Source organism: Pseudomonadota bacterium (assembly GCA_039815145.1).
In the GTDB taxonomy this organism is placed as follows: Bacteria; Pseudomonadota; Gammaproteobacteria; order Steroidobacterales; family JBCBZW01; genus JBCBZW01.
Genome location: JBCBZW010000023.1, coordinates 1 through 57671 on the forward strand (window position 1 = coordinate 1; position 57671 = coordinate 57671).

A 57671-nucleotide genomic window follows, 5' to 3' on the forward strand; every position below is an offset into this window, starting at 1 on the left:
AAGCTGTGCGCGAGAATGCCCGCATGGATTTCATGGGCATTACGGATTTTCCGATGGGCGATACGGCTTGGGTTCACACGCATGGCATAGATATTGTCGATGGGACTCGAACCCACGACGACCGGACTCACAATCCGGGGCTCTACCAACTGAGCTACGCCCACCATTGACCTTCTTACCTCGGACTCCCCCAAGAATCCGTCCGCGCCGGATCAACTCGTCGCGGAAGTTGCGCGTTTGGCGCGCCCGGCAGGACTCGAACCTGCGACCACCGGCTTAGAAGGCCGATGCTCTATCCAGCTGAGCTACGGGCGCTTGTTCGCTGGTGTCCGTCCGTGTTGCCGCCCCGCCGCTGGCTTGCCGTCGTCGTGGTCGGGGCAGAGGGATTCGAACCCCCGACCCTCTGCTCCCAAAGCAGATGCGCTACCAGACTGCGCCATGCCCCGCCGTGTTTCGAGCCGCGGCCCGAGCCAAACGGCCACGGGACTCGCAATGATAGGGCGAGGGACCTGGACCGTCAATCGCTCGCAACGGCGTCCTTGGCGAGGGTCACCGTCCGCGTGAGCAGCTCGCGGCCGCCCGCCTTGCCATGGCTGGGCACGACGATCGTGGCGGCGGGAAAGCGCTCGGCGGCGGCCGCCACGGAGGCGCCCCAGGCCTCGACGTTGCCGTCCGCGGTGTTGCCGAGGTTGATCGCGTTACCGGGTCGCACGAGGCAGCCGCCGAAGAGCACCTCCCCTGCCGGCACGTAGGCGACGAGGTTGGCCACGGTGTGGCCAGGCCCAGGGAATAGCACCTCGAGCGGGGCCAGGCGCGGCTCGGCCGTCACACCATCCTGATCGAACGCCAGATCGAACTCCGCGCGGGTCAGGCCGCGCTTTGGGGCGAACGTGTTGGCGACCGGGTGGGCGAAAGTGGCGATGCCCGCGGCGCGCAGGGTGGCGACGCCGCCCATCTTGTCGTTGTGGGCGTGGGTGCTGACGGCGGCCACCACCTCGCGCCCGAGTTCCTCGCGGACGAGATCCAACAGAACGCGGGTCTGCTCGTCGTTCCAGGCGGTGTCGACAAGCACCGCTTCGCCGTCCCCGCGCGCCACCACGAGGCCGTTCGAGCGGATCTGGCCCCAGCGCTTTGTCTGCTGGTAGCTCACGTGCATCCACACGCCCTCGGCGAGGGGCTCGGAGAGGTGCACGTCCGGTTCGGACTGTGCCGCGGCGACGCCTGCCACGAGCAGGGCCAGCGCGGCAGCGAGCAACCCCCTCACCCGCGCCGCCAGGTGGTGGCGCCGGCGCCGTCCTCCAGCACGATCCCTTGGGCGGCGAGCTCGTCGCGGATCTCGTCGGACCGAGCAAAGTTCTTCGCCTTGCGGGCCTCCGTGCGCTCCACCACCAGGGCGTCGATCTGCGCGTCGCTCAAGGCGCTCGCGGCCGCCTCCGCAGGCACGGGCTGGGCCGGGCGCTTGAGCCACTCGTCCGCCGACTCGCGCAGCAGGCCAAGCACACCGGCCAGGCGCTTCATCAGCGCACCGTGCGCCAGCGCGGACGCGCCGTCGCCGGCATCCTTGAGGCGGTTGATCTCGCGCGCCAGGTCGAACAGCACGGACACGGCGCCGGCCGTGTTGAAGTCGTCCTGAATAGCCGCGTGGAAGCGCTCGCTGTAGGGCTCATCACCGAGGCTCGCGATCAACGATTCCGCGCCCGCCTCGTCCGCCGGGAGCGCGAGGCCGCGCAGCGCCGTGTACAGGCGCGTAAGGCACGCGCGCGCGCCGGCGAGTTCCTGGTCCGAGTAGTTGATGGGACTGCGGTAGTGGCTCGCCACCATCAGCCAGTGCACCTCGTCGGGCCAGTAGACCTCGGTCACCTCGCGTACGGTGAAGAAGTTGCCGAGGCTCTTGGACATCTTCTCGGCGTTCACCTCCACGAAACCGTTGTGCATCCACATCTGCACGAAGCGCTCACCGTGAGCGCCGCAGCTCTGGGCGATCTCGTTCTCGTGGTGGGGGAACTTCAGGTCCATACCGCCGCCATGGATGTCGAAGGTGCGCCCGAGCAGGCGCGTCGACATCACCGAGCACTCGATGTGCCAGCCGGGGCGACCGGCGCCCCAGGGCGAGTCCCACGAGGGCTCGCCGGGCTTGGCGGCCTTCCAGAGGACGAAGTCGAGGGGGTCGTCCTTGGCCTCGTCCACCTCGATGCGCGCACCGGCACGCATGTCCTCGAGCTTGCGGCCGGAGAGGCAGCCGTAGTCGGCGAAGCCGCTCACACGGTAGTAGACGTCGCCGTTTGGGGCGGCGTAGGCAAGGTCCTTGGCCTCGAGCTGCTGGATCATCTCGATCATGCCGTCGATGTGATCCGTGGCCCTAGGCTCGTGCACGGGGCGGTCGAGCCCGAGGGCCTCGCAGTCCTCGTGCATGGCCTTGATCATGCGCGCGGCGAGGTCCGTGAAGGCCTCCCCGTTCTCGTTGGCACGCTTGATGATCTTGTCATCGATATCCGTGATGTTGCGCACGTAGGTCACCTCGTAGCCGAGGTGGCGCAGGTAGCGGTACACCATGTCGAAGGCGGCGAGCATGCGCGCATGGCCGATGTGCAGGTAGTCGTACACGGTGATGCCGCACACGTACATGCCCACCTTGCCGGGGGTCATGGGCTCGAAGGGCTCGAGCTTGCGCGTGAGGCTGTTGTGGATCTTCAACATGTCCATTCCGGTTGTTCTTCTCGAATCGTCCTGTGGCCCGTCGTGGGTGCGGGCTTCGGTACGGGTGGACCCGGGCCGCCCGCCTCCGCCGCTCGAGGCTAGGCATCGGCCGCACACCACCACGGTGATATCCGGGTATTGTCGCGCACCTGCACGGGAAAGGCCTCCCCTCGTCCTCTGAGCGCTCCACGCCGGCCGGCACAGCCGAGCAAGGCCTGCCCGGACCACCCCCGAGCCGGCCGAGCGACGAGACGGTCACACGCCTCGCGAGCCACCGCCAGGCCGGTGAACCGCCGAGCGCAAGGGCCGCGATCACCGCCTTACATGCGCAACAACCGCCCCCGGCCCTGGCGTCCATCGGTCACGCGGCAGGACTCCCCTGTCCTGTCATTGCCGACATGAGTGTCACCGCTGAGGGATATGTGGGGGCGCTGAGGGCTCGATGGTAGGGGCGCGATGCGGTCGGGCCCGAGCGTCAGAGAAGTGCCTCGAGCGACAAATCCGCGGGATTCGCCGCGAATACCGAACAAGGGCGAGGCAGATCACCCATTCGGGTGATAGCGCGGTCGACACCCGATGGCTCATGCTTAGCGAAGTCGTTGAAGATACAACTAGCGAGCCGACTCACAAATGTCCGGACAACTCTTCTAGTGTGATTACCTGAGGGTTTTTCGCACTCGGAATAGTCGTTTTGGCTCGCGCAAATCGGACGGTATGATCCGGCGCTACCACGTGTCCGAGACGCAAGAATAAAGGAGCCAGCATGCCCGGCCTGCGCACGATCCTCTCCGCCCTCGCCGCCACCCTCGTCCTGGGCCTGAGCGCCACCACAGCGTTCGGCCAGGTCGCGATTCCGCGCGTGAAAGTGGAGACCACCCACGGCGATTTCGTGCTCCAGCTCGACGGCCGACGCGCGCCCCTCACGGTGGCGAACTTCATGAAGTACGTGGAGGACGGCTTCTACGAGGGCACGGTCTTCCACCGCGTCATCCCCGGCTTCATGGCCCAGGGCGGCGGCTTCGACACGGAGCTGAAACAGAAGGAGACGCGCGACCCCGTACCTAACGAGTCCGGTAACGGCCTCAGCAACGTCCGCGCCACCATCGCCATGGCTCGCACCAACGATCCGCACTCGGGCACGGCACAGTTCTACATCAACCTCGTCGACAACCCCGCCCTCAATCCCAACGCCCGGCGCTGGGGTTACACCGTCTTCGGTCAGGTCATCGAAGGCATGGAGACGCTGGACATCATCGCCGAGGTGCCGACCGGCCCCCGCGGCCCGATGCCCCGTGACGTTCCCCAGAGCAACATCATCATCGAGAAGATGACGGTGGTGCCCTAGCGCGCCCACGCGGCCCTCGCTCGACGCACAGTCCCCTATGCCCGGCACCACCCTGTTCATCAGTGATCTGCACCTCGAGCCTGGCCAGGCCGAGGTGAGCGGGCAGTTCCTGGCCTTCATGGCCGAAGAGGCGCGCGACGCCGACGCCCTGTACATCCTGGGGGATCTGTTCGAGATGTGGATCGGCGACGACGACCCCACGCCCTTCTACGCGGAGATCAAGTCCGCCATCCGCGGCTTGGTCGACTCAGGCGTACCCGTCTACCTGATGCACGGCAACCGTGACTTCCTCCTGGGCGAACAGTTCTGTCAGGACACGGGCGCCACCCTGCTCGAAGAGCCTACGGTCATCGACCTCTACGGCTACCGCATCCTGCTGATGCACGGCGACCTGCTGTGCTCCGATGACGTGGACTACCAGAAATTCCGCGTCATGGTGCGCAACCCGGCCTGGCAACGAATGATGCGTATGATGCCCTTCAAATTCCGCGAGGTCGCGGCGAAGAAGCTCCGCCAGCAAACCCGTGCGGCCACGGCGCGCAAACCCTCGGAGATCATGGATGTAAACCATCAGACGGTACTCACCACGATGCGCGAGTACGATGTCGATCTCCTCCTGCACGGCCACACCCACCGGCCCGCGATCCATGAGTTCCCCCTGGAGGATGGCGTGATCGGCACCCGGGTGGTACTGGGCGACTGGTTCGATCAGGGCAGCGTGGTGCGCTGGGATCCGGAGGGCTTGGCGCTGGTGGAGATGCGCCGCTAGGAGGCCACGACCGCCGCGCCCGCCGGCGCACCGGAGTGGAAGGCGAAGCCCGCATCAGGGCTGAGCACGAGCTCTCGCTCCGCCTGCACCAACACCGCGATCCGCTCGCACAAGGCCGACTCGGGCATGGCACAGCCCTGCGCCTCCTCGCGCGCCAGTCGCAGGTATCTCTGGAAGTGGCGACGCTCCGCCGCACACAGCCCTGTGTAGAAGGCCTGAAGCTCATTGTCCAGGTGCGGGGCCAGGGCCTGGAAACGCTCACAGCTGCGCGCCTCGATCAGCGCCCCCACGATCAGGATGTCCACCAGACGCTGCGGGTCTTGACGCTGCACGCACGCGCGCAGGCCCTCGGCGTAGCGAGACGCGGGCACGGATTGCCACGGGATGTTTCGAGTCCCCAGCAGCTTCGCCACCTGCTCGTAGTGCCTGAGCTCCTCACGGGCGAGGCGCGACATCCAGTGACAGAGCTGCGACTTCTCGGGATAGCGAAAGAGCAGCGCCATCGCCGTGGAGGCCGCCTTCTTCTCGCAGTTGGCGTGATCGATGAGCAGCACGGGCAGATTGCCCGCGGCCGCCTCCAGCCAGCTGGCCGGGGTGGCGCAGGCGAGGAGATCGGTGACGTCGGCGTCGTCCGCCAGCAGGGCACTGAGGTTTGGTGCGTTCACGGCGCGGATTCTAGCCCGCGGCGCGGCGGCGTAGCACCTCGAACATGAGGGCCAGCAGGTCCTCGGGGGGAATCGGCTTCACCAGGAACTCATCGCAGCCCGCTGCCAGCGCGTCCTCACGGACCGACACGTCGGTGGCGCTCATCGCGACGATCGCCCCGGTGTAGCCGTCCTCGCGCACGCGGCGCGCCGCAGCGAGGCCATCGTCGCCGCTCTCGAGGTTCAGATCGACCAGCACCAGCTGGGGCGGCTGCTTGCCGACTGCCTTGACCAGCGCATCGGCGCGACTCACGAAGGTCGGTCGGAAACCGGCGCGGCTCAGGAAGATCTTGAACAGGGCGGCGAGATCGGGGTCGTCCTCGCCCACGAGCACGTCGCCAGGTTGCAGGTCGATGTCGGCATCCAGCGCCTCGGCCTGCGCGCCCATGGCGATGGGGTCGGCCACGATACGGATGACGAAGCGGCTGCCCTCGCCCGGCGCGGTGTCGTCCAGGCTGATGCCGCCGCCCATGCGCTGGGCGATGAGCCGGGAGATGTGCAGGCCGAGGCCCGTGCCGTCCTGTCCCTCGCGACCGGCGCGATCGAAGGGCTCGAACACCCGCTCGCGCAACTCCGCCGGGATGCCCGGGCCCGTGTCGGCCACGGCGAGCTCGAGCTGATGTCCCTCGTCTTCCCAGTGCACGTCGAGGCGCACGCCGCCCTCCTCCGTGTACTTGATCGCGTTACCCAATAGGTTCAGTAGCATCTGGCGCAGACGCATGCCGTCGAGGTGTAGTCGCTCGGGCAGTTCCGGGCTGACGAAGGCGGCGAAGCCCAAGGCCTTGTCGGCGGCCAGGGGCGCGAGCAAGGCGGTGAGGTGACTCACCAGGGCGCGCACGTCGGTGGGCTGGGGGTGGACGGACACCTCGGCGCTGTCGCGACGGTACTGCTCCAGCGTAGCTTCGATAAGGCCCGCGATGTGCGTGGCGCTGCGCGAGATGACGCGAGCGTGGTCGCGCTGTTCGGGCACGCTTTCGAGCGCTTGCTCCAGCAGGCGTGCGTAGCCGGCGATCGCGCTCAGGGGCGTGCGCAGCTCGTGCGAGAGCATCCCGGCGAGGCGCCAGGTGGCGGCGCGAGCCTGTTCGGCCTGGTCGCGCCAGAGTTGGCCCTGGGCCGTGGCCTCGACCAACCGCCCCTGCAAGCGCTGGCTGCGGGCACGCGCTTCGTTTTCGCGCTGCTGCACATCCCGCTCGCGCACGAGTTCGCCGTCCGCGTCTGCGAACAGCACGTGCCAACCGCTGCCGGCCGCTTGGCTCTCGGTACCGTCGGGCAGCACGTGCAGGTGCACGGCGCGGTGCTCACCGATGTTCACGAACGGCAGGGTCAAGCGCCCCGCGTCTTCGAAATGATCGAGGTAGGGGGCGCCGGCGCGCACGTCCATACCTCGCACGAGATCGCCAAGGCCGAAGCGCGACGGCTCGCCGAGCCACCCGCGCACAGCGTAGCGGCCGTCGAGGGAAAGGCAGAGCACGCCCTGCTCGCCACACTGGGTCAGCAGCTGGGTGTGCAGCAACTGCGCCGCCGGCGGCAGGGCGCTCGCGTCGAGGCGGCTCATGACAGGGCGATCTGCATGGCGAGCTGGGCGAACGCGAACTCCACGTTCTCGCCCGTGCGCGCGCTGGTGGTGACGGCACCGAAGCCAGCGTCGCGCCAGCGCTGCATGGACTGCTCGGCGAGCTCCGTCGCGAGATCGCGCTTGTTGATGATCGGCACGAAGGGGAGCCCCTTCAGCTGATCGTCCAACTGCTCGTGCAGGCCCGCCGCCACGTCCAGGGAAGCAGGGCGTGTACCGTCGGCCACCAGGAAGAAGCCCGAGGCACCGCGCGTGTAGGTGCGGTCGATGCTGGAGAGCGCCTCCGTGCCGGCAATGTCCCAGATCACGAACTTGACGGCGCCGCCGCGCGGGGGCTCCACGGTCTTGGTGTCGATCTTCACGCCCACGGTGGTCAGGTAGTCCGCTGAATAACCGCCATGGACAAAGCGGGCGACGAGGCTCGTCTTGCCAACGCCCACATCGCCCAGCAAACAGATCTTATGCTTGGTGACCGCGTTCATGGGGTCGAGGTCACTTGGTAGGGGCTGAGGTCCATCTCCACCCGAATCTCCGCCTTACGTAGTTGTTCGTCTTCGCTGGCCGCATCGCCCGCAGGGCGCGCCGACACCGCTGCGGCGGGTACGCCGGCCGCAATTAGATCTGTGCGCACCTTCTCGGCCCGCGCTTCGCGCAACGCCCGGTTCTCATCGCTACTGCCGAGGCCGTCCGTGCGGCCGATGCTGACGATGGCCACGGAACGCTCCAGCTCCTCGCCCAGGCGCAGCAGGCGACGCAAGTCTTGGGCAGCGGTTGCCACCGCACCCGCGCCGCCCTCGCGATAGTCGGCGCTGCCGCGCGCGAAGTAGATCTCTGCCTCGCTCACGCGATCGACGAGGCTGCGCGCTTCGATCACCTCCGCCACCTCGACGGCGCTGAAGTCGATCCCGCGAACGCCCGCGATCTGCGGACCGCGCGCGGCGGCATCGCGCACCCACGCGAGCGGCGCCACGCCGCGAACCTCCAGCACCGCCTCCTTCACCCCGAGGATGACCTGGCCCGGCGGCGACAGCAGGCGGCGCACCGTTTCCAGCAGGGTCTCGTCCGACACGCGCAGCAAGGTCGTGTCCACATCCGCAATCGCTGGGGACACCAGCACCAGCTGGTTCATCATCTCCACCCACTCGCTGTCGGCAACGCCGGCCACGCGCAGGATGGAATCGTCCAAGCTCAACTCCACGGAGCTAGGCTGATCCAGGGCGCGACTGAGTCTTTGCAGCACGAGTTCCGGCTCGAGGGATTGGTAGGGCTCGGTCTCATCGATCACCTCCAGGGGGCCCACCTGCGCTGTGGCGGCAAGCTCGACCACCGTGGGCGCCAGAGGATCGCGCAGTCCGTGCACGCTGAGCACTGCACCGTCGCGTGCCACATCCGTGGCGACCACGCCCGGCGTTTCGGCCAATACTTCCGTCAGGCGCCCTTCGGCCATGCGATAAGTGACCTCGCTCACCAACCAGCGCGCGGTAAGCGCGACCAACACGATCAGTGCCACCCACACAGGCCACCCGATGCGACGCTTGCCTTCGCCCGAGTCCTCGTCGGCGCGACGCAGGTAAAGGCACGCATCCAACTCCTCCTCGACGGCGGGCGGCGCCGCCTCGCTGCCGTCAAAGCTCTCCAACGCTCTCGCGAAACGCAGGTGGATGGAGTCGAGGGACGACGCCAGGCGCTCGCGCAGATCGTCGCCGGGCATACCGCGAATGGCGCAGGCGAGCATCGCGTGGGGGCCGTGGATGGCCCACAGGGTAAAGTCGCCGAGCTGCGCCGTCTCCAGCCGCCGATCATCGCCGAGCTCGAAGGAGTCGAGCACGAAGCTCTGCAGGGCCGCGAGCATGCCCGAGATGGCATCGCCATCCATCGCGGGCGAGTCGTCGTGGTGCGCCTCGCCGATCAGCAAGCCGCTGCCGGCCTGAATGAGGTAGACGTGCTCGACGCGGTAGACGAAGGTTCGCTGCAGCACGTAGTCGCCGAAGCTCACCCCCGAACGCCACGCCTTCAGGCGCCAGGCCAGCTGGCGCCGCGGCGAGAGCCCGCGCTCGATCGTGCGACTCAAGGACTCCGCCAGAGAGCGCACGCTCGCCGTGATGTAGCGACGGATGGCGGGGCCGATGATGGGGAAGATCGCATCAGCGATCGGCCGCGGGTCGTTGCGCACGGCCTCGCGCAAGGTGTGCTCGATGGGCTTTCGAACCGCTTCCGTGAGCCGCGCGGGGGAGCGGTCGAACTCGCGGATGAAGGCCTCGGGGAGCACGTCGGCGACGTCGTCCGCGCGAAGCTGTCGCTCCTGGATGCGTCGCGCCAGCTCGTCCAGGCGGCGCTGATCCGCGCCGGAGAGGATCTCCCGTAGCGCCTCGAGGTGCCGCTCCGCTTCGTCTTCCTGCGAGGCCGACGAGATCTCCGGCGGCGGCGAGCGCGTCACCACAGGCTTAGGCCGAGTCGTTCTCTCGCCGCAGGCGGCGGGCCACATCGCTCAGCAGGCCGGCCAGATCGTCGCGGGACACCTTCACGTCCTCCAGCGTATCCGCCGTCTGCGCCAAGGCCTTGTCCAGGCGTTCGCTGAGGTTCATCAGGGCATCGTGGAAATCGGCGCTGTTGCGCTGGATGACTTCGCGCACTTCACCGATCTCCTCGTTGCCGCTCTTGGCGACGGATTCGAGGCGCGCCTTGATGGCAGCGTCGGCATCGCGCAGGGCAGCGGCTGCCACGTCGCGCTCCTCGCCGCGCTGGCGGGCCTCGCTCGCCAGCTGATCGCCGAGGCGCCCCACATCCGCCCGCATCTGCTGCTCGAGGGATTCGAGCCGTTGTGCAAGCTGCTTACCTAATTGTTCCGTACGGTCCGTAAGCTGGCGCTCGAGCAGCTTGAAGCGCTCCTCGTAGTCGCGCATCTGGACGCCGAAGATGATCTCGCGGATCTTATCGATCTGCTGACCGGCCTCGGGACCGTCCTTCTCCGCCTGCTCTTCGACCTGTTGTTCCTGCGATGCCACGGCGCTACTCCCTGGGGGCAACACGAGCGATGAATGAAAGTACCGCGATCACGCGGTGGTCGGCGCGTCGTCCGTTGGTTCGTCAGCGGAGGACAGGCGCTCTAGGCGATACCCATGCTGATAGATGGCGGTGAGCTTCCAGCCGTTGTCCTCGCCGATGGAAAGCTTCCGGCGCAGGCGGCTCATGTGCGTGTCCACCGTACGCGTGTTGAGGTCGGCGTTGGGCATGCCCCAGATCGACTCCAGGATGTGCCCGCGCGAGAGCGCGCGCCCAGCGTTGGTGAACAAGAAGACGGCGAGATCGAACTCGCGATGGGTGAGTGTGACCGCCTCGCCGTTGAGGCTGATGCTCTTGCCCTTCTGATCGATCTGGTAGGGAGCGGTGTCCGGCAGCTCCTGGCTGGTGCGGCCGCCGCGCGCCAAACGCACGAGCGCGCCGACGCGGGCGAGCAGCTCGGAGCGGCGCAGCGGCTTGACCATGTAGTCGTCGGCACCGGCGCTCAGAGCGGCCACGATGTCCGATTCTTCATCGCGTGCGGTGGTCATGAGCACGGGCGTATAGTCCCGGCCGCTCTCGCGCACTCGTTGCATGATCTCCAATCCGCTCGCCTCGCCGGGCAGCATCCAGTCCATCAGCAGGAGATCGAAGCTCTCGTGCAGCACCATGCGCAGGAATGTCTCGCCCCTGTCCCGCACACTACAGGAGTGCCCCGCGCCCTCCAGCCAATGCTGGACGATGGCGGACTGATCCTGGTCATCCTCAAGTACGGCGATCCGCATCGCGCCTCCCCTTGCGCTACGTGCTATCCGTGACCGCGTAACGGCCAGCCGTCACCCAATTGGTATGTTTGGGGCTCGATAGTGAGGAAGTGTATACCAGGATGCGGCGGGAATAGCGACGCGGCGACCTGCCCGCGGGCGCCTTCAGGGGGTCTGGGCTTGCAGGCTGTCCAGCAGCGCGAGCAGCTCAGTGAGGGCCTGGCGGGCAGCATCGTGCTGCTCGCGAGCCGCGGCCTGCTCCAGGCGCTCGGCGATGTCGCTGAGGACATCGAAGCCGTAAGCCCCGCCGGAGCCGCGCAGACGATGAGCGGCGTTGGCGAGCCCCTCGAGATCCAGGCGAGGCCCGCGACTGAGGGGCACGAACTCCTCTTGCTTGCGGCGAAGAAAGCCGCGCGTCAGCTCGGCCAGGTCCTGATCGGCGCCGCTCGATTGGCCGTCCTGGCCGCCCGCATCGCTCATCCGTTACCTACTCCTCTCAAGGCCGGTGCGTCGCCGGCCTGAGCGCCGGCGCCGTCGCTGCTGGGGGCGGCGGCACTCGGCCTCGGCGGTGCCGGCCCGGCCTCACGACGGGTCTTGGCATCGTCGCTGCGCGATTCGTGCAGCCAGTGCAGATACTCCTCCGTGATGTCCCCCGTGACGTACTCGCCGGAGAAACAGGAGGTATCGAACTTCTGCACGGGCGAAGTCTTCCACTTCACCGCGTCCACCAGATCCTCCAGTTCCTGGTAGATCAACCAGTCGGCGCCGAGCGCCTTGCAGATCTCCTCACTGCTGCGGCCGTGGGCAATGAGCTCGTGAGGCGTCGGCATGTCGATGCCGTAGACGTTCGGATGGCGCACGGGAGGCGCGGCGGAAGCGAAGTAGACGCGCTTGGCCCCTGCCTCGCGCACCATTTCGATGATCTGCCGGGAGGTGGTGCCGCGGACGATCGAATCGTCCACCAGCAGCACCGTCTTGTCGCGGAACTGCAGGCCGATGGTGTTCAGCTTCTGCCTAACGGACTTCTTGCGGATCTCCTGCCCAGGCATGATGAAGGTGCGCCCGACGTAGCGGTTCTTGACCAAGCCCTCGCGGTATTTGACGCCGAGGGTCTGGGCCACCTCGAGGGCAGCCGTGCGACTCGTGTCCGGCACGGGAATCACGCAGTCGATGTCGTGATCCGGGCGCTCGCGGGCGATCTTCTCGGCCAGCTTCTCGCCCATCCGCATGCGCGCACGGTAGACGGAGATGCCATCGATGATCGAATCCGGCCGCGCGAAGTAGACATACTCGAAGATGCACGGCGTGTGCTCGACCACGTGCTCGGTGCACACCTCGCAGTGCAATCGTCCGGCCATGTCGATGAACACCGCCTCGCCCGGTCGCACGTCGCGCTCGAATTCGAAGCCGCAGATATCGAGGGCCACGCTCTCGGACGCCATCATGTACTCGGAGCCTTCGCTCGTCTTGCGACTGCCGAGTACCAGCGGGCGCAGCCCATGGGGATCGCGGAAGCCAAGCACCCCGTGGCCCGTGATCAGGGCGATGGCGGCGTAGCTGCCTCGGCAGCGCTTGTGCACGGAGCGCACGGCGGCGAAGGCGTCCTCGGGATCGATCGTGGGTCGCGCGCGGGTTACCAGTTCTTGCGCCAACACGTTCAGCAGTGCTTCGGAGTCTGAGCCCGTGCGCAGGTGGCGCAGTTCCTGGCGCATCAGGGCCTGGCTGAGTTCGGCAAGGTTGGTGAGGTTGCCGTTGTGCGCGAGGCAGATGCCGTAGGGACTGTTGACGTAGAAGGGCTGGGCCTCATCGGCGCTGGAACCGCCCGCCGTGGGGTAGCGGATGTGGCCGATGCCGACCTGGCCGGCGAGATCGACCATTTGTCGATGCCGGAAGACGTCTTTCACCAAGCCGTTGCCCCGGTGGGCGCGCAGGTAGCCATCGTCGTCGATGGTGCAGATGCCCGCGGCGTCCTGACCTCGGTGCTGGAGCACGGTCAGCGCGTCGTAAATGATCTGGTTAACCGGCCTGCGGCCCACGATCCCTACTACACCGCACATAACGCCCTTCCTGCCGTCAAGTTCGCCAATTGTACGCCCGCCGGCGCTAGTTGGTCGCGTCCTCGATCGCCTCGAGGCGCTCCCGCGCCGCCTCCTCGAGCGCCTCGGCCGCCTCCGTGGCGTTGCCGAGCACATCCGCGGCCTGCTCCATCTGCTGCATGGCATCGGGCAGCTTGGCGCTGACGTCCTCCGGCAGCACCGTGAGCAACACGCCCGCCACGCGTTCGCCATAAGGGATCAGCACCGAGTCGTCCCACCAGCTCTCCTGCGGCAGCTCCAGCGCGTTGGCGAAGATCACCAGCACGCCCACCACCAGCACACCGCGGGCGAACCCGAAGGCCATCCCGAGCATGCGATCGGTGCCGGAGAGGCCCGTCTTCTCCACCAGCAGCGACACCAGGGATGTGGTCACCCCTCCTGTGATCAGCACGCCGGCAAAGGTGATGGCCCGCGACAGCCACGTCAGCAGGACGGGCGAATCCACGTGGGGCTCCAGGCGCACAGCGACCAGATCGGCGTACTGCCAGGAGAGGAACACGGCGGCGACCCACACCACGATGGACATCACCTCGGGCACGAAGCCACGAAAGAGACCAATGAGCACGGAGATCGCGATCACGGCAATGATGATGTTATCCACGAAGATCATCGAAGCTCTCCTCGCCTGACGGCGGCTGAGATGTGGCCGAATGCGCCTGTTACAAGAGGCGCGATCGCGCGACGGCAAGGTCCATTCTGATCGACCGCTGCTGAACACGACTTGAACAAAGGTGACCGCCTCATGGGTGACGCACTACCGTGGCGACCAGCTGCCCATCGCGGCGCAAGCGCGCGGCGACGCCGTCAGCGCCCGCGCGGGTCTGCTCCGTGCCGACGCGCACCCGGTACCACACCTCGTTTGCGCGCGTGTGGCGCGACAGGAACGCACGATACCCCTTGCGAGAGAGCGTATCGACCAACCCCTGGGCATTTCCCTTGTCGCGGAAGCTCCCCACCTGCACCGCCCAGCCAGTGTCGACGCCGGCTGGGGCCGGCGCCTCGGGCTCGGGCGCGACGGGCGGTGGCGTAATCGGTTCAGGCGGCGGCGAGGCCTCGGTGGTCGCTTCGGGACGACGCTCGGGCGCGGCGACGGCGACCTGAGGCTCGCGCTCGTCGCGGCCCGACGAGGAGCCCTCCTGCGATTCAGTTTGCCCGCCAGGCGAGTCGGTCACCGCGGCGCTAGGTTCCTCCACCACGGGTTCGGGAGCCTCGGGTTCGCCATCGCCGAGCGGCATAGGTTGCGCTACCGCGGGCGCGGTGGAGGGCTCGTCCAAATGGATCTTACGCCGCGGCAGGCGCTGTGGCTCCAACGGCGGCTCGCGCCCCTCGGCGGCCCAGCGCTCCGGAGAGCCGTCGAGCAACCACGGCACGACGACGGCGGCGGCCACCACCACCACTACGGCCCCTACCAGGCGTTCCTGCTGTCGGCGTTCCATCGCATGCCTCAGCGCTCTGCCAGCGCCGCGTAAGCCGCCAGCCCAGGGCCGACGGTCAAGAAGGAGCCGAACACCACCACGCGATCCCCCGGCTGTGCGCTCGCGTGGGCGTCGGCGCAGGCCGCGTCCACCGAGGCGCTCACATGGGTCTTGCTCTGCGCTCCCAGCGCCAGCGCGGCCTCGGCCACGGCGCTCTCCAGCGCCTGTGCTTGCACGCCTCGCGGGGGCGGCAGGCTGGCCATCCACCACTCGTCCACGAGGGGCGTGAGCACGCGCGCCACGCCGTCGATGTCCTTGTCGCGCATCATACCGAAGACGGCGAGGGTCCGGCCGGGGCCGGCGCTCTCCTCCTCCTGCAGCGCCTTCGCCAGTGCCTGGGCCGCTTGAACGTTGTGCGCTACATCGAACAACCAGGTGACGGGGCCGCCCCGTCGCTGCAGACGCCCGCTGACCTCCACCTGGGTCAGACCGTTGGCGATCGCCTCCCGAGACACGACGAGGCGGCCCTGCAAGGACTGCACAAGGCTCAGCGCTACGGATGCGTTGTGCAGCTGGAAGGCGCCGCTCGCGGCCGGCAGAGGCAACGCCTCGAGCGTGCCAGCGGCGCCGTGAAAATCCCAAGTCTCACCCTCGAGCGTCCAGCGGTAGTCGCGGGTCGCCACCTGCAGCGGCGCCCCGATCTGCGCGGCGTGTGCCAACAGGCGCTGGGGCGGATCCGGGTCACCGCACACGGCGGGCGCGCCAGGCCGGTAGACGTGCGCCTTCTCCCAGCCGATGTCCTCACGGGTGTCACCCAGCCATTCGGTGTGATCGAGGGCGACGGTGACCACCGCAGCGGCCGCGGCATCGACAGCGTTGACCGCATCGAGACGCCCCCCGAGGCCCACCTCGAGCACGATCACATCGACCTCGGCGCGGGCGAAGACAAGGAGGGCCGCCGCCGTAGCAAATTCGAAGTAGGTGAGTTCGTTGGCGCCGCGCGCCGCCTCTACCGCGGCGAAGGCCTCGCACAGGGCCTCATCATCGACCTCTTGGCCCTGCACACGTACTCGCTCGTTGAAACGCTGCAGGTGGGGCGAGGTGTAGGCACCGGTGCGGTAGCCGGCCTGGCGATAGATGCTCTCGAGGAAGGCGACTGTCGATCCCTTGCCATTGGTGCCGGCGACGGTGATGACCGTGGCCCGAGGTTGCCTCAGGTCGAGACGATCGAGCACCCGACCGATGCGGTCTAAGCCGAGCTGAATCGCCGTGGGGTGACGTTGTTCAATGGCCGCTAGCCATTGCGCCAACGGCGTCGAGCTGCTCACCACGTGCCTGCGCCCAGACCGGTCGCTCGTTGTCGACAACAACCGCTAGCCGTCAACGCGACCCTCGGCGCCACCATCGCGTGGCTCGGCGCCCGCCTCCGCGTTCGACCCCTCGCCCTCATCGCCCGCGGCGGGGGGCGGCTCGGGCACAGCGGCCGCAGCCGCAGCCGCTTCCTCCGCATCCACGATGGCCGGACGCGCCGGCGCCCCGGTGAGCTTGGAGAGCAGCGAGGCCAATTCCGCGCGCATGTGGCGGCGATCGACGATCATGTCGATGGCGCCGTGCTCCAGGAGGAACTCGCTGCGCTGGAAGCCCTCGGGCAAGGTTTCGCGCACCGTTTGCTGAATGACGCGAGGGCCGGCAAAGCCGATCAGGGCCTTCGGCTCGGCGACGTTCACGTCCCCCAGCATCGCGAGGCTCGCGGAGACGCCGCCGGTCGTGGGGTCGGTCAGCACCGAGATGTAGGGCACCCCGTTCTCCGCCAGGCGGGCGAGGACGGCACTGGTCTTAGCCATCTGCATCAGGGACAGGAGCGCCTCCTGCATGCGCGCGCCACCGCTGGCGCTGAAGCAGATCAGCGGCGCACGGTGCTCGAGTGCCACCTCGGCGGCGCGGAAGAAGCGCTCACCCACCACCGAGCCCATGGAGCCCGCCATGAAGGCGAACTCGAAGGCGCACGCCACCACGGGAATGCCGTCGAGGCTGCCCCGCATACAGATCAGCGCGTCCTTCTCGTCGGTCGCGCGCTGGGCAGCGGTGATCCGATCCTTGTAGCGCTTGCTGTCACGGAACTTCAGAGGATCGCTAGGTTCGAGCTCCGCACCGATCTCCTCGTGACCCTCAGGATCGAGGAACTGCATCAGGCGTGCCCTTGCCCCCACCCGCATGTGGTGGGCGCACTTCGGACACACGTGGGAATTGCGCTCCACCTCAGCGCGATACAGGGCTGCGCCGCAGCTGGGACACTTGGTCCACAGGCCCTCGGGAACGGAGCGGGTGCGGCCGCGCGTCTTGATACGGGAGGGCATGAGCCGCTCGATCCAACTCATTCTTGGGTCTTCCTCACTGGTGCCACAGTGGCGTTCGCTACGCTGGCGAACCGACTACCGCGAACGCAGAACGCCCGCGAAAACAAAGCGTCCGATCATACAAGCTTTGGGTGCGGGCCGACAGAATCCGCACTCGCCCACGGGCCCAGCCGGACAGGAACGCCGGGCGGCAATTGGTGGGGAGGCGGGTAGTGGATATCGACCAGGTAGAGCCCGGCCGCCGGCGCCGTCATGCCGCCGCGGGTGCGGTCCCGGGTGGCCAGGACCTCGGCGGGCCAGTCGAGCTCCGCCTCGCCGGCGCCGACCGCCATCAACACACCCGCGAGATTGCGCACCATGTGCTGGAGGAAGGCGTTGGCCCGCACGTCGATCCGCAGCCAAGGCCCCTGCTGATGGACCCGTAGCGAATGCAGGGTGCGAACGGGCGATTTGGCCTGGCAGCCCGCGGCGCGAAACGCACTGAAGTCGTGGGTACCCACCAGGGCTTGGGCGGCCTGATCCATGCGCTCCCCGTCCAGGGCGCCCGGTCGCCAGCACACGCGTTCGCGGTAGAGGGACGTGCGCGCTCGGCCGCAGAGAACGAAGTAGCTGTAGGCGCGCTCGACCGCGCTGAAGCGAGCGTGGAAGTCATCGCTCACCTCGCGCGCCCAGGTGACCGCCACGTCGCGGGGCAGCGCACTGTTGATGCCGAGGATCCAGTTGTGTTCCGGGCGGCTGGCCTGGGTGTCGAAGTGCGCCACCTGGGCGGTGGCGTGCACGCCCGTATCCGTGCGCCCCGCGCAATGGACGCGCACGGGCTCGTCGGCCACGTGGCTCACTGCCTGCTCCAGGCAGGCCTGCACGCTGCGACCGTCCTTCTGAATCTGCCACCCGTAGAAATCGGCGCCGTCGTATTCGACGCCCACGGCGATCCTTGCCACAGCAGCTACATCGAGGGAGGGATAGGCCACCGCGCCGGCGTTCGCCAGGCGCGGTGAAGTCTGCTTGCGATCAGCCGAGCGAACTCAACAGCGTGTTCGCGTCGTCGCGTTGCTCGGTACTGCCTTCCTGCACCACCTCTTCGAGGATGCTGCGGGCGGATTCGGCGTCGCCCATGTCGATGTACGCGCGAGCTAAGTCGAGCTTGGTGCCCACCTCATCGAGGGCGTTGTCGTCGGCTTCCGGGAAGGCGATCTGGCTGGCCGGCACCCGAGTGGTCTCGTCGCCGTCGCCGTCACCCACGTGGGCACGCAGGTCCAGCACCTGGGCACTGACGGTTTCGGCGGTGCTGCTCACCTCGGGGGCGATCGGCATCTGGATCGTCGGCGCGACGCTCGACTCGGAGGGGTCGCTCCCGGCGACCATGGGCGTCTCCACCGTGCTCTCGCCGCCGGCAGGTCCATCCGTGCCGATCATCGTGGCCGCCGAAATCAGGGCGGTGTTCTCCGCCGCATCGGGATCATCGTCTGCAGGCTGCAGCATGAAGCCCTCTTGCGTCTCATCGCCGAGGGACAGTCCACCGGGCAACTCGAAGGCCGGCTGCTGTTCCGTGTCGCCTTCGGCATCGCCATCGCGCAGGGTGAGGTTCTTGCCCGTGACGTCGCCCTGCGGCAGCTCCTCGGTCACCTCGAAGGGCGAGTGGTCTTCCTCCGGCAACTCGATCTTGAACTCGCCGGTGCTGGCTAGCCCGAGCAGGTCACCGCTGGCATCGAGCACGTGCTCCTCGGGCGGTGGCTCCTCCTCCTTCGGCAATTCGCTCTCGTCGACCACGCCGGTGAAGGCGAAGAAGTCGCCGAAGCCGTCGTCTTCCTCCTCATTCATGTCGAGGCGCACGCTCGTCTCCGGCGGCGCTTCCGGCGCGATCGTCTGCCCCAGGTCGAGCGAGAGGTCGAGGTTGTCGGCGCCACCGCTCGCGGGCGCCATGCGCTCCTCGAGCTTGCGCGCGATCTCGGTCAGCTCCTCATCGGGTTCGAGGTCACCGTCCGCGTCCAGGGTGCCATCATCGAGGGTCACCTCGGGCACACCGATGTCCTCGAGCTTGACCTCCGTATCCTCTTCATCCTCGTCCGGCAGCGGCGGTGGCAGGTCGAGGTCGATGTCGAGCGCACCATCGTCGCTGGCGCCCGCGGCGCCGCCGGTCCCATCGCCGACCAGCGCGTGCAGCTCCTCGTCGACGCCCAGCTCGGGCACCTCCGGCAGCTCGTCGAGGCCGATGTCCAGCACATCGTCGTCGCCGCCGGTCGAGGACGTGTCGAGGCTCAGGTCCTGCGGCGTCGAGGCGGTCTGCAGCCCCACGTCGAGATCGGCCACGGCGCCCGCGCCATCCCCGCCCTCGGTCACGAATAGATCGTCGTCGGGGCAGATCTGACGCCCCATGATGGCGAACTTCTCCCAGCCGCCCTCGGCATCGGAGAGCGACGGCTTGAGTCGCTCGGCCGCCTCGCGGAAGGCGTCCTTGTTGCCCCAGACAAAGTAGATCTCAAGCAGCTTGGCCTGCAGATCCTTGCGATCGGGCTCCGCCTCGAGCGCCTTGTTGATCAGGTCAGCGGCCTGGTCGAACAGCCCGTAGGCCATGTGGAAGTCGGCTTCCGACATCGGGTCGTTGCCGTCCTCACCGCCGTCACCGATATCGATCAGCTGGGTCGGCTCGTGAATCGGCGTGCTCGCGGAGGTGGTCGTTCCCACCGCCTCGAACTGGCCCGTGTCGCTGAACTCGCCCACTTCCATGGGCTGGGAGATGCTGACCTTCGAGGTGTCGTCAGCAGCCGGATCGACCAGCGCGGTGCGCGCCAGCTCCTGATCATCCTCCGGCAATTCCGTGTCGATCGTGGTCGTGAAGCTGCGATCGCCCTCCACGCCCGGCAGCGGCGTCGATGCCGTGGTCCCCATGGTGGTGGCCAGGGTGGCGTCGAGATCGGCGTCGTCTTCGGGGAACGCGCCCAGCTCATCGAGCGTCTCGTCGCTGGTGTTCGCGCGGTTGCGCAGCACGATCGCGCCGGCACCTAACAGCGCCACAAGGCCGACGGCCAACCACAGGAACGTGTTACCCAGCAGGCCGAAGATAAAGTCGAGGGGCCCGCCGGACGAGGCGGGTGGCGTCGTGACGGTGGTCACCGCATCGCGGCTCGGCGCAGGCGTCTCGGCCACGGTGGTGTCCGCGGCGGGCGCAGCGGCGGCCTCGCCGTCTTCGGTGGACTCCTCGCCACCTTCGACGGCCACCGCGTCACCGGCCATCTCGTCATTTGCGGCCTCGTCGACCAGGTCAGCCAGCGTTGCCTCGGCCTCCTCCCCGGAGGTCGCGACGTCGACCGCGTCGGTCACCTGCGTGTCGGCGTCGACCAGGCCGGTGTCCGTGTCGAGGGTTGCCCCCGGCGTGGTCCGCTGGCCCTCGTCGCTCGCATCCGGCGTGGCGGCGAGCGCCGCATCACCGGCCCCCGCCTCGCGCAGGCGGCTCTCGAGCGCAGCGAGTTCGGCATCGCGTATCCGCAGCCGCTCCTGCGCCTGCTCCAGCTGCGCACGCTGCTCCTGCACCGTCTTCTGCAGGGCTTCGTTCTGCTCACGGGCTGCATCCAGATCGCGGGCCAGGGCGGCCGAATCCCCGCCCTCCGGGGCGACTAGTTGAAGCTCCGGTGCGGTAGCGGCCGGCGCGGTGGCCGGCGCCGCCGCGGCAGTCCGAGTGGACGCCGTGGGCGCTGACGCCGCTGAGGACGAAGATGGTTCACCGCGCCAACGCGCCGTATCGGCCACCAGCGTGGCAGCCGCCTCGCCGGTGCTCACACCGCGGATGGCGTCCGCCGTGGGGATGCGCAGGGTGGACCCCTGGCGCAGTAGATTCATGTTGCCGAGGAAGGCATCGGGGTTCTGGCGATAGATCGCCATCATGGTCTGGTTGAGGCTGGCACCGCTAGGTCGCGCCCGCGCCGCGATCTTCCACAACGACTCGCCCCGACGCACGGGCCCGTACTCGGCGCCGGTCTGAATGCCGTTGCTGCTGCTGCGGCTACCCGTGGATGTACCGCGGCTCACCCTGCCCGGGGGGGCCACCGGCGGCGGCGTGGAGGACGCCGTGGAGCGCGACGAATTCGTCGGGCCACCGATGATGCCGCCACTGCTCGACGTGCCAGCGCTACCGCCGCTGACCGCCGGCGCGACGCCCGCGTCGGCCTCACCGGGGAGGAAGGTCGGCGGATCGAGCAGCACCGTGTACTCGCGCAGCAGGCGTCCGCGCGGCCAGTTCGCCTCCACCAGGAAGGTGACGAAGGGCTCGGTAATCGGCTGGTCCGACCGAACCTGCAGCACGTCCTCGCCGTTCGCCGTTCGTGTGGCTTGGAACGTGAGCGTGGTCAGAAACTGTGGATAGTCGATGCCGTACTGGGCGAACAACTCGCGCGAGGCGAGGGTAGCTTCCAGTTCGTTGAGGTCACCGGGAAGGGCAGCGACGATTTCGATCTGCGCGTCGAGGCGCTGGTTGAGGCCGGAATTGAGGGTGATATCCCCCAGGCCCAACGCAGCGGCGGTCCCCGACAGTGCAGTGAGCACCGTCCCTAACAAGAGCTTGCAAACACGCGCCATGGTTACTCCCGAACGCCCGGATCTGCTTGTGGCCCGACGCGAGCGTCAGGGCCTAGGGGACGGCAGCGGTGACGTTCCCGCCGGGTCCGCAACTGTTCACAATCCCTGTGAAGAGAGTTATTTAACTATAGTCTACCAGTAGGAATCGGCCAAAACCTCAGCGATTTGAACGCTGTTGAGGGCGGCGCCCTTGCGCACGTTGTCCGATACCACCCACATGTCGATGCCGCGCGGGTGCGTGAGATCGCGCCGCACGCGGCCCACGTACACCGGATCGCGGCCCGCCGCGTGGCTCCAGGCGGTGGGAAAACCGCCGTCCTGGTCGTCGATCAGCTCGACCCCAGGGGCCTCGCGCAACCATTCGCGCACCTGCGCCACCGCGGCCGGTTCGCGCGTCTCCAGGTGGATCGCTTCGCTGTGGCCGTAATGCACCGGCACCCGTACCGCGGTGGGGTTCACGGCGATCTGCTCGTCGCCGAGGATCTTGCGCGTCTCCCACACCATCTTCATCTCTTCGCGCGTGTACCCGTTGTCCTCGAACACGTCGATCTGTGGCACCGCATTGAACGCCAACGGCACCGCTTCCTCGGGCCGTCGCCCCGCGACGACAGCCTCGGCCTGGCGTTCCAACAGCCCCAGGGCCGATTGACCTGCGCCCGAGACCGCCTGGTAGGTGGCCACGTTGATGCGCTCGATACCCACCTTGGCGTAGATCGGCTGCAGGGCCGTGACCATCTGGATCGTCGAACAGTTCGGGTTAGCAATGATGTTGCGCTCCCGACAACCGGCGATCGCCTCGCTGTTCACTTCCGGCACCACCAAAGGCACATCGTCGTCGTAGCGAAATCGCGAGGTGTTATCGATGACGATACAACCGCTCGCTGCGGCCTTCGGCGCGTATTCACCGGAGACCGTACCGCCGGGTGAGAACAGCGCGATATCGATCCCCGCGAAGTCAAACTCCTCGAGCACCTCCACCGCCACCTGCTCGCCGCGAATCGTCAGCTGGCGACCGCGCGAACGAGCGCTGGCCACGGGCACGACGCGACCGCTGGTGAAGCGTCGCTCCTCCAGAATCGACAACATCGTGCGCCCCACCAAACCGGTGGCGCCGACCACGGCGACGTTCAGTTCACGGCTCATTTGGGCCAAACCCCGGGCAAACGGGCGTTATGGTGTCGCACGGTGCACCCCGAAACCAACAACTGGGTCACATCCATCACGCGAGGGTCCTCAAGAAGACGGCGGGCGGGCTCAGGCGTCCGGTGCCTGGCCCGGGATGGGGGGCATCGGCGGCTCGACGCCAGCGTTCTGGCCCCGGTGGCGTAGCAGGTGGTCCATCAGCACCAGGGCCAGCATGGCCTCGGCGATCGGCACGGCTCGGATGCCCACGCAGGGATCATGGCGACCGTGGGTTCGGATCTCGGCGTCCTGCCCCTGCGTATCCACGGTGCGCCCGGGCAGGCGAATGCTGGAGGTAGGCTTGATCGCCACGCTCACCCGCACCGGCTGACCTGAGGAGATACCGCCGAGCACACCACCGGCGTGGTTGCTGATGAATCCATTCGGTGTGAGTTCGTCGCGATGAGCCGTGCCACGCTGCTCGACCACCCCGAAGCCGTCCCCGATCTCCACGCCCTTGGCGGCGTTGATGCCCATCATGGCCGAGGCGATGTCCGCATCGAGCTTGGCGAACACCGGCTCGCCGAGGCCGGCGGGCACACCGTGGGCGATGACGTTGACGCGCGCACCCACCGAATCGCCATCCTTGCGCAGAGCATCCATGAACTGTTCGAGCTCGGCGACGCGCGCCGGGTCGCCGCAGAAGAAGGGGTTGTCGTTGACCGAGTCCGGCTGCGGGCAGTCGAGGGCGAGGGGGCCGAGCTGGCCCAACCAGCCGTACATCTCAACGCCCAAGTGCTCGCGCAGGTACTTGCGCGCGATGCCACCGGCGGCCACCCGCATCGCCGTCTCGCGGGCGGAGGAACGACCGCCCCCGCGGTAGTCACGGCGGCCGTACTTCTGGAGGTAGGTGTAGTCGGCGTGGCCCGGTCGAAACAGCTCCTTGATCTTGCTGTAGTCCTTCGATCGCGCATCCTCGTTCTCGATCAGCAGGCCGATCGAGGTGCCCGTGGTCACCCCCTCGAAGACGCCCGACAGAATACGCACGCGATCGGGCTCGCGACGCTGGGTGACGTGGCGCGAGGTGCCCGGGCGACGCCGATCGAGATCCCCCTGCAGATCCGCCTCCTGCAGGGCCAGGCCCGGCGGACAGCCATCGACGATGGCGCCGATCGCAGGCCCGTGACTCTCGCCGAAGGTGGTGACCGTGAAGGCCTGTCCGAAGCTGTTGCCCGCCATCAGTTCGCCGCCTCCGCCGCCAGGGCCCGCAGTTCGGGCTCGCGCAGCAGGCACACGCCATGACCGCCGCGCTCGAACTCCAGCCATGTGAAGGGCAGCTGGGGCCACCTCGCCATGGCCTGCGGCGCACTGTTGCCCACCTCCAGCACCAGCACCCCGTCGGGGGTGAGGTGTTGCGCAGCCCCGCGCAAGATGCGGTCCACCAGATCCATGCCGTCTTCGCCTCCCGCCAACGACATGGTCGGTTCGCATGCGTACTCGGCGGGCAGATCCGAGAGCTCCGCCGCGCCCACGTAGGGCGGGTTGCAGACGATCAGCTGATAGCGCTGATCGCCGAGGCCATTCAGCAGATCCGAGTGCACCGCATGCACGCGATCCTCCAGACCGTGGGCGGCGATGTTGGCGCGCGTCACGTCCAGGGCGTCCTCGCTGAGGTCGGCCGCGTGCACCTGGGCGTTGGGGAAGGCGTAGGCGCACGCCACCGCGATGCAGCCGCTCCCGGTGCACAGGTCCAGGACGGCACCCATGTGCTCGGGCTCGCTGACCCAGGGCGAGAATCCGCACTCGATCAGCTCCGCGACCGGCGAGCGCGGCACGATCACCCGCTCATCCACCAGGAAGCGCAGACCCGCGAAGTACGCCTCTCCCGTGAGGTAGGGCGCGGGGCAGCGCCGCTCGACGCGCTCTTCGATGAGGGCCAGGGCGCGCAGGATCTCATGCTCCAGGAGCCGCCCTTGCAGGAGCAGGTCCGGCGTCTCCCAGGGCAGGTCGAGCGCGTGGCACACGAGCAGACGAGCCTCGTCGACGGCGTTGTCCGTGCCGTGGCCGAAATGCAGTTCAGCGGCATGGAAGCGACTGACGGCGTAGCGCAGGAGATCGAGCCCGCTGCGCAGCACTTGCGCTACCTGGTGTGGATCGTGGGCGTGAGCGTCGTTCATCAATGCTGTCTCTCGTGTCGCGAGCCGGGAACGCGGGCGATGGGCTCGTGGTTTGCGGAGTATCATACCTGGCCACCGCCGGCGGGCTGCGACCCACGCGCCCCTCCTCGTCCAACGCAGCGATGAAGAACCCACCGAGATGCAACGAATCGGCCTGATCTTGCTCAGCGTCCTCGCCGTAGTCGCGGGGATCACCCTGTCCCGCTGGATGGCGGCGCCTGCGAGCACGCTGGCGATGGCGACGGCCTACCCGCAGCCCCGTCCGCTCCCCGCCTTCGCCCTGGTGGACGACGAAGGTGCCCCCTTCACCCGCGAGCATATCGAGGGACGCTGGCGATTGCTTTTCTTCGGCTTCACCCACTGCCCGGACGTGTGTCCGCTCACCCTGAGCACCCTGTCGCAAGCGGTGGCCCCGACCTCGGCGCAGGACGCACCAGCCGCGCAGATCGTGCTCGTCAGCGTCGACCCCGAACGCGACACGCCCGAACGCATGGCGGCCTACGTGGCCCGCTTCGGCGAGGATGTGGTGGGCGTCACCGGCAGTGCGCAGGCGATCGCTGATTTCGCAGCGGCCGCGGCCATCGCCTACGGCAAGGTGCCGCTCGGCGACGACGGCGAGTACACGGTGGATCACTCGGCCGCAGTACTGGTGGTAGATCCCGAAGGTCGCATCGCCGCCGTGTTCAATCCGCCGCCACCACTGGTGGCGGATACGATCCGGCAGGACCTAGCGGTGCTCAAGCGCCTTGCCGATCAAGGCTGATGCACGGGCCAGCGCTGCATGAAAACCGCCGCCAGCGCTTCGAGGCCGCGCTGATCGCGAGCGTCGAAGCGGTCCGGCGTTGCGCTGTCGACATCGAGCACGCCCACCACCTCGCCCCGCCCGTCGATCAGGGGCACGACCACCTCTGAGCGCGAGTCCGGGTCGCAGGCGATGTGGCCTTCGAAGGCGTGCACGTCGGCCACGCGCTGGGTGGTGCGGGTGGCGGCGGCGGTGCCGCAGACGCCACGTCCCCAATCGATGCGCACGCAGGCGCTCTTGCCCTGAAACGGGCCGAGCACGAGTTGTCGGTCCTCACCTTGCGCACGCGTGAAGTAGAACCCCAACCAGTTCACGGCCGGCAACGCGTGGTAGAGCAGCGATGAGGTGTTGGCGGCGTTGGCGATGAGATCGTCCTCAGCACCCAGGAGCGCGTCCAGGGAGCTGGCGAGGAACTCGTAGTCGACGGCGGCGGAATCGGTCGATGCCATGGAGTGGGTCCTGTCGGGTAGTGGATGCGGGCTCAGGCGCGACTCAGGGGAAATGCCAGCACCTCATCGAGATGGGCCGCGCCCAGCATGAGCATCAGCAAGCGGTCCACGCCGAGGGCCACCCCCGCGCAGGGAGGCAGGCCGTGGTCGAGGGCATCCAGGAACGCATCGTCCATGGGCAGGCTGGGCAATCCGGCGCGCTCGCGCTCGGCGCTTTCCGCAGCGAAGCGACGGCGCTGCTCTTCGCTATCCGTCAGCTCATTAAATCCATTAGCTAGCTCCACCCCTTGCAGGTAGAGCTCGAAGCGTTCCGCTCGCGGGGGCAAGCCGGGGCGCACCCGCGCCAAGGCGGCGCGACTCGCCGGGTAGTCGTAGACCATCACCGGCCCTTCCTGGCCCAGGGTCGGTCCGATCACATCCCCGAGCACGAGGTCCAACAGCGCCTCGCGATCGTCGCGACACGCCTCGGGCGCTGGCACACCGGCGGCCGCCAGGCAATTGAGCAAGGCCGGCACGGTGGCCATGTCCGCATCGAGGCCGGTGGCCTGGGCCACGGCGGCGTGAAAAGTCACCTTGGCTGTCGGTTGCCGCAGACGAGCTGGCGGGAGCACGGTGCGCAGCAGGTCGTCCACCTCGTCCATCAGTCGATGGTGATCGAAGCCCAGGCGATACCACTCGAGCATGGTGAACTCAGGGTTGTGATGGCGTCCGGATTCGTCGTCGCGAAAGACGTGGCAGAGCTGGAAGATATCCCCGATCCCGCTCGCCAGCAGGCGCTTCATCGCAAACTCGGGAGAGGTGTGCAGCCAGGCGGGACGGCCAGCGCAGCGGGGCACGGCCAACGGCGCCAGGGCAGGATCGGTGCCGCTCGCCCGAGAGAGCATGGGCGTATCCACCTCGAGCACGTCACGGGCGGCGAAGAAGGCACGCAGCGACTGGTAGAGGGTGGCGCGGGCGCGGATGGCGTCGGCGTTCGCGCTCGGCGACCAGGGACGCGGCGCCGCCGCGCGGTCGATCACTCCTTGACGCGTGAGACGTACTCGGCGGTCCGCGTGTCCACGCGAATCATCTCACCCTGCTCGACGAACAGCGGCACGCGCACCACCGCCCCTGTCTCCAGGGTGGCGGGCTTGGTACCGCCCTGGGCGGTGTCGCCCTTCACGCCCGGATCGGTCTGCGTGATGGTCATCTCAACAAAGTTGGGCGCGGACACGGCGAGCGGCTCATTGTTCCACAGGGTGATCTGGCAGATCGCCTCTTCCTTCAGCCACTGCGCGGCATCACCCACGGTCTTGGCATCGGCGGCGTACTGCTCGTAGTTCGCCGGCACCATGAAGTGCCAAAATTCGCCGTCCGTGTAGAGGTACTGCATCTCCGTGTCCATCACGTCGGCGGCTTCTACCGAATCGCCGGACTTCCAGGTCCGATCGGTCACCCGGCCGGTCTTCAGGTTGCGCACCCTGACCCGATTGAAGGCCTGCCCCTTACCGGGCTTCACGAACTCGTTCTCGACGATGGCGTAGGGATCGCCGTCGATCAGTATCTTCAAGCCGGAACGAAACTCGTTGGTGCTGTAGCTGGCCATCTCGGTACCTGTCGGGCCTCGGGGAGGCATTAAAAGAGGGCGCAATCATAGGCGATCGCCCAGGGCATCTCCACGCTGGGCGTCGTTGGGAGGAGACGCACGCGCTTGCCATATTCCATCTGTCAATCTCGGAACAGGTTGGGGTAGGCTACTCAAAAGGGACGAGTGGCCGTCACCACAACGAGAACCAGTAGACGGCTTTGCCAGGGTAGGCACTCCGTGTGAACAGCGTCGCGGCCGCGGCGGCGCGTTTCTCCGCAGAATCTAGCGTGCTGGGTGCAGCGCGCTCGGCCCCCTAGGGTGCAAGGCAACTGGCTCGCCGCCCTATTGCCGTGTCTGCGTCGTGAGGACTCAGTGAACCAGCTCTCCACCGCCAACGTCTTCATCATCACGCCGGACCAGGACGACCTGGAGCGCATCCAGTCGTTGATGATCTCCTCCGGGCTGCAGGCAAACTGCCATTGGGTGGCGGACGCCGAGTCGCTGCCGGAGGAGCGCCTGCCGGAGCCGCTACCCTCCGCCCTGCTGGTGCTGGAGGCCGATCAGCTGGGCGATACGCTCGGCTGGCGCGACGAGCACGTGCCCACCGCTTCGGCCCTGCTGGTGGCGGATCTGGTGGACGAGTCGCTGATCGAGTCCGCCCTGTCCCAGGGCGCCAACGACGCCATCTCCCTCTCCGCCCAGGCGCGGGCGGTGAACGTCATCGCACGTGAAGTACGCCTCGCCACCGCCGCGGCGGAACTCGCCGAGGCCCAGACCCAGGTCGCCGGGTTCCGCGACCAGGTCGAACGCTTGACGAGCGAGAGCACGCGCGCCTTTCTGTGGGCGCAGGAAGGTGTGGTGGCCGATGCGAACCTGGCCTGCGTCACCTTGCTCGGCCTGGAAGACGTGGCGGACCTCGTGGCCATGCCGGTCATGGACGTCTTCGCTGCGGACAGCCGCGTCGCTCTCAAGGGCGCCCTCGTCGCGTGCCAGAAGGGCATGTGGCGTGACGACTCCCTGCGCTGCCGCGTACTCGGCAATGACGAGGATTCGGACGGACCCAAAGGCCAGCCCGTGGACGCGATGCTGGAGGCGGATCTCTTCGACGGCGACGATGCCGTGCGCATCGAACTCACGCCGGCTCGTCGCGACGCTGCCGAGGCAGAAGCGAACGACGCAGCAAGCGAAGCCAGCGCCCCGGCCAGCGCCGATGCCAAGGGCGCGGGCGCCGCGCGCGCCGGCGGCGATCCCTTCCTCCCCTTTCACCAACGGCGCAACTTCCTGCAGAAGGTCACGGACGGGCTCGAGCGCAATCACGCCGGTGGCCTACGCGTGCTCTACCACGTGCGCATCGACAAGATGAACGCCCTGGTGGAGCGCTGGGGCCCCCTCGGCTTCGAAGAGATCCTGCACGGACTGGCGGACACGATCGCCGACTCGGTGCACCCGGGCGATATCTGGGGGCAGCTCGCCGGCGGTAACTTCTGCGTGCTCGCCGACCGCGGCGCCACCCGAGACATCGAGGCCTGGGGCGAGGCCTTACTGAAGAAGATCTCTAACCTGACGTTCTTGCTCTCCGGCGAGGACGTCAAGGTACGCGCCTGTGTGGGCGCGGCCGTGAAGGGGCGCAGCGACGACCTCTCCTCGCTCGCCTCCAAAGCCGCTCGCGCCTCGCGCAAGGCGCAGGAAACGGGCGAAGACGATGTGATTCTCCACGACGCCAATGGCGTCTCCCTGGAGCAGACGGCCGACGACAAGGCCGTGGTCAAGCGTATCAACCATGCCATGCGCAACGACGGCTTCCGCCTCGCCTACCAACCTATCGCGGATCTCGAAGAGCGCGGCACCGAGATGTTCGACGTGCTGATCCGCATGATGGATGCCGGTGACGGCGAGGTGCTTCCGAACCAGTTCCTGCCCGCCGCGGAACGCAACGGCATGATGCGCGCCATCGACCGCTGGGTGATGGCGCGCGCGATCGGCGCCGCCAACGACCAGGAACTCACCAAGCTGTTCGTGCGCGTCTCCAGGGACTCCTTGCCCGATCGCTCCCTGGCGGATTGGCTGAGCCAACAGCTGAGCAACGCCAACATCAAACCGGACCGCCTCGTACTGCAGGTCACGGAGACCCACGCCACCGACAACCTCGGTGCGGCAAGCGACATGGCGAAGGACGCCCGCCGCATCGGTTGCGGCTTCTGCCTGGAGCACTTCGGCCTCGGCAGCGAGCCGCGCCTGCTGCTCGAGTCCATCCCCATCGACTTCATCAAGATCGACGGCTCGCTGATGCAAGGGTTCCCCACCAGCAGCGACCTGCAGGATCACGTGCGCAGCCTGGTGAAGGAGGCGACGGATCGGGACATCGTGGCCATCGCCGAGCGGGTCGAGGACGCCAACACCATGGCCGCCCTGTGGTCCATCGGCGTCGAGTTCATCCAGGGCTACTATGTGCAAGGGCACTACGTGCAGGCGCCCGAAGCGGTGGTCATGGACGGCACGGGCACCAACGGCCCCTGATCCTCTGGCACCGCTGGTAGACTGCGCGGGCGCCCACCGGTAGGCGCGCGCGCTGGCGTCGAGTCCTACGAGGCCTCCCCGCTGGCCCGCCGATTCCGCCTTGTTTCAGCCGCGAGCCCCTCGTCGCCATGTCAGCCGCATCCGCGCGTCGCCAACCCACCTTTCTCTGCATCGGCGCGCCCAAGTGCGGCACCACCTGGCTCTATCAACAGCTCGCCACGCATCCCGAGGTCTGGCTGCCACCGGAGAAGGAGGTGCGCTACTTCAACAAGCGCTATCCCATCGAGGGCAGTGAGGCCCCGCCCGGCAGGCGAATGGGTTGGTTCGGCCTGTTTCGCGATCACCCGCGACGGGTGATCCAGCGCGCCCTCCGGCGCGCCCTGTCGCCGCGTGCGGGGTTCCCCATCCCGTGGATGATCAAGTTCCTGAGGGGCCCGGGCGACTTCGACTGGTACGCCTCGCTCTTCGATCCCGCCCGCGGTCGGGTCAGCGGCGACATCACCCCGTTCTACGCATCGCTACCCGCCTATGCGGTGGAGGAGATCCGGGAGGGCTTTCCACACCTGAGGGTGATCTTCCTGATGCGCGATCCGGTGGAGCGCGCCTGGTCCAACGCCCGCATGATGTTGCCCCTGATGCTGGAGCGCCCCCTAGAGCAGATCACCGAGGCCGACTTTGCCCGCTACCTCGCGCATCCGGCCGCCCACGTGGAGGGTCACTACCTGCACACGCTGGACGCCTGGGGCCAGCACTACACGGGGGATCGGTTCCTGATCGAATACCAGGACCACATCCGCAGCGACCCCCAAGGCACCTTGGACCGAATCACCGATCATCTTCAGGTGGCACGGCGCGAGATCCCGGCTGCCACCCTGGCCAAACGGGTCAACGCTGGCAGCACACGCACTCACACGCAGATGCCTGCCGCCATTCGTCGCTCGCTTTCGGAGTACTACCTCGCGGAGCTCGAGCAACTGGCCGAACGGTGCGGAGCACCGGTCGACGGTTGGCTCGAACGGGCGCGAGCGGAGGCGGCACCGCGCTGACGGAGACCGCCAAGCCGAGTACGCTAGCAGCCACCTGACCACCGCTGCTGCCGAGGCTGCCCGATGCCCGTCGTTTCCCCGCTCAGACTCCCGAGATTGCTACCACTGCTGGTCGCCGGCCTGTTCGCTGGCGCGCCATGCCACGCCGACTCCATGGCCGCCTTCACCACCGGCCCCCTGCTCGAAGAATTCGGGCCCGCGGCCACCGTCGAAGGCGCGGCCCCAATCCCAGAAGACATGCACCTGCGCGTGCGCTTCGACGTCTCCGAGGGCGCGAAGGATGGGGAACTGAGCCGAAGCTTGGTGACGGCAGCGCGCTTTCTGAACATGCACACCCGCAGCGGCGTGCCGGCGGAGCGATTGCACGTGGCGGTGGTCATTCACGGTCGGGCCGTGTTCGATGTGCTCACCGGGAAGGCCTCCACGCAGACGCCGAAGGACAACGCCGCCCTGGTCGCCGCTCTGCGCGAGCACGATGTGCGCCTCTACGTGTGCGGGCAGAGCGCCGCCTACTACGAGGTGAGCGCAGATCAGCTGCTTCCGGGCGTGGAGATGTCGCTCTCGGCGATGACCGCGCACGCGGTGCTCGCCGCCGAGGGCTACGAGCTCAACCCGTTCTAAACCGGTCGATCGTGGCGATCTCTGAACTGCACCTACCGAGGTTCGCGCCCGCCTTGCTGGCGACACTCGTGGTCGGCTGCACGCCGGGAGTGGATGCCGACCCTTCGCGCCTGGCCGGTCACTGGCAGGCGTCCGAGGTGCTGTTACTTCGAGGCGATCTCGAGGAGCACTACGCTTTCACCGTGCACCTAGGGGAATCGCTCACCGACGGCACCCTGGACATTCGGTACTACGCCAGCGACAGGCCCGGGGCCATTCGCACCATCCGCCAGGATCTCGCGCTTACGATCGACGACGCAGGTCAGTTGATCGTGCTAGCGGGCAGCGCCCCGCGCCTCGTGGCGGGGCCAGCCATCGAAGGGGTCTACGCGCCTGACACGTTCACCTGCAGCCTCGACGCCGAAGCAGCGCAGAGCACCCTACCCTGCCGGTGGGGAAGCGAAGCGCAGGCCAACGCCGTACGCTTCACCCTGACCAAAGTCCCCTAGTGGGCTAGGCCAGGGTGACGCTCTGCACCTTGCGCCAGCCTCGCGGCAGCATGTTGCCCCGGCGACCGCGCGTGCCCTCGTAGTGCTCGAGATCGCCGCGCTTGAGCGTCATGCGGCGCTTGCCAGCCTCCAGCGCCAGGCCATCGCGCGGGCCTACCACCACCAGCCCGATCATCGTCGGCGCCTTCTCTCCCTTTGCCGCAGGTAGACTAATGATCTTGTTTCCTTTGCCCCTAGCAAGGGCCGGCAGATCGCTCAGGGGGAAGACGAGCAGATGCCCATCGGACGACACGGCCGCCACGCGCAGCGACGCCATCTCTGCGCCAACGGGCAGGGGCGCCGGCGCGAGCACCTGAGCTCCCTTCGGCACGGACAGCGCTACTTTGCCGGACTTGTTGCGTGACATGAGATCGGCAAGGCCCGCGACGAAGCCGTAGCCGGCATCGGTGCTGAGCACGCAGCGCGTGTCCTCCGGCCCGATCAGCACGCCGCGGAAGGTGGCGCCGTCCGGCGCCGAGACGCGCCCGGCGAGGGGCTCGCCCTGACCACGGGCCGAGGGCATCGTGTGCGCTGCCACGCAGTAGGTTCGCCCGGTGCTATCGAGGAAGACGGCCTGCTCCGAGCTGCGCCCGCGGGCCGCCTGCAGGAAGCCGTCGCCGGCCTTGTAGTTCAGGGCGGCGCCATCCACCTCGTGGCCCTTGGCGGCGCGGATCCAACCGCGCTCGGAGAGCACCACGGTGACGGGTTCCGTGGGCACCAGGGAGGCTGTGTCGATGGCCTTCGCCGGCGGACGCTCCACCAGGCGGGTGCGCCGGTCGTCGCCGTACTCCTGCGCGTCGGCCGTGAGCTCCTCGCGGACCTGGCGACGCAGGCGCGTGTCGTTGGCGAGCACAGTCTCGATCTGCTGCCGGCGCGTGGTCAGCTCACCCTGCTCTGCCCGCAGGCGCATCTCCTCGAGCTTCGCCAGGCGACGCAGGCGCAGCTCCAGGATCGACTCGGCCTGGCGGTCGCTGAGGTTGAAGCGCGCCATGAGGGCTGATTTCGGGTGGTCCTCGTTGCGGATGATCGCGATCACCTCATCGATGTTGAGGAACGCGATGATCAGGCCGTCCAGCACGTGCAGGCGATCGAGGATGCGGTCCAGCTCGTGTTGCAAGCGGCGCCGCACCGTCTCGATGCGATAGGTCACCCACTCCTCGAGCAGGGCGCGCAGGGAGAACACGCGGGGACGACCGTCGAGGCCGATGGCATTCAAGTTGATGCGCACGGTGCGCTCGAGGTCTGTGGTGGCGAAGAGGTGGCTCATCACCGCCTCCGCATCCACCCGGTTCGAGCGCGGCACGAGCACCAGGCGGGTCGGGCTGCGATGATCGCTCTCATCGCGCATGTCCTCCACCATCGGCAGCTTCTTGGCCCGCATCTGTGCCGCCACCTGCTCCTGCACCTTGGCGCTAGACACCTGATAGGGCAATTCGGTGATGACGATGTCGCCGTCCTCGCGCTCCCAGGTGGCACGCAGGCGCAAGGTGCCGTTGCCCGTGCGGTAGATCGCCTTCAGATCCTCCCGCGGGGTGACGATCTCACCTCCGGTGGGGAAATCCGGCGCTGGCACCATATCCAGGATCTCGTCCATGCTCGGACGTCGGGAACGCAGCATCGCGCCGGCGGCGGCGGCGACTTCGCGCAGGTTGTGCGGTGGGATGTCCGTCGACATGCCGACGGCGATGCCCATGGCGCCGTTCAGGAGCACGTTCGGCAGGCGCGCCGGCAACGACAGGGGCTCGTCCAGGGTGCCGTCGAAGTTGGGGCCCCACTCCACCGTGCCCTGGCCGAGCTCGCTCAGGAGCGTCGCCGCGTAGGGCGAGAGGCGCGCTTCGGTGTAGCGCATGGCGGCGAAGGACTTCGGGTCGTCCTGGGCGCCGAAGTTGCCCTGGCCGTCGATCACGGGATAGCGGTAGGAGAAGGGCTGGGCCATCAGCACCAGCGCTTCGTAGCACGCGGAGTCGCCGTGGGGATGATACTTGCCGATCACGTCGCCGATCGTGCGCGCGGACTTCTTCGGCTTCGAACCCGCGGCGAGGCCCAGTTCGCTCATGGCGTAAGTGATGCGCCGCTGCACCGGCTTCAGGCCGTCGCTCACCTGCGGCAGGGCGCGATCGAGGATCACGTACATGGAATAGTCGAGGTAGGCCTTCTCCGTGAAGACCTCGAGCGCCATCGGCTCGATCCCTTCGAAATCAAGTGATTGATCTTGCATCAATCGATCAGCTCCCTGGTGTATCTCATAGGCACGCCCGGCCGGGGCGGCGGGGCGTTGGCGGCTCGGGCGGGATCACAATTGCTCGGCGAGATTGCCCTTGCGCTCGAGCCAGGCGCGACGGTCCGAGGCACGCTTCTTGGCCAGCAGCATGTCGAGCAGTTGGTCCGCGCTGAGCGACTCATCGCCCGGCTCCCTCGCCCCGTTGTCGCCGATCGTCAGGCGCGCCAGGCGACGGGTCTGCGGCGCGATGGTGGTCTCGCGAAGCTGCCCGGGGCTCATCTCACCAAGACCCTTGAAGCGCGTAACACTGACCTTACCTGTCAGCTTCTCCGCGGTGATCCGATCTCGGTGCCCCTGCAACTCCGCCTCATCCAGAGCGTAGAACACATGCTTGCCCACATCGATGCGGTACAGTGGTGGCATGGCCACGTAGACATGCCCCTGGGCCACCAGCGGTCGGTAGTGGCGCAGGAACAAGGCGCACAGGAGCGTGGCGATGTGCTGGCCGTCCGAGTCGGCGTCGGCGAGGATGCAGATGCGCTGGTAGCGCAGGCCCTTGAGGTCACTCGTGCCGGGATCCACACCGATGGCCACGCTGATGTCGTGCACGGCCTGGCTCGCGAGCACCTCCGCCGGCGAGACTTCCCAGGTGTTCAGGATCTTGCCGCGCAGGGGCATGACAGCTTGGAATTCACGATCCCTGGCTTGGCGCGCCGAGCCGCCGGCGGAATCGCCCTCCACCAGGAACAGCTCCGTGCGCGCCGGGTCCTGGCTGGAGCAATCGGACAGCTTGCCGGGCAAGGCGGGGCCCGCCGTCACGCGCTTGCGCACCACCTGGCGCGCGGCTTTGCTGCGCGCGGTAGCCGCCTCGATGGCGAGCTGGGCGATCTGCTCACCGCTCTCCACGTGCTGGTTCAGCCAGAGGATGAAGGCATCGCGCACCACGCCCTGCACGAAGGCCGCACACTCGCGCGAGGACAGGCGCTCCTTCGTCTGACCGGAGAACTGCGGCTCCTGCATCTTCACCGACAGCACGAAGCTCACGCGATCCCACGCATCTTCCGGCGTGATCCGCACGCCCCGGGGTAGCAGGTTGCGCAGCTCGCAGAAGTCGCGCAGGGCTTCGGTGATGCCCATGCGCAGGCCGTTCACGTGGGTGCCGCCCTGTGCGGTTGGAATGAGGTTCACGTAGCTCTCGGCCAGGGGCTCGCCCCCCTCCGGCAGCCAGGCAAGCGCCCACTCGGCCGCCTCGCGCTCGCCGTCGAGGTCGCCCGCGAAGGGGGTGGACGGCAGCATGGGCTGCTCACCACACGCTTCTGTCAGGTAATCCGTGAGGCCGCCGGCGTAGAGCCAGGTCTCGCGCTCACCGGACTTCTCCTGCACCAGCGTCACTTCCAGGCCCGGGCACAGTACGGCCTTGGCGCGCAGCAGGTGGCGCATGCGGGGAATCGAGAAGTTGGCGGCGTCGAAGTACTTCGGATCCGGCCAGAAACGCACGGTGGTGCCGGTCTGGCCACGCTTGGCCTTGCCGGTCTTCTTCAGCTTCTCCGTGCGTTCGCCATCGGCGAAGGCCATGGCCCAGGTAGCACCGTCGCGACGGATGTCGACCGTCAGGCGCGTCGACAGGGCATTCACCACCGACACGCCCACGCCGTGCAGGCCGCCCGAGAAACCGTAGGCGGTGTTGGAGAACTTTCCGCCGGCATGCAGACGGGTGAGGATCAACTCGACCCCCGGCACCTTCTCTTCAGGATGCACGTCGACCGGCATCCCGCGCCCCTCGTCGTCCACCTGCAAGGAGCCGTCGGTGTAGACGCTCACCACCAGGCGCTTGCCGTGTCCGGCAAGGGCTTCGTCGATGGCGTTATCGATGACTTCACGGGCGAGGTGATCGGGGCGGGTGGTGTCCGTGTACATGCCGGGGCGTCGGCGCACGGGGTCGAGGCCTGACAGTACCTCGATGTCGGAAGCGGAGTAGTCCTTCTTGCTCATCCGCGCATGGTACGCGAAAAGCGGGAGTGCCCGGAGCGCGATCGAGACCGTCTCGCGCGGCACCGATGAACGCAGGCACCGCGGGCCGTGGCGGCCCGCGGTGCGCTCGCGTCAGTCGAGGTCGGCGAGGAGTGATTCCCGCAGGTGATCGGGTACCGGCTCGAGGGCATGGTCGTAGTTCGCGTGGTCGATACCCATCGCTAAGACGGCGCCGCCCTTCAGTGCCTGGATGAAGCTCGCGTCGAGCTGGAAGCGAAGGAAATGAACCGCGGAGGTCTTCTCCTCCGTCGCGCGATCGAGGTCTTCGTCGGCGATTGCGTAGACGCGCTCGCCGTCGACTCCAGCGCGCACCCAGACGCGATCTTCAATGCCGATGAGCTGCGTCAGTCGCTCGGCACGCTCCTTCGGATCGTCGAATTCCACTTGGAACGTGGCCTTCCAGTTGTCACCGTCCGGGATCAGCGGGTTGTAGGCGCCGAGTTCCTCCTCGATGCCGGCGGCCTCGAAGATGCGCTCGATCCGTAGCATCTCCTGCACCTGGTACTGCATCGTCAGGCGGTCTTCGAAGATGAACGTGGCGTTGTCGCCGATGTGGGCGCGGCGCTTGGCCTTGTGCGCCATTACCTTACGACGGAATTCGGTACGCTCTTCAGCGTATTGCTCAAGGCCCATGAGCGTATCGCGGGTGAGCTTCTCAGCTGCCATGGCTTATGTCCTCCTAATGCCTCGCTCAGCGCGAGCGAGTCGAGTGCGATGCCTCATCCTGCGTTGCTGCGAGGCCATACGCAATGGCCAGCAGGCGCAGCGGGTGGGTCGGCATCGTTTTCGCGTCATCGCTCAACCCCGATTCGATCTGGTGCCCCGCCATGGGGCAATCGCTCGCGTAGTAGTCGGCTTTGGCCTGCTCTACCTTGCGGATCACCGGTTTCGCGATCTTCATCGACTGTTGGCGGTATTCCTTCTTCACGCCGTAGGTGCCGTCGTGGCCCGAGCAACGCTCGATCGGATCGACCTGCGTGTCCGGCACCAGGGCCAGCACGTCGCGGGTCTTCAAGCCGATGTTCTGCACGCGCAGGTGGCAAGCCACGTGGTAGGAGATGTTACCTAGAGAGTTCTTGAAGTCGGTGTTCAGGGCGCCGCCCTTGTGGCGGAGCATGAGGTACTCGAAGGGGTCGAAGAAGGCATCGCGCACCTTCGCCACCTGGTCGTCCTCCGGGAACAGCAGGGGGAGCTCTTGCTTGAACATGAGCACGCACGAGGGCACGGGACCCACGAGGTCGTAGCCCTCGTCCACCAACGCTGCCAGCACGGGGATGTTGGCCTCGCGCGCCTTGTCGATCGATTCGAGATCGCCCAGCTCGAGCTTCGGCATGCCGCAGCAGCGCTCCTTGGGCGTCAATGTCACCTCGATGCCGTTGTGCTCGAACACCTTGATCAGGTCGAGGCCTAGATCGGGCTCGTTGCGATTGCCGTAACAGGTGCCGAACAGGGCGACCCGGCCCGTGGTGCCGTTGACCGCCTGCGGCTCGCGAACGCTCGAAGCTCGCTTGCCTACCTGTGCGCGCAGGGACTTGCTGTGGTACTTCGGCACGGGCGCGTCCTTGGCGACGCCGAGGGCGCTCTCGAGCACGCTTCGCCCGAACCCCGTGCTATTGATTGCATTAACCGCCTGAGCGACGACCGGGATCCCGGCGATTGCGCCGACCTTGTCCGTCGCGCTCAGGATCTTGTCCCGCGCTTGCGGGCGACCCTCCTGAAAGGCCTTCGACTTCGCGCGCAGCATCAGATGGGGGAAGTCGATATTGAATTCGTGGGGCGGCACGTAGGGACACTTGGAGAGGTAGCACATGTCACACAGGTAACAGTGCTCGGCCACATCCCAGTAGGTCTTCCGCTCCAGGCCATCCACCTCCATGGTGTGGCTCTCGTCGATCGCATCGAACAGCAGCGGGAAGGCGTGGCACAGGCTGAAGCAACGGCGGCAGCCGTGGCACACGTCGAACACGCGTTCCATCTCGGCGTAGAGCGCGTCCTCGTCGTGGAACGTGGGACTTTTCCAATCGATCGGGTGACGGATCGGGGCGTCGACGCTCCCCTCGCGGGGTGTCTTGGGAGGGGTGGAGCTCATGGACGGCTTGCCTCGCAGGGCCTTTGACACGGATGGGGTCCGCGGGCGGCGCCTTCGCCACCGCACCGGCGTTGGAATCGAGCCGGCGTTCGACGCTGAGGCGCCGAACGCCGTAGCCCGTTGCGATACGCCCGTTAGGTGAGGCGTAACGCGGAGCGCGACCGCGTCACTCCATCGTGTCGAGCGCCTTCTGGAAGCGATTGGCGTGAGAGCGCTCGGCCTTGGCCAGGGTCTCGAACCAGTCAGCGATCTCGTCGAAGCCCTCTTCGCGCGCCGACTTCGCCATGCCCGGGTACATATCGGTGTACTCGTGGGTCTCGCCCGCGATCGCGGACTCGAGGTTCAGGGCCGTGCCGCCCATGGGCTTGCCCGTGGCCGGATCACCGACGGCTTCCAGGTACTCCAGGTGACCGTGGGCGTGGCCCGTCTCACCCTCTGCGGTGGAGCGAAACACGGCAGCGATGTCGTTGTAGCCCTCCACGTCGGCCTTCGATGCGAAGTACAGGTAGCGGCGGTTGGCCTGCGACTCGCCCGCGAAGGCGTCCTTCAGATTTTGCTCAGTCTTGCTGCCCTTCAGTTCCATACGTCGTCTCTCCTGGCTGGCGTGATGTCACGTCACGATACTAGATTCGGTCTAAGTCGCGACGCAAGGCGGTACCAATGGGCCCGCGTGGCCGCGTTGCTGGATTCTGACATAGTCCCTATCATTCGCGGCAACGCGGCGGCGGTGGTTGCTTTTCACCGCCGAAAACGCCCGCGATCAGGCGCACAGATCAACGACACCAACCCTCGGAACGAACGTGACCGACGCTGATTCCAAAGCAAAATCTGCCGCTCAACCGGACTTCGAGCGCTCCCTGGAAGAGCTCGAGACCCTGGTCGCCCGCATGGAGAAGGGCGACCTCTCCCTGGAGGACTCGCTAGCGCAGTTCGAGCGCGGCATCGCCCTCACCCGTAGCTGCCAGCAGGCCCTGCGGGAAGCCGAGCAGAAGATCGACGCCCTGGCCGGTCCGGACGGCGAGAGCCTCACCCCCTTCGGCGAGCGCCAGGAGTAGGACGCGAGATGGACCCGCACCAGCGAATGGCGGCCTACCAGGCCCGCGTCGAAGCCGCGCTCAGCGATCGCCTGCCACCGGAGGACCAGATCCCGCGCCGGCTACACGAGGCCATGCGCTACGTGGCCCTCGGCGGCGGCAAACGGGTGCGCCCGCTGCTGGTCTATTTCACCGGAGAGGTGCTGGACCTCGACCCTGCGGTGCTGGACGCCCCCGCCTGCGCGATCGAGTTGATTCACGCCTACTCACTGGTGCACGACGACCTGCCGGCGATGGACGACGACGACATGCGCCGCGGCAGGCCCACCTGCCACATCGCCTACGACGAAGCCACGGCCATCCTGGTGGGCGACGCCCTGCAGGTGCTGGCCTTCGAGATCCTGGGGACCGATCCCACCCTCCAGCGCGACACAGACACACGCCTGGCGATGATCAACCTGCTCTCCACGGCCGCGGGCCCCTCCGGCATGGCCGGCGGCCAGGCGATCGACGTCGAAAACACGGGCAAGCCCATGTCCCGCGACGAGCTCGCCTTCATGCATCGGCTGAAGACGGGCGCCCTGATCCGCGCCTCCGTCCTGCTCGCCGCCCACTGCCGCACGGACCTCTCGCCGGAGCGTCGCGCTGCCCTGGAGCGCTTCTCCGAACTCGCCGGGCACGCCTTCCAGGTGCAGGACGATATCCTGGACGTGGAGGGTGAAGCGGAGCGCCTCGGCAAGACCCCGGGCGCCGACGAGGCCCGCCACAAGCCCACCTACCCGAGCATCGTCGGCCTGGACGAGGCCAAGCGCATCGCTCGCGAGCTGTATCAGTCCTCGCTCGATGCCCTGGCGGATTTCGGCGACAAGGCGGAACCCCTGCGCTGGCTGGCGGCCTACATCATCGAGCGTGACTACTAGGGAAGCTCTGCATAGGTCCGGTCGCCAGCCCCGGCGCCCTTGAAACGCCGCCCGAGCGCCCACATTTCTCCCTACTAACCGCGGCTTAGCGGTCTCCCCAGGCGCGGCATCGGTTGCCGGTCTGTCCTCGAAATGCCGCCCACGGGGGCTATACTGAGCCCAATGTGCACCCTTCTCGGCCCTCGGTACGAATAACGGGGCGGCACGGTGTGGTGCAGCTTAGCTTTCAAGGATTTCGACATATGAGCGCGACCAACGTCAGTCCCATCGATGACGTCCAGAACCATCCGGACACGCGGCGCATGCCGATCGACAAGGTGGGGATCAAGGACATCTTCCATCCCGTGCGGGTCATGGACCGATCCGGCGGCGAACAGAACACGGTAGCCAAGTTCAACATGTACGTGCGCCTGCCCCACAACTTCAAGGGCACGCACATGAGCCGCTTCGTCGAAATCCTGAGCATGTACGAGAAGGAGATCTCCGTACACAACTTCGGCGATATGCTCGAGCAGATGGCGGACCGCCTGGAGGCGAAGACCGGCCATATCGAGATGAGCTTCCCCTACTTCGTGATGAAAAAGGCGCCGAAGTCCGGCGTCGAAAGCCTCATGGACTACGAGGCGAGCCTCATCGGCGAGATCCACGAGGGTAAGGTCAATACCAAAGTGAAGGTGGTGGTGCCCGTCACGAGCCTGTGCCCCTGCTCAAAGGGCATCTCGGACTACGGCGCCCACAACCAGCGCTCGCACATCACCATCACGGCGCGTATCGACGGCTTCGTGTGGATCGAAGAGCTGATCGACATGGCCGAGAAGGAAGCGTCCTGCGAGCTCTTCGGCATCCTGAAACGCCCGGACGAGAAGTACGTGACGGAGCGTGCCTACGACAACCCGAAGTTCGTCGAGGACATCGTGCGCGACGTGGCCCTGCGCCTGAACGAGGACGATCGCATCCGCGGCTACGTGGTGGAGAGCGAGAACTTCGAGTCCATCCACAACCACTCGGCCTACGCACTGATCGAGTGCGACAAGGACGCCGAGACGGAAGACGCGTAAGCCCTAGCCCGCGTTAGCGAAGGACTCCGGCGGCGCCGTGGGATCGGCGCTCTCGCCGAGGGCCTTGCCCGACAGCTCCGCTTCCACGTTCTGCAGTCGCTCCACCAGCGAGCGTAGAAACACGCGCATGAAGCGCAGCTGGCAGGAGGAGCTCAGCTGTTCCAGGAGCGTCGAGCTCACCTGCAGGAGGGTGACCTCGCCGTCCGCTTGAATCGTCGCCGTGCGTCGCGCGCGGCGCACGTAGCTCGACTCGCCGAAGCAGTCTCCGCGCGAGAGCTTGCCGAGCGCATGACCGCCGCGATGCACCTTCACCGTGCCCTTGATGAGCACGTAGAAGCGATCGTCGAGCTGGCCTTCGCGCACGATCTCCTCGTCGGCTTCGTACTCGCGCCACTCGCCCGCCTGCAACACCTCCCAGATCTCCGATGCCTGGAAGTCGTGGAAGAAGCGTAGCTGACGCAGGAGTTCGAAGCGCCCCTGCTCGGTCACCCGCATGGCGACGCTGTTGCGGCTCAGCTCTTGGTTGGCCCGCGTGAGATCCGCGGCCATCTCCAAGCCGTTGCGGTAGCGCTGCTCGGGATCCTTGTGCAGGGCGCGCATCACTACGTGCTCCAGCGACTCGGGAATGTCGTCGCGAATCAGGTGCAGGGGCTGCGGCGTGCGATAGACGATCAGGTGCAGGAGCTTCGCGAGGTTATCGGCCTTGAAAGGTCGCTGCCCCGTGAGCAGCTCGTACATGACCACGCCCAGGGAGTACAGATCCGACCTCGGCGTCACCGGCTGCGAGCGCACCTGCTCCGGCGACATGTAGCTCGGGCTGCCGGCGATGCCCTCGATCTGCGACCCCTCGGACTGTTCCACCAGGGCGATACCGAAATCGATGATGCGCACGTCGCGATCCGGCGTGAGCATGATGTTGCTGGGCTTGATGTCGCGGTGGACGACGCCGCGGTTGTGGGCGTAGTGCAGTGCCTTGGCGCACTTGAAGGCGATCTCGATCACATCGCCCTTGCGCAGGAGGTTCTCCTCCTTGCAGAAGCGGGCCAGGGTACGAGCGCCCTGCACGTGCTCCATGACCACGTAGTAGCTGTTGTCGTGCTCACCGGCATCGTAGAGGGGCAGGATGTTCGCGTGCTGCAAGCGACCAACCATGTTGGCCTCGTTGAAGAACATCTTGCGGGCCACGCGGGCGTCGCTGTCCGAACTGTTAACGCCGTGATAGACCTTGATGGCCACATCACGCCCGTAGAACATGTCGTGTGACAGGTAGACGGTGCCGGTGCTCCCCCGCCCCACCTTCTTGATGATCGGGTACTTCCCGATCCGCTCGGGCGCGTTGTGGACAGGCTTATCGGTGTCGCTCATGGCTATCACAGGAAGGCGCCGAGACGACCCACGGCGTGCAGGCTGAGGGCGGCGAAGAGCGCCGCTACGATGTCGTCCAGCATAATTCCCACCCCTCCACGCAGTCCGTGATCCATCGCTCGGATCGGCCAGGGCTTGATGATGTCAAAAGCCCGAAAGGCCCCGAACGCCGCGCCCCACCAGACCGCGCTCTCCGGCACCAACGAACAGGTGAGATAGCAGCCGACGATCTCATCCCACACGATGCCTGGATGATCGTGTACGCCCAGGCGCTCGGACGAGCGTCGGCAAATCGCGACACCCGCCACCAGACCGATGGCACTGACCAGCAAATGCCCCGCGAGCCCCAGCCCCAGGCCCTCGGCGAGCACGAAGGCCGCCAGCCCCACCACGGATCCGACCGTGCCAGGCGCAACCGGCGAGTAGCCCGTGCCGAAGCCGAAGGCGAGCAAGTGCTCCGGGTGGCGCCAGAACTCCTGCCAGCTGGGCCGTGGCAGTGTTCGCTTACTCGACCCCGTCATGCGTGAAAGTGCCGATAGCCGGCCGTGGACAACGCCACCGCGCACCCGTCGCGGGTCACGCTCGCCCCTGGCCCCAAGGCGCCGTCGACCTCGACCACCTCGCCGATCACACTGAGGGGGCAGGCCGCGTCCGATGCGATCGCAACGAGCGCTGGTTCACACTCCCGCGGCAGGGTGAATAGCAGTTCGTAGTCATCACCGCCGGTGAGGGCGAAGTGCTCCGCGCCATCCCGCCCATGGCCCTGCACCAGCGCCTCGCTCACGGGCAGGCTACGAGCTTCGATAACAAGACGCGCCCCGCTCGCCTCGGCCAGCTTCTGCCCATCCGCCAGCAATCCGTCGGAGACGTCGATCGCCGACGTAGCGACGCCGAGCAGGCGCTGACCGCAGGCCACTCGAGGCGCGGGAAAGGCAAAGCGTTGCTGTAGCGTGCGTGCATGGGCGCTGGTGTCGCCTTCGCGCAGCGACGCCAAGCCCGCGGCGGCGTCCCCCGGGGTGCCGCTCACGGCGAGCAGGTCGCCGGCACGAGCCCCCGAACGGGTCAGCGCCACCGCCCCTGGCGCAAGCCACCCCACCACCGTGACGGTCACCGTGAGCACTTCGCTGCGGGTCGTGTCGCCACCGATGATCGCCACCCCGTGGGCGTGGGCGAGGGCCCCGAAGGCCTCTGCAAAGGCGGCCAACCATTTCGACTCGGCTCTCGGCAGGGACAGGGCGATCAGCGCGTACGCGGGCGTCGCCCCCATGGCGGCGAGGTCACTGAGGTTCACCCCGAGGGCTCGATGGCCGATCGCCGCAGGGTCCGTTTCGGGCGGAAAATGCACGCCGCTGACGATCGTGTCGGTGGCGATCGCCGCGAGGTGATCAGGGGGCGGTGCGACCAGCGCGGCGTCGTCGCCCACGCCGAGGCGCACCTCGGGGCGTTCGACGCCGGCCGAGGCGAAGAAGCGTTCGATGAGCGCGAACTCGTCCATGCCCTATCACCCTTGCGCGCGCACCGTGCGCGCCAGCGGGCAGTGTAACGAGTTGTTCGGCGGACTGTCGGCGCCGATCGGCGCTCAGGCTTGCAGGGTCTGGTAGATGAGCTGCTTGACGGTGTCGGCTTCGAAGGGCTTGTCGCAGACGGCGGATACGCCGGACTGCTGGATCGCGGACAGGCGCGAGGAGTTGCTCTCACTGGTAACCATGAGGATCGGCGTATCGTTGTCGCCGATCTCATCGCGTATGCAGTTGGTCAGTTCCAAGCCGTCCATCTCGGGCATGTTGTAGTCCGTGACGATCAGATCGAACTCGCGATGGTAGAGCATCGTGGCCGCTTCCTTACCGTCCTTAGCGAACTCCAGCGTGGTGATACCGAGGGACTTCAGCACCTTGGCGATGTGCAGGCGCGCGTACGCCACATCGTCCACCACGAGCACGCGCAGGTGCGCAGGATCCCCGTACTCGAGATCCATCTCGTCCGGATTGAGGAAGTGCAGCGTGTTGAGCAGGGCGCGGCGAATGGCCGGCGCCGTGAACGGCTTCGGCAAGATGGCGATCACGCCGGCCTGACGGATCGGGTCGAGGTGCTTGAAGCGCTCCTCGCTGGACACCAGCATGAAGGGCGTGTCGCACAGGTCGTCGGAGTCGCGCAGCGTGATAATCAGATCGGTCGCCGTCATGTCCGGCAGGTACATGGAGCTGATCACCAGTCGAAAGCCGCCGGCGCGTAGCATCTCCAGCGCCTGGGCACCGGACTCCGCCTCCTGGATGTCACTGATGTCATTAGTTTCGAGGTGGCGGCGCATGGCAGCGCGCTGGGAAGCCGAAGGTTCGACGACGAGGACGTTCAAATCCTCTAGGTTCAGCTGGATAACGGACACGAAGACTCCTCAGATCGTCAGGCTCACCTAAGGGTTATCGTCCGACTCCCGAGAGACTGAAGCGTCGCGCCGTGAGGGTGCGGTCAGCGTGATAGCTCAGCGAGCGCGCTCGACCTTGCGCAGGGTGAGCGATGCCTTGTCTAACAAGGCGTTGACGAACTTGTGGCCGTCTTCCCCGCCGAATTCGTGCGCCAGTTCCAGCGCCTCGTTTAACACCACGCGATAGGGGGTCTCGATCCGCTCGCGCAACTCGTAGAGGCCGATCAGCAGCACAGCATGCTCGATGGGATCGAGTTGGTCGACCGGTCGGTCGGCCCGCTCCTCGATCATCTCATCGAGCGCCTCGCGGTGCGTTTCCACGCCCATCAGCACCTCACGAAACAGCTCCTCGTCCACCCGATCGAGACCCGGAAAATCCGAGAACTGGGCGATGAGGTCTCGCGCGTGATCGCCGGTCAGAAACTGCTGATACAAGGCCTGGCAGGCCGCACGCCTGGCGAGCGAACGGGCACTCGCCCGGCGCTTGCGCGGGCGCCGGGGTGCCTTTTGGCCCGCCGCCTTGTCGTTACCGGCGTCGAGCGATGGTGATGAGGGGTCCTCGCCCATTCGATCAGCCGTCCAGCTGGCGCAGAAGCCCCAGCGTCTCGAGCGCGGCGAGGGACGCCTCGGCCCCCTTGTTGCCCGCCTTGGCGCCGGCGCGTTCGATCGCCTGATCCAGCGTGTCCACGGTGAGCACGCCGAAGCCCACGGGCACCCCCGTATCCAGAGCCACGCGCGAGAGACCGCTGGCGCACTCCCCGGCCACGTAGTCGAAGTGCGGCGTGGCGCCGCGGATCACCGTGCCCAGGGCGACGAGCATGTCGAAGCGGCCGCTACGGGCCGCTTTGCTGGCGGCGATCGGCAGTTCGTACGCACCCGGCACCATCAGCAGGGTGATGTCGTTGCTGGCGACACCGGCCTGGGTGAGCGCCCCCACGGCACCGCGCGTGAGCCGGTCGACGATAAAGTCGTTCCAACGGGTGGCGAGCACGCCGACGCGCACGCCGCTGCCATTCAAGGCCCCTTCCAAAGTCTCGATCGTCGGCCCATTCATCCGTCTACGTACTCCACCACTTCCAATCCGAACCCGGACAAGCCGTGCATGCGCTTAGGCGCGCTCAGCACGCGCATGCGCGAGACGCCGAGATCGCGCAACACCTGAGCCCCCACGCCGTACTTGCGCAGCTCCGAGCTCACCTCGCCCGTGCCCTGGTGTGGTCGCTCACTGCCCTGCAGGCGCTCGATCAGCACCCGCGGATCATCGCGTTCGCGCAGGATCAGCACGACCCCACTGCCCTCCTCGGCGATGCGCTTCATCGCTGCCCGCAGGGGCCAGCCCAGGGAGGGCCAGGTGACGCCGACCACATCGCTCAAGGTCTCGTGCACGTGCACGCGCACCAGCGTGGGATCTGCGCTCCTCACATCGCCCTTGACCAACGCGAGATGGACGTTGCGCGCCACATGATCCTCATAGCAGTGCAACGTGAAGTCACCGAATTCCGTAGGTACGGTGTGGGTGGCGATGCACTCGACCGACTGCTCGTTGCGCAAGCGGTAGGCGATGAGGTCGGCAATGGTGCCGATCTTCAGCTTGTGCTCGTGGGCGAAGGCCTCGAGATCCGGACGGCGCGCCATGCTGCCGTCCTCGCGCAGCACCTCCACGATCACCGCTGCCGGCTCGGCTCCCGCGAGGCGGGCGAGGTCGCAGCCCGCCTCCGTGTGGCCGGCGCGGGTCAGCACGCCGCCGGGCTGGGCCATCAGCGGGAAGATGTGCCCGGGCTGGGTGAGGTCGGCCGGGCCCGCGTCGGGCGCCACCGCCGCCAGCACCGTGCGGGCTCGGTCATGGGCCGAGATGCCGGTGGTCACCCCTTCCGCCGCCTCGATGGACACGGTGAAGTTGGTGCGCTGCTCCGAATCCGTCTCGCTCACCATCAGGGGCAGGCGCAGCTGCTCGCAGCGCTCTCGGGTGAGGGTGAGGCATATCAGGCCGCGGCCGTAGCGCGCCATGAAGTTGATGTCTTCCGGGCGTACGTGGGAGGCGAGCATCACCAGGTCGCCCTCGTTCTCGCGGTCCTCGTCATCGAGCATCACGACCATCCGGCCGGCGCGAAGCTCGGCGAGGATGGTCTCGATGTCCGCCAGGGGGCTGCCCGCGCTGCCGCGCTCCGGGAGGGAGGTGATGTTGCTACTGCTGCTGTCTGTCATGGCATTGCCGTGCTCATCGCAATCGATATCCGTCTATTCTACTGCGGTCCGGTCGGGGGCGCCGGTTCGGCGGCGATTCACTCGCCGTCGCGGGCGGCCAGCTGTCGGGCCACATAGCGGGCCAGGACATCGGCTTCCAGATTCACGCGACGGCCCACCGCGTACTGGGCCATGGCCGTGACTTCCCAGGTGTGGGGGATGATGTTCACCCCGAAGGCCCCCGCCTCCACCTCGTTCACGGTCAAACTCACCCCGTCCATGCAGACCGAGCCCTTGGGCGCCACCAGCGGGGCCAGGACGGTCGGCAGGGAGATACGCAGGCGCTGAGAGCGAGCCTCCGGGGTGATCGAGAGCACCTCGGCGATGGCGTCCACGTGGCCGGTGACCAGATGCCCCCCGAGCACATCGCCGGCCCGCAAGGAGGGCTCGAGATTGACCAAGGCGCCGGCCGTGAGGTCCCCGAGAGTCGTCTTCTCCAGGGTCTCGCGGGAGACATCGAAGGCCAGGCGCAGGCCGTCCATGTGGACCACCGTGAGGCAGGCGCCGCTGATCGAGATGCTGTCGCCGAGGCCTACCGGGGTCGGCGGCGTCCAACCGGTCGCGTCGATGGTCAGGCGCACGTCGCCGCCCACTTCCTCCAGGGCCTCGACCCCGGCGGTCGCCTGAATCAGTCCAGTAAACATCGCGTTCGCCTTCCTAGTCGTCGTTTGCCTGCCGCCGCTGCGGGGTCGCCACGATACGCAAGTCATCGCCGATGCGCTCGACATGCTGCCACTGCAGGGAAATGCGCTGGTCCATGCGGGCCAGGCCCGGCACGCTCCAGGCGCCGAGCGTCTGCGTGCCCATCAGGTGGGGCGCCACGTAGAGCAACACCTCGTCGACCAGATCGGACCCCAGCAGCGATCCGTTCAGGCGGGCGCCAGCCTCCACCATGAGCTCGTTGACGCCGCGCTCTGCAAGTTCGTCCAGGACGGCGGATAGATTCAATCCTGAGCCATCCGCGTTGGCCGGGACGGCGTGCAGTTCCACCCCTTCGCGTTCGCCGAAGGCCGCACGCGCGTCTTCGGCGATGTCCGTGTCGTGGATGAGTAGGGTCTGACCGCCGTCATTGAGCAGGGTGGCGCGCGGTGGCGTGCGCAGCTGCGGATCCACCACGACGCGCAGGGGGTGGCGCCAGGGCGGTGTGGGGGTAGCCTCGCGGACGGTGAAGGACGGATCGTCCGCGACCACCGTGCCAACGCCGGTGAGGATGGCCCCAACGTTGGCTCGGCACCGGTGCACATCGCGGCGCGAGGCCGCGCCGGATATCCAACGGCTCTCACCGCTGCGCATGGCGGTGGCGCCGTCCAGGCTCGTCGCCACCTTGACCGTGACGAAGGGTCGCCCCCGCTCCAGCCGGCTCAGAAAGCCTCGCGCCACCTGGCGAGCCTGGTCCGCCATCAGGCCGACCTCCACCTCTACCCCCGCGGCGCGAAGCTGCTGGATGCCGGTGCCATCCACCTGCGGATTCGGATCCTCGACGGCCACCACCACCCGCCCGATGCCGACCGCCAGCAGCGCCTGGCTGCAGGGCGGTGTGCGACCGAAGTGGGCACAGGGCTCGAGGGTCACATAGGCGGTGGCACCTGCCAGTGCATCGTCGTGGCCGGCCGCGCGCGCCGCGGCGATCGCCCGCACCTCGGCGTGGCCCTCGCCAGCCTGCGCATGCCAGCCTTCACCGAGCACGGCGCCGGCCGCGTTCGCGATCACGCACCCGACGCGGGGATTAGGTTCACAAGCGTTGGTGCCCCGCGCCGCCAAGCGCACGGCGGCAGTCATCAGCTGCCTATCGATACCGTTCACTGACGGGAGCGTCGTGTGCGACGGCCCTTTCCGGGACTCGGCGTGACCGTGGCGCGGGAGGCATCGGGCAGCAGGGACATCTGCTCCTCCGCCTCGTTGTTGGGTTCGTCTTCGGCCTCGAGTTTCTCCAGCTCCTCCCGGAATGCGGAGATGTCCTCGAAGCTGCGGTACACGGAGGCGAAACGCACGTAGGCCACCTGATCCAGGCGCTTCAGTTCGTTCATCACGAGCTCACCGACCAGACGGGAGGGCACCTCACGTTCGCCCGTGGCCAGCAGGGCGTGCTTGATCCGCTCGAGCGCATCCTCCACCGCATCCTCCCCTACGGGCCGCTTCTGCAGCGACATGCTGATCCCTCGGCGCAGCTTCGCGTCGTCGAAGGGTTGGCGCTTGCCGTCGGTCTTGATGAGGTGGGGCATCACCAGCTGCGGGGCTTCGAAGGTGGTGAAGCGTTCTCCGCAACGCGAGCAGACGCGGCGACGGCGCACCTGGGCGCCTTCGCCCGCCAAGCGCGAATCGGTGACGCGGGTCTCCTCGTGGCCGCAGAACGGACAGTGCATGGCTCGCCTCCCTCGGGCGCGCAGCGCGCTCGATCGGTGCGTAGTGTAGCGCGTATGCCGCCAATCCCCGCCGACCGGCGCCCGCGCAAGCCGCGGCTCGCACTCTCCGCCCCTTACGCGCCGGCGTCCTGGCGCATGATGCCTGCGAATGCCAGCCGGGTCTGAGCTTCGATGGACTTTGGGGGCTCGCCATCGCCGACCAGCCTCAGGAGCATCGTCAGCTGCGTGTCGACGTAGCGGCCTGCGAGATCCGCGCTGATGCCGTGACTAAGGTCACCACGACGCTTGGCGGCCTTCATCCACGCGGTCAGCGTCTCGAGTTGGGTCTGCCTCATCGCCACGATCTGCGCACTCGCCTGAGGCCCGAGGGGCTGCAGGGTGGTGCGAGCCTTGGCGAACAGGCAACCGGCGGGGAGGGGCGTATTCGGTGTGGCCATCCAGCGCGCCAGCATGGTGAGCGCATCCGCCAAGGGCTGATCCTGGCAGAGCTTCACCAACAGGGGAGCGATGCGCACGGCGTAGTAGCGCTCGAGGGCTGCCGCCAGCAGACCGTCGTCGCCGCCGAACTCACGGTACAGGCCGGGCTTTGAGACGCCGATCGACTCGCAAAGCTCGTTGACCGAGAGCGCGCCAGGCCCCTTCTCCCAAAGGAGCGTCATCGCGGTGTCGACGACTTCCGCGCGGTCGAAGGCCTTGGGCCTGCCTCGTCCACGCTTGCCATTCGAGTCTGCTGCCATCGGGATAAAGCCACACGGAAATCGCCAACATCGTACCTCACGGTTCAATATTCAGCCTAGCGCATGTATATTAAATACCGTTCGGTACGAAAATATTGGCGAACGGCAGCGCTCCAGCGCGCTCGCACCCACGACAAACCAGGACTGGCCCATGCTTGCAGAACACCAACTCCCCAATCACACCTCGCTCACGCTCCTCGCACGCTTGCTGTTCACGTCGCTGTTTCTGCTTTCCGGCGTCACCCACTTCTCGAATGTGCCGGGCTACGTCGCCCTCATGCACGAGTCGATCGCGTACCGTGAGCTCTGGGTGCTCGTCTCCGGCGCCGTCGAGCTGGCCGGGGCGGGGATGATCCTCTTCAACTGGCGCCCCCGTCTTGGCGCGTGGCTGCTCATCATCTTCCTCCTGCCGGTGACGATCGTCGTACACGGCTACGAGATGCTGCACGCCGATGGCGAGGCGATGCGCGTGGTGCAGCGAGCCTCGTTCGTCAAGGGCTTCGCGCTGGTCGGCGCCGCCCTGCTGATGACGCAGATCGGTGTCACCCATCGATCCCTCGAACCATCATCGAACTGAACTGGGTAGCCTTGCCAATCTCCCGGCCCCGGCGGGACACTGGGCGCCGACCGTCTCGTCGCGCCATCTCACAGGTACGTCTTCCGTGTTGCGCACTGCCCTCCTCCTGGCCCTCGCCGTCGCGGGCACGGCACAGGCTGACTACGACTACTTCACCGCCAACCGCGCCCTGATCCGCAACGGCGTCCAAGCCGTGCTCACTTGCAGCGGCTTGTTCACCTCGCAGCGCAGCCTCGCGCAGGTGTTCGCGCAGGAACTGGCCTACCTGGGGGAGCGCACCTTGGGCGATGCGCAGGGCGGCCCCTACGAAGTGCACAGCGATGAGCAGGCGGTGACCGTAGGCGGCGCCCCCCATGGTCCGGCCGTCACCGCCGCGTTCCGCGAGGGCGTGGGGTGTGTGGTCATGGCCCCGGACATGGGGTTGGACGCCATCCCCACGCTCCCCGAGCTGCGCTTGCCCTACCCCCACGAAGACCCGGCCACCACGCCCTGGCCGCGCGGCGACCTCCTCGCCAACCCGCTGACGCCCGATGCCGATGTGGATGCCCAAGCCCTGGCCGCCGCCGCTCAGTGGGCCTTCGAACGGGACACGGAGGAGCAGGACACGATCAGCCTGCTCGTAGTACATCGGGGCCGGCCCATCCTGGAGCGCTACGCGGAGGGGTTCGACCGCACGACGCGAACGCGCACCTGGTCCACGGCCAAGAGCATCGCCGTCACCTTGATCGGGATGCAGGTGGATGCCGGCGCCATGGCCCTCGACGAGAGCTTAGGTCTCGACTGGCTGCCACAGATCCCCGCGCCGAAGAGCCTGCGCACGGCCCCAGCGCCAGACCCGCGCCAGGCCATCACCCTGCGCCATGTGTTGAACATGTCGAGCGGCCTGTACCCGGTGGACAGCTTCGGGCTGGAGTACGCCACCGGCTCTGGCCTCGCCTATTGGGCGGGAGCCAGCTCCGTGAAGGGTGCGCGCGACCGCGGCCTCGTGCGCGCACCGGGCACCCATTGGGACTACGAGAACTACGACACCCTCCTCGCCGTGCACGCCTTCAAGCAGAGCCTTCCCGACGAGCAGGCGTACCTCGAGTTCCCGCGCCGTCGCCTGCTCGACAAGTTGGGGATGCGCAGCACCTTGCTGTCGGTCGATCGCTTCGGCGACTTCATCCTCAGCAGTCAGGTGTACACGAACGCGCGAGACCTTGCTCGCTTCGGCCTGCTCTATCTGCAGAACGGTGTCTGGGAGGGCGAGCGACTGATCTCGCAGGCGTGGATCGACTTCGTGCGCATACCGGCGCCGGCCACCGAGGTCAGGGGCAACGACTACGGTGGGCAATGGTGGCTGGTGCCGGATGCTCGCAAGGAGGAAGTACCGGCCGATGCCTACAGCACGGCGGGCAACCGCGGCCAGTACGTCATCGTCGTGCCCAGCCACGACGTGGTGATCGTCCGCCGGGGCTTGGACTACGGCCGCCAGGGATTCGACCGCTGGGACCTGACGAGGGAAGTGCTGGAAGCGATCCCCGCGGCGAGCGCCGCCCAGCGGGCAGCAGCCGCACGACTCACGGCGCCATGAGCCTCTCGCTCAGCTACCCGACACGATAGGAAGAGAACCGGCACCCGAACCAGGACGCCCGAGGCAGAATGCCTCCAAAGGCGCTGGCGCGAAGGCGCTGCCATCGAAGGCGTCCAGCGCAGATCCGACGCCCATCTCGGCAATCCGGGATGCGTAACGTGCCTGCACCGCATCGCGCACCTGCAGCCGTTGAGCGCGAACAGCACCTATCTCCGAGGCTAGGTCTTCGGTGATACCGTCTCCGCGCCCCTCGAACCCTGCGAGCAAGCGAGTGCGCTCCAGGTAGGTGAGGTACGCTGCGTGGGTTGTGTAGCGCTCGACTGCGCGACGCCAATGCTCGTCGTCGCCAGCCAACACGGCCTCGATGATCGCGATCCGCACGGCGACCCGACGCTCCGCCCCGCGGTTGGGCTCTTCGCCACTGAGGGTCGCCAAGCTGGCGCGAACAGCCGCCGTGTCGCCCGCGGCACAATCCAACTGCAGACGGAGTTCCTGCGCCACCAGCGAGTCCTCGCTGGCACGGCGCGCGTAGGCAAGCTCGGCATCCTCGTAACGCCCGATGTCGATGAGGATCTTCGCGATCTCCAACCACATGTCCACGCCTGCGAACTGCGGATGTGTCTCGACGACGTGATCATGCAGGGCTAACGCAAAGCCATACTCCCCGGCCAGCACCGCATAGCGCCCGAGCAAGATGTCCGCGTGCACCACCGCGGTGGTACCGCCACCGAAGACTTCCGACGCAATGGCCATCTGCTGCGCATTGGCTTCCACGCCCGCCGACGCAGCGCCCGCCGACAGGGCGTAGTAGGCGAAGTCCCGGTGCACGGCGTAGCGCCAGTAGCGATTGGATCCCGTGCGCATGGACGCCATCGCGCTGCCGACCATCGCCACCGCTTGCTCTCGGCGGCCATCGCGAAAGAGCAGGCCAGCGTAGTTGTTGCGATGAAAGGCCAGCCGCGGGTGGTTCGGCGAGATGCGCTCGATGATGTCGATGGACTCCTGGAACAGGGGCTCGGCTTCGGCGTAGCGCCGCTGGCGGGCGAGATCCAGGGCCAGGTTGTTGAGCTGCGCCGCCAGGGCTTGGGCCCCGCCGAGGTCACGAGCGATGGCGAGGGCCGTGCGCCGTTCCGCCTCCGCGGCTTCCCTGTCCTGGCGGCGCCGGGCGAGCGCGCCGCGCTGGTTGTGGTACTCCAGTAGCACCTCGGGGTCCGCCACCTCGTACTCGCGCAGGGCCCGCTCCACGCGCTGCAGACTCTGCGCCAGCGGCGCTTCCCGGCGCAGAGCATCGTACGCGCGGGCGCGCTCGAGCTCCGCCAGCACCCAGGCGGACGAGAACTCGGGGGAGGCCGGCTGCGTGGACAAGGCCTCCTCGAGTAAGGCGGCCGCCTCGCGGGGGGCGCCGGTGAGCACCAACGTTTCGCTCAGCAGATCGAGCGCCTGCAGCCGTCTCGGTCCGGGTTGGGCGATCTGCGCTGCCGCGGCGTGGGCGGCGCGTGCTGTCTCCAGGGCCTGGTCGTAGAGGCCCAGGCTGTTCTGAAGGCGCGTCAGCTCGGCGTACACCGTAAAGGCCAGGGAGGGGTCGCCATCCACCTGGCCGGCCACTCGATCGCGCCCGGCCACCACGGCGTCGGCAAGGGAGCCCTCCGCGTCGGATCCACCGAAGGGATCTGCCTGGCGAATAAAATCACTCAGCACCGCTTGGGCAGCGTCGCTTCGCCCGGCCTCTTCCCTCGCCTGCCGCGCAAGCCCCAAGGAGACGATGACCGCCGCCAGCATCAGCACTGCGGATCCCGCGACCACCGACGACAGCGCACGGTTGCGCCCGATGAAACGCTGCAGCAGGTACCAGGGAGACTGTCCTCGGGCCACCACCGCCCGTCCTGCCCGAAACCGCTGCACGTCTTCGCGCAGGGCCGTGACCGTGCTGTAGCGCTCGGCGGGCGCCTTGCGCAAGGCCACGTGGACGATCGCGTCCAGGTCGCGCGGTATGCCGGAGGCGTGCTGACTCGGGGGCGCCATCGCCTTCTCGCAGATGCTCGAGACGACATCGCTCAAGCCCATCTGGCTGACGTCGAAGGGCAGGCGTCCGGCGAGTAGCTCGTAGAGCAGCAGGCCCAACTGGTACACGTCGCTCGCCACGCCCACGGGGCCACCGTTCAACTGCTCCGGGCTCGCGTACTGCAGGGTCATGAGATTCATGCCGGTGCGCGTGACCTGCTCGCGCTGCCCTTCGTCCAGGAGTTTGGCGATGCCGAAGTCGAGCAGGCGCGGGTGGCCCGCCGTGTCCACGAGCACGTTGGACGGCTTGATGTCACGGTGGATGATCAGGTGGTCGTGGGCGTACTGCACCGCCTCGCACACCTCGACGAACAGGGCGAGCCGTGCGCCGACGCTGAGGCTTTGCGCCTCGCAATGGGCGACCAGCGATTGACCCTGCACGTACTCCATCGCGAAGTAGGGCCGCCCGTCGTCGGTGAGCCCGCCGTCGAGCAGTCGTGCGATTGCGGGGTGCTCGAGGCGAGCGAGCACCTGGCGCTCGACGAGAAAGCGCTGGTGCACCTCGCCACTCTCGACGCCGCGGCGGACCACCTTCAGCGCCACCTGCTGATCGAACTGCCCGTCGTCGCGATGGGCGAGGTAGACCACGCCCATGCCGCCGCGCCCGAGCTCGCGATCGACACGGAACGCCCCCACCCGCTGCGGTAGATCGGGTGACTCGGCATCCCGGGCAGCTTGCGAGGCGATCGATGCGAGGTCGACGTCCACGACGGGTGACACCGTGGCCTCGTCCTCGTGGGCGGACAGGAGCGAACGCAGCTCGTCCAGCACCCAGGCGGGCTCCTGGTCGAGGGACTTCAGATAGGCTTCGCGCGTGTCGGGGGACAGCGCCGTGGCGGCCTCGAAGAGGGCGCAGATGTGCTCCCAGTCCTGCGGGGTCATGGCGCGCGTCGAGCTTCCGAGGTGGCGGGGATGGGTGCCACCTTATCACCGCGTGCGCCGGCCACCGCGAACGAAAAAGGGCGGCCCCGCATCACGCGGGACCGCCCTTCTCTCAACCTACTCAGCTAGGCGCAGGCAGCGCTGCTCAGGCGCTCCGCTTGCGCGCGCCGAACAGGCGCAGGCCGAAGAGGGCCGAGCCCAGGAGCCAGACTGCTGCCGGCACCGGAATCACCGCCGCGCGCTCCCACTGACCGATGATGACCGCGCCGGCCAGGTCGTCTGCGCTGTCGGCGGGGAAGTACACGTCGCCGCTGAGTGCGCCGCCGAGCAGGGCGGTGTAGGCCAGCGCGTCGATCTCCCAGGTTGCAGACCCGGAGAAGGCCTGGGACCCGGTGACGAACTCGCTGTCGGGGTCATCGGTGTAGGACCACACGTTCAGGCCATCGCCGACGAAGCCGGTGGAGGTGAACAGCAGCGGCGAACCGTCCGAGGTGTTCTCGGCGCTGGTGAGGTCACCGCTGATCAGCGTGTCGAGGATCGATGCGTCGAACGGACCATCGAAGATCGACTCGAGGTAGATCCCCGTGGTGTCGCTGCCGGACGCGGTGATGTCGGAAGCACCCGACGTCGCGCTGATGGTGATCTGATTTTCGACACTGAGGTCGACGGTAAGGACCGTGACAGCGTGGGCTGGTACGGCCACCGCGGCTAATGCGGCAAGAACGATGAGTGGAGTCTTCTTCACGGGTTCTACCTCCCTTGTAGCGCCCCACCCGCGATGGCATCGCGGGCGTTTGGTTTTCTGCATCTTCGCCCAATCGACCCCGACCAGGTCCCCTGACCTGCGGGACGCGAACCGCCCGCCGGCCATCGTGGGCCCGAATCGATAGACCCAACAACGTTACGCCGTGGTCCGAAATACGTCAAAGGCATCCAAAGAAATCGCCCTGCCCCAGCATGGGGCATCACCTGCCCGAAGAATCGCTACCCTCGCCGGCCGGTCGTCGCCGCCGCCTGCTGCTTGCCGCCCGCCCAGGGCGTAAAGTAGCGATCCCAGTTCATCCCTCACGAGTACGCCATGACCACCATCCGCCAGGAGGACCTCATCCAGAGCGTCGCCGACGCCCTGCAGTTCATCTCCTACTACCATCCACTCGATTTCATTCGGGCGATGCGCGAGGCCTGGGAGCGGGAGGAGTCGCCGGCGGCCAAGGCCGCGCTCACCCAGGTGCTGGTCAATTCGCGCATGTGCGCCACGGGCAAGCGGCCGATCTGCCAGGACACGGGGATCGTCAACGTCTTCGTGAATGTGGGCATGGACGTGCGCTGGGACGCCGAGCTCTCCGTGGATGAGATGATCAACGAGGGCGTGCGCCGCGGCTATCAGCACCCGGACAACGTTTTGCGCGCCTCCGTGCTCAGCGATCCGGATGGGCTGCGCAGCAATACCGCCGACAACACCCCTGCCGTCGTCCACTACCAGGTGGTGCCCGGGGACAAGCTCGACATCGAGGTGGCCGCCAAGGGCGGGGGCAGCGAGGCCAAGGCGAAGTTCGCCATGCTCAACCCGTCGGACTCGGTGGTCGATTGGGTGCTCTCGGTGGTGCCGACCATGGGGGCGGGCTGGTGTCCGCCGGGCATCCTCGGCATCGGCATCGGCGGCACCCCCGAGAAGGCCATGCTGCTGGCCAAGTCGGCCATCATGGATCCGATCGACATCCACGAGCTGCAGGCCCGCGGCGCCAGCAACCGCGCCGAAGAACTGCGCTTGGAACTCTTCGACAGGGTGAACGCCCTCGGCATCGGCGCCCAGGGCCTCGGCGGCCTGACCACGGTGCTGGACGTGAAGGTCAAGGACCATCCCACCCACGCCGCCAACAAACCCGTGGCCGTCATCCCCAACTGCACTGCTACGCGCCACGTGCACTTCACTCTGGACGGCTCGGGCCCAGCCACCTTCACGCCCCCAGATCT

Annotated in this window: 53 protein-coding genes and 2 tRNA genes (1 of these 55 running past the window's edge); 13 read left to right on the forward strand and 42 right to left on the reverse strand. The window is 67.4% G+C overall.

The features are described from left to right. Positions 1–238: 238 nt before the first annotated feature. From AAF184_08490 to cysS, 4 genes are all read right to left on the reverse strand, one after another. Positions 239–315 (reverse strand) — tRNA-Arg (locus AAF184_08490). Between the two features lie 54 nt (positions 316–369). Next, positions 370–446 (reverse strand) — tRNA-Pro (locus tag AAF184_08495). 71 nt (positions 447–517) lie between these two features. Continuing rightward, positions 518–1255, reverse strand: a complete 738-nt coding sequence (gene bla, locus AAF184_08500; protein MEO0422358.1) for a subclass B1 metallo-beta-lactamase — start codon at positions 1253–1255, stop codon at positions 518–520. A gap of 5 nt (positions 1256–1260) precedes the next feature. After that, a complete protein-coding gene (cysS, locus tag AAF184_08505) occupies positions 1261–2697 on the reverse strand; it encodes a cysteine--tRNA ligase (GenBank protein ID MEO0422359.1) in 1437 nt (478 codons plus the stop codon). Between the two features lie 763 nt (positions 2698–3460). Between cysS and AAF184_08510 the strand changes: the two genes are divergently transcribed. Further along, on the forward strand, positions 3461–4042 hold the full coding sequence (locus tag AAF184_08510) for a peptidylprolyl isomerase (protein ID MEO0422360.1): 582 nt from the start codon (positions 3461–3463) through the stop codon (positions 4040–4042). Between the two features lie 37 nt (positions 4043–4079). Beyond that, positions 4080–4811, forward strand: a complete 732-nt coding sequence (locus AAF184_08515) for a UDP-2,3-diacylglucosamine diphosphatase (GenBank protein MEO0422361.1) — start codon at positions 4080–4082, stop codon at positions 4809–4811. Here AAF184_08515 and AAF184_08520 read toward each other — a convergent pair. The 17 genes from AAF184_08520 to prmB all read right to left on the reverse strand — a co-directional run bounded on the left by AAF184_08520 (position 4808) and on the right by prmB (position 24591). Next, the gene (locus AAF184_08520; protein ID MEO0422362.1) at positions 4808–5476 is read right to left on the reverse strand and encodes a tRNA-(ms[2]io[6]A)-hydroxylase; all 669 of its coding nucleotides are present in this window, start codon (positions 5474–5476) and stop codon (positions 4808–4810) included. The genes AAF184_08515 and AAF184_08520 overlap by 4 nt on opposite strands. 10 nt (positions 5477–5486) lie before the next feature. Continuing rightward, positions 5487–7070, reverse strand: coding sequence for an ATP-binding protein (locus tag AAF184_08525; protein MEO0422363.1), 1584 nt, complete (start codon positions 7068–7070; stop codon positions 5487–5489). Beyond that, positions 7067–7570 (reverse strand): Rab family GTPase, encoded by a 504-nt coding sequence (locus AAF184_08530; protein ID MEO0422364.1) that lies wholly within the window; start codon positions 7568–7570, stop codon positions 7067–7069. Before AAF184_08530 ends, AAF184_08525 begins: the two co-directional genes overlap by 4 nt. Continuing rightward, positions 7567–9525 carry a hypothetical protein gene (locus tag AAF184_08535; protein ID MEO0422365.1) on the reverse strand — a complete coding sequence of 653 codons (1959 nt, stop codon included), beginning with the start codon at positions 9523–9525 and terminating at the stop codon, positions 7567–7569. Before AAF184_08535 ends, AAF184_08530 begins: the two co-directional genes overlap by 4 nt. A gap of 7 nt (positions 9526–9532) precedes the next feature. Continuing rightward, the gene (locus tag AAF184_08540) at positions 9533–10093 is read right to left on the reverse strand and encodes a hypothetical protein (GenBank protein MEO0422366.1); all 561 of its coding nucleotides are present in this window, start codon (positions 10091–10093) and stop codon (positions 9533–9535) included. Between the two features lie 48 nt (positions 10094–10141). After that, positions 10142–10873, reverse strand: a complete 732-nt coding sequence (locus AAF184_08545; GenBank protein MEO0422367.1) for a response regulator transcription factor — start codon at positions 10871–10873, stop codon at positions 10142–10144. A gap of 144 nt (positions 10874–11017) precedes the next feature. Continuing rightward, entirely contained in the window at positions 11018–11332 is a 315-nt protein-coding gene (locus AAF184_08550) for an Hpt domain-containing protein (GenBank protein ID MEO0422368.1), read from the reverse strand. Beyond that, positions 11329–12909 (reverse strand): amidophosphoribosyltransferase, encoded by a 1581-nt coding sequence (gene purF / locus AAF184_08555; GenBank protein MEO0422369.1) that lies wholly within the window; start codon positions 12907–12909, stop codon positions 11329–11331. The genes AAF184_08550 and purF overlap by 4 nt, the downstream gene beginning before the upstream one ends. A 46-nt stretch (positions 12910–12955) precedes the next feature. Further along, the gene (locus AAF184_08560; protein MEO0422370.1) at positions 12956–13558 is read right to left on the reverse strand and encodes a CvpA family protein; all 603 of its coding nucleotides are present in this window, start codon (positions 13556–13558) and stop codon (positions 12956–12958) included. 130 nt (positions 13559–13688) lie between these two features. Further along, positions 13689–14384, reverse strand: coding sequence for an SPOR domain-containing protein (locus AAF184_08565; GenBank protein MEO0422371.1), 696 nt, complete (start codon positions 14382–14384; stop codon positions 13689–13691). Positions 14385–14392: 8 nt separating this feature from the next. Beyond that, positions 14393–15691, reverse strand: coding sequence for a bifunctional tetrahydrofolate synthase/dihydrofolate synthase (gene folC, locus AAF184_08570; GenBank protein ID MEO0422372.1), 1299 nt, complete (start codon positions 15689–15691; stop codon positions 14393–14395). A gap of 45 nt (positions 15692–15736) precedes the next feature. Next, positions 15737–16741, reverse strand: a complete 1005-nt coding sequence (gene accD, locus AAF184_08575; GenBank protein ID MEO0422373.1) for an acetyl-CoA carboxylase, carboxyltransferase subunit beta — start codon at positions 16739–16741, stop codon at positions 15737–15739. Between the two features lie 95 nt (positions 16742–16836). Continuing rightward, positions 16837–17661, reverse strand: coding sequence for a tRNA pseudouridine(38-40) synthase TruA (truA, locus tag AAF184_08580; GenBank protein ID MEO0422374.1), 825 nt, complete (start codon positions 17659–17661; stop codon positions 16837–16839). A gap of 70 nt (positions 17662–17731) precedes the next feature. Beyond that, positions 17732–21292, reverse strand: a complete 3561-nt coding sequence (locus tag AAF184_08585) for a FimV/HubP family polar landmark protein (GenBank protein MEO0422375.1) — start codon at positions 21290–21292, stop codon at positions 17732–17734. A gap of 132 nt (positions 21293–21424) precedes the next feature. Beyond that, entirely contained in the window at positions 21425–22435 is a 1011-nt protein-coding gene (locus AAF184_08590) for an aspartate-semialdehyde dehydrogenase (protein ID MEO0422376.1), read from the reverse strand. Positions 22436–22546: 111 nt separating this feature from the next. Beyond that, positions 22547–23653, reverse strand: coding sequence for a chorismate synthase (gene aroC, locus AAF184_08595; protein MEO0422377.1), 1107 nt, complete (start codon positions 23651–23653; stop codon positions 22547–22549). Beyond that, entirely contained in the window at positions 23653–24591 is a 939-nt protein-coding gene (prmB, locus tag AAF184_08600) for a 50S ribosomal protein L3 N(5)-glutamine methyltransferase (GenBank protein MEO0422378.1), read from the reverse strand. The genes aroC and prmB overlap by 1 nt, the downstream gene beginning before the upstream one ends. A gap of 139 nt (positions 24592–24730) precedes the next feature. Between prmB and AAF184_08605 the strand changes: the two genes are divergently transcribed. Next, positions 24731–25354 carry an SCO family protein gene (locus tag AAF184_08605; GenBank protein ID MEO0422379.1) on the forward strand — a complete coding sequence of 208 codons (624 nt, stop codon included), beginning with the start codon at positions 24731–24733 and terminating at the stop codon, positions 25352–25354. Here the strand turns inward: AAF184_08605 and AAF184_08610 are convergent. The 3 genes from AAF184_08610 to efp are packed head-to-tail and all read right to left on the reverse strand — an operon-like array spanning position 25345 to position 27427. Then, a complete protein-coding gene (locus AAF184_08610; protein MEO0422380.1) occupies positions 25345–25842 on the reverse strand; it encodes a GAF domain-containing protein in 498 nt (165 codons plus the stop codon). The genes AAF184_08605 and AAF184_08610 overlap by 10 nt on opposite strands. Positions 25843–25874: 32 nt before the next feature. After that, on the reverse strand, positions 25875–26861 hold the full coding sequence (gene epmA / locus AAF184_08615; GenBank protein ID MEO0422381.1) for an EF-P lysine aminoacylase EpmA: 987 nt from the start codon (positions 26859–26861) through the stop codon (positions 25875–25877). Beyond that, a complete protein-coding gene (gene efp / locus AAF184_08620; GenBank protein ID MEO0422382.1) occupies positions 26858–27427 on the reverse strand; it encodes an elongation factor P in 570 nt (189 codons plus the stop codon). Before efp ends, epmA begins: the two co-directional genes overlap by 4 nt. A 354-nt stretch (positions 27428–27781) precedes the next feature. Between efp and AAF184_08625 the strand changes: the two genes are divergently transcribed. The 4 genes from AAF184_08625 (at position 27782) to AAF184_08640 (ending at position 32081) form a co-directional block, all read left to right on the forward strand. Next, entirely contained in the window at positions 27782–29926 is a 2145-nt protein-coding gene (locus AAF184_08625; protein ID MEO0422383.1) for a GGDEF domain-containing phosphodiesterase, read from the forward strand. Positions 29927–30054: 128 nt separating this feature from the next. After that, the gene (locus tag AAF184_08630; GenBank protein ID MEO0422384.1) at positions 30055–30972 is read left to right on the forward strand and encodes a sulfotransferase; all 918 of its coding nucleotides are present in this window, start codon (positions 30055–30057) and stop codon (positions 30970–30972) included. 96 nt (positions 30973–31068) lie between these two features. Beyond that, positions 31069–31593 (forward strand): DsrE family protein, encoded by a 525-nt coding sequence (locus tag AAF184_08635; protein MEO0422385.1) that lies wholly within the window; start codon positions 31069–31071, stop codon positions 31591–31593. Between the two features lie 53 nt (positions 31594–31646). Further along, positions 31647–32081 carry a hypothetical protein gene (locus AAF184_08640; protein ID MEO0422386.1) on the forward strand — a complete coding sequence of 145 codons (435 nt, stop codon included), beginning with the start codon at positions 31647–31649 and terminating at the stop codon, positions 32079–32081. Between the two features lie 4 nt (positions 32082–32085). Here the strand turns inward: AAF184_08640 and parC are convergent, their stop codons facing one another. The 5 genes from parC to AAF184_08665 all read right to left on the reverse strand — a co-directional run bounded on the left by parC (position 32086) and on the right by AAF184_08665 (position 39044). Then, complete coding sequence (gene parC, locus AAF184_08645; protein MEO0422387.1) at positions 32086–34338, reverse strand: DNA topoisomerase IV subunit A; 2253 nt, start codon at positions 34336–34338, stop codon at positions 32086–32088. Positions 34339–34413: 75 nt separating this feature from the next. Continuing rightward, positions 34414–36333, reverse strand: coding sequence for a DNA topoisomerase IV subunit B (parE, locus tag AAF184_08650; GenBank protein MEO0422388.1), 1920 nt, complete (start codon positions 36331–36333; stop codon positions 34414–34416). A 111-nt stretch (positions 36334–36444) separates the two neighbouring features. After that, complete coding sequence (locus AAF184_08655) at positions 36445–37038, reverse strand: DUF3501 family protein (protein ID MEO0422389.1); 594 nt, start codon at positions 37036–37038, stop codon at positions 36445–36447. A gap of 25 nt (positions 37039–37063) precedes the next feature. Continuing rightward, complete coding sequence (locus AAF184_08660) at positions 37064–38461, reverse strand: heterodisulfide reductase-related iron-sulfur binding cluster (GenBank protein ID MEO0422390.1); 1398 nt, start codon at positions 38459–38461, stop codon at positions 37064–37066. A gap of 166 nt (positions 38462–38627) precedes the next feature. Next, positions 38628–39044, reverse strand: coding sequence for a rubrerythrin family protein (locus AAF184_08665; protein ID MEO0422391.1), 417 nt, complete (start codon positions 39042–39044; stop codon positions 38628–38630). A gap of 217 nt (positions 39045–39261) precedes the next feature. Between AAF184_08665 and AAF184_08670 the strand changes: the two genes are divergently transcribed. The 3 genes from AAF184_08670 to folE2 all read left to right on the forward strand — a co-directional run bounded on the left by AAF184_08670 (position 39262) and on the right by folE2 (position 41473). Then, positions 39262–39516, forward strand: coding sequence for an exodeoxyribonuclease VII small subunit (locus tag AAF184_08670; protein MEO0422392.1), 255 nt, complete (start codon positions 39262–39264; stop codon positions 39514–39516). Positions 39517–39524: 8 nt separating this feature from the next. Then, a complete protein-coding gene (locus tag AAF184_08675) occupies positions 39525–40415 on the forward strand; it encodes a farnesyl diphosphate synthase (protein MEO0422393.1) in 891 nt (296 codons plus the stop codon). Positions 40416–40657: 242 nt separating this feature from the next. After that, positions 40658–41473, forward strand: coding sequence for a GTP cyclohydrolase FolE2 (gene folE2 / locus AAF184_08680; protein ID MEO0422394.1), 816 nt, complete (start codon positions 40658–40660; stop codon positions 41471–41473). Between the two features lie 3 nt (positions 41474–41476). On the opposite strand, the gene AAF184_08685 is transcribed toward folE2, so the two are convergent. The 11 genes from AAF184_08685 to AAF184_08735 form a co-directional block, all read right to left on the reverse strand. After that, positions 41477–42838, reverse strand: coding sequence for a serine/threonine-protein kinase (locus AAF184_08685; protein MEO0422395.1), 1362 nt, complete (start codon positions 42836–42838; stop codon positions 41477–41479). 5 nt (positions 42839–42843) lie between these two features. Beyond that, a complete protein-coding gene (locus AAF184_08690; GenBank protein ID MEO0422396.1) occupies positions 42844–43359 on the reverse strand; it encodes a phosphatidylglycerophosphatase A in 516 nt (171 codons plus the stop codon). Next, positions 43356–44333 (reverse strand): thiamine-phosphate kinase, encoded by a 978-nt coding sequence (thiL, locus tag AAF184_08695; protein ID MEO0422397.1) that lies wholly within the window; start codon positions 44331–44333, stop codon positions 43356–43358. The genes AAF184_08690 and thiL overlap by 4 nt, the downstream gene beginning before the upstream one ends. An 84-nt stretch (positions 44334–44417) precedes the next feature. Further along, a complete protein-coding gene (locus AAF184_08700) occupies positions 44418–45221 on the reverse strand; it encodes a response regulator (protein MEO0422398.1) in 804 nt (267 codons plus the stop codon). Between the two features lie 96 nt (positions 45222–45317). Continuing rightward, a complete protein-coding gene (gene nusB / locus AAF184_08705; protein ID MEO0422399.1) occupies positions 45318–45827 on the reverse strand; it encodes a transcription antitermination factor NusB in 510 nt (169 codons plus the stop codon). Positions 45828–45831: 4 nt separating this feature from the next. Beyond that, a complete protein-coding gene (ribE, locus tag AAF184_08710; protein MEO0422400.1) occupies positions 45832–46314 on the reverse strand; it encodes a 6,7-dimethyl-8-ribityllumazine synthase in 483 nt (160 codons plus the stop codon). Further along, on the reverse strand, positions 46311–47465 hold the full coding sequence (ribBA, locus tag AAF184_08715) for a bifunctional 3,4-dihydroxy-2-butanone-4-phosphate synthase/GTP cyclohydrolase II (protein ID MEO0422401.1): 1155 nt from the start codon (positions 47463–47465) through the stop codon (positions 46311–46313). The genes ribE and ribBA overlap by 4 nt, the downstream gene beginning before the upstream one ends. Positions 47466–47542: 77 nt before the next feature. After that, positions 47543–48148, reverse strand: a complete 606-nt coding sequence (locus AAF184_08720; GenBank protein ID MEO0422402.1) for a riboflavin synthase — start codon at positions 48146–48148, stop codon at positions 47543–47545. Positions 48149–48161: 13 nt separating this feature from the next. Further along, positions 48162–49283 carry a bifunctional diaminohydroxyphosphoribosylaminopyrimidine deaminase/5-amino-6-(5-phosphoribosylamino)uracil reductase RibD gene (gene ribD / locus AAF184_08725; GenBank protein ID MEO0422403.1) on the reverse strand — a complete coding sequence of 374 codons (1122 nt, stop codon included), beginning with the start codon at positions 49281–49283 and terminating at the stop codon, positions 48162–48164. Between the two features lie 20 nt (positions 49284–49303). Continuing rightward, positions 49304–49867 carry a transcriptional regulator NrdR gene (gene nrdR / locus AAF184_08730; GenBank protein MEO0422404.1) on the reverse strand — a complete coding sequence of 188 codons (564 nt, stop codon included), beginning with the start codon at positions 49865–49867 and terminating at the stop codon, positions 49304–49306. Positions 49868–49980: 113 nt separating this feature from the next. After that, on the reverse strand, positions 49981–50604 hold the full coding sequence (locus AAF184_08735) for a TetR/AcrR family transcriptional regulator (protein ID MEO0422405.1): 624 nt from the start codon (positions 50602–50604) through the stop codon (positions 49981–49983). 151 nt (positions 50605–50755) lie between these two features. Here AAF184_08735 and AAF184_08740 point away from each other — a divergent pair, with 151 nt between their 5' ends. Next, positions 50756–51181 (forward strand): DoxX family membrane protein, encoded by a 426-nt coding sequence (locus tag AAF184_08740; GenBank protein ID MEO0422406.1) that lies wholly within the window; start codon positions 50756–50758, stop codon positions 51179–51181. Positions 51182–51266: 85 nt separating this feature from the next. Further along, the gene (locus AAF184_08745) at positions 51267–52754 is read left to right on the forward strand and encodes a serine hydrolase (GenBank protein MEO0422407.1); all 1488 of its coding nucleotides are present in this window, start codon (positions 51267–51269) and stop codon (positions 52752–52754) included. 9 nt (positions 52755–52763) lie between these two features. Here the strand turns inward: AAF184_08745 and AAF184_08750 are convergent, their stop codons facing one another. Together AAF184_08750 and AAF184_08755 are read right to left on the reverse strand one after the other, a co-directional pair. After that, on the reverse strand, positions 52764–55697 hold the full coding sequence (locus tag AAF184_08750) for a serine/threonine-protein kinase (protein MEO0422408.1): 2934 nt from the start codon (positions 55695–55697) through the stop codon (positions 52764–52766). Between the two features lie 145 nt (positions 55698–55842). After that, positions 55843–56442 (reverse strand): hypothetical protein, encoded by a 600-nt coding sequence (locus AAF184_08755; protein MEO0422409.1) that lies wholly within the window; start codon positions 56440–56442, stop codon positions 55843–55845. Positions 56443–56775: 333 nt separating this feature from the next. On the opposite strand from AAF184_08755, the gene AAF184_08760 reads away from it, so the two are divergent. Further along, positions 56776–57671 carry part of the coding region annotated (locus AAF184_08760) for a fumarate hydratase (protein MEO0422410.1) on the forward strand (this coding region is incomplete at its 3' end). The annotated region continues 526 nt past the right edge of the window, so 896 of the 1422 annotated nt are shown.

Bases quoted from the DNA above. Each gene is read 5' to 3' on its own strand.
- cysS (MEO0422359.1), bottom strand. From the start codon at position 2,697: ATGTTGAAGATCCACAACAGCCTCACGCGCAAGCTCGAGCCCTTCGAG.
- AAF184_08510 (MEO0422360.1), top strand. From the start codon at position 3,461: ATGCCCGGCCTGCGCACGATCCTCTCCGCCCTCGCCGCCACCCTCGTC.
- AAF184_08515 (MEO0422361.1), top strand. From the start codon at position 4,080: ATGCCCGGCACCACCCTGTTCATCAGTGATCTGCACCTCGAGCCTGGC.
- AAF184_08525 (MEO0422363.1), bottom strand. From the start codon at position 7,070: ATGAGCCGCCTCGACGCGAGCGCCCTGCCGCCGGCGGCGCAGTTGCTG.
- AAF184_08530 (MEO0422364.1), bottom strand. From the start codon at position 7,570: ATGAACGCGGTCACCAAGCATAAGATCTGTTTGCTGGGCGATGTGGGC.
- AAF184_08545 (MEO0422367.1), bottom strand. From the start codon at position 10,873: ATGCGGATCGCCGTACTTGAGGATGACCAGGATCAGTCCGCCATCGTC.
- AAF184_08550 (MEO0422368.1), bottom strand. From the start codon at position 11,332: ATGAGCGATGCGGGCGGCCAGGACGGCCAATCGAGCGGCGCCGATCAG.
- purF (MEO0422369.1), bottom strand. From the start codon at position 12,909: ATGTGCGGTGTAGTAGGGATCGTGGGCCGCAGGCCGGTTAACCAGATC.
- AAF184_08560 (MEO0422370.1), bottom strand. From the start codon at position 13,558: ATGATCTTCGTGGATAACATCATCATTGCCGTGATCGCGATCTCCGTG.
- AAF184_08565 (MEO0422371.1), bottom strand. From the start codon at position 14,384: ATGGAACGCCGACAGCAGGAACGCCTGGTAGGGGCCGTAGTGGTGGTG.
- accD (MEO0422373.1), bottom strand. From the start codon at position 16,741: ATGAGTTGGATCGAGCGGCTCATGCCCTCCCGTATCAAGACGCGCGGC.
- AAF184_08585 (MEO0422375.1), bottom strand. From the start codon at position 21,292: ATGGCGCGTGTTTGCAAGCTCTTGTTAGGGACGGTGCTCACTGCACTG.
- AAF184_08590 (MEO0422376.1), bottom strand. From the start codon at position 22,435: ATGAGCCGTGAACTGAACGTCGCCGTGGTCGGCGCCACCGGTTTGGTG.
- aroC (MEO0422377.1), bottom strand. From the start codon at position 23,653: ATGGCGGGCAACAGCTTCGGACAGGCCTTCACGGTCACCACCTTCGGC.
- prmB (MEO0422378.1), bottom strand. From the start codon at position 24,591: ATGAACGACGCTCACGCCCACGATCCACACCAGGTAGCGCAAGTGCTG.
- AAF184_08605 (MEO0422379.1), top strand. From the start codon at position 24,731: ATGCAACGAATCGGCCTGATCTTGCTCAGCGTCCTCGCCGTAGTCGCG.
- AAF184_08610 (MEO0422380.1), bottom strand. From the start codon at position 25,842: ATGGCATCGACCGATTCCGCCGCCGTCGACTACGAGTTCCTCGCCAGC.
- efp (MEO0422382.1), bottom strand. From the start codon at position 27,427: ATGGCCAGCTACAGCACCAACGAGTTTCGTTCCGGCTTGAAGATACTG.
- AAF184_08630 (MEO0422384.1), top strand. From the start codon at position 30,055: ATGTCAGCCGCATCCGCGCGTCGCCAACCCACCTTTCTCTGCATCGGC.
- parC (MEO0422387.1), bottom strand. From the start codon at position 34,338: ATGCAAGATCAATCACTTGATTTCGAAGGGATCGAGCCGATGGCGCTC.
- parE (MEO0422388.1), bottom strand. From the start codon at position 36,333: ATGAGCAAGAAGGACTACTCCGCTTCCGACATCGAGGTACTGTCAGGC.
- AAF184_08655 (MEO0422389.1), bottom strand. From the start codon at position 37,038: ATGGCAGCTGAGAAGCTCACCCGCGATACGCTCATGGGCCTTGAGCAA.
- AAF184_08660 (MEO0422390.1), bottom strand. From the start codon at position 38,461: ATGAGCTCCACCCCTCCCAAGACACCCCGCGAGGGGAGCGTCGACGCC.
- AAF184_08665 (MEO0422391.1), bottom strand. From the start codon at position 39,044: ATGGAACTGAAGGGCAGCAAGACTGAGCAAAATCTGAAGGACGCCTTC.
- AAF184_08675 (MEO0422393.1), top strand. From the start codon at position 39,525: ATGGACCCGCACCAGCGAATGGCGGCCTACCAGGCCCGCGTCGAAGCC.
- folE2 (MEO0422394.1), top strand. From the start codon at position 40,658: ATGAGCGCGACCAACGTCAGTCCCATCGATGACGTCCAGAACCATCCG.
- AAF184_08685 (MEO0422395.1), bottom strand. From the start codon at position 42,838: ATGAGCGACACCGATAAGCCTGTCCACAACGCGCCCGAGCGGATCGGG.
- AAF184_08690 (MEO0422396.1), bottom strand. From the start codon at position 43,359: ATGACGGGGTCGAGTAAGCGAACACTGCCACGGCCCAGCTGGCAGGAG.
- thiL (MEO0422397.1), bottom strand. From the start codon at position 44,333: ATGGACGAGTTCGCGCTCATCGAACGCTTCTTCGCCTCGGCCGGCGTC.
- nusB (MEO0422399.1), bottom strand. From the start codon at position 45,827: ATGGGCGAGGACCCCTCATCACCATCGCTCGACGCCGGTAACGACAAG.
- ribE (MEO0422400.1), bottom strand. From the start codon at position 46,314: ATGAATGGGCCGACGATCGAGACTTTGGAAGGGGCCTTGAATGGCAGC.
- ribBA (MEO0422401.1), bottom strand. From the start codon at position 47,465: ATGACAGACAGCAGCAGTAGCAACATCACCTCCCTCCCGGAGCGCGGC.
- AAF184_08720 (MEO0422402.1), bottom strand. From the start codon at position 48,148: ATGTTTACTGGACTGATTCAGGCGACCGCCGGGGTCGAGGCCCTGGAG.
- ribD (MEO0422403.1), bottom strand. From the start codon at position 49,283: ATGACTGCCGCCGTGCGCTTGGCGGCGCGGGGCACCAACGCTTGTGAA.
- nrdR (MEO0422404.1), bottom strand. From the start codon at position 49,867: ATGCACTGTCCGTTCTGCGGCCACGAGGAGACCCGCGTCACCGATTCG.
- AAF184_08735 (MEO0422405.1), bottom strand. From the start codon at position 50,604: ATGGCAGCAGACTCGAATGGCAAGCGTGGACGAGGCAGGCCCAAGGCC.
- AAF184_08740 (MEO0422406.1), top strand. From the start codon at position 50,756: ATGCTTGCAGAACACCAACTCCCCAATCACACCTCGCTCACGCTCCTC.
- AAF184_08750 (MEO0422408.1), bottom strand. From the start codon at position 55,697: ATGACCCCGCAGGACTGGGAGCACATCTGCGCCCTCTTCGAGGCCGCC.